Here is a 56,443-nt window from a genome sequence, read left to right as displayed (position 1 = left end):
CAAGGTCGAGAACGGCCGCGTGCATATCGAGATCTGACATGTCCGACACCTTTGTCTTTGCCGCCTGCGCCGAAATGCTGTGGCGCGACAAGCCGATGGAATTCCGCGTCAGGCGGCTCACCGAACTGGGCTTCCAGGTCGGGCTCTGGAATTGGCCGGAGCATGATCTCGCCATGCTCGAAAAATCCGGCGCGACCTTCTCGATCATGAACGGCTATCTCAGTGGCCGGCTGGCCGACGACGAGGGCGCCGCCGAACTTTTGAAGACGGCGAAGGAGACGGCGGCGGTCGGCAAGCGGCTGGGCGTCGCGCGGCTCAATCTGCACGGCACCGGACTGGGCGAGGGCGGGCTGCCGGTCACGCCTTGCGATACGGTGACCGGGGCGATGTGGCTGAAGGCCCGCGACACGCTGAATCGCATCGCCGATCTCGCTGAGGCCGAGGGCGTCACCTTCACGCTGGAGAATCTCAACCTGCCCGTCGATCATCCCGGCGTGCCCTTCGCGCGCGCCGAGGACACGCTGGCGCTGGTGTCGAGTGTCAACCGGGCGGGTCTGCGCCTCAACCTCGACCTCTACCATGCGCAGATCGGCGAGGGGAATCTGATCGAACTCTGCCGCGCTTGCCTGCCCTGGATCGGCGAGGTGCAGGTGGCCGACGTGCCGGGGCGCATGGAGCCGGGCACCGGCGAGATCAACTATCGCGGCATCGCCAGCGCGCTCAAGGATATGGGCTATCGCGGGCCGGTCGGCATGGAAGCCTTCGCTTCCGGCGATCCCGAAGCTGCGCTCGAGGCCTTCCGCAACGCGTTCACCATCTAAGGGAAAAATGGTCACCAAGAACGACCGGCCGACCCGTCGCGAAATCCGCGCGATGACGCGCGCGGACAGAAGATCTCCATGCTCTACGTCACCACGCTCGAGGAAGCCGCGGCAGCGCGGCCGCATCGCCGCCTATCGCGAGTTCAAGGCCGAGCTTGGTCTATAGGCGGCCGAAGGCGCCCTATCGACCGCGTTCGGGACCGATCACAAGATCGCGTCACCCAATCGCTTCACCGGGCCGAGCAGGATCGAGCCGGTCGGCACGCCATTGTCGATCGGGATAGCGCGGCGTTCCGGCATGTCGGCCACCGGCGCGCCGACATCGGCGGTCACGATCACCGGCGTCTTGGTCGGCACGCGGTCGTAGAGGTCGATGATGTCCTGGTTCATCAGGCGCACGCAGCCCGACGACACCGATTTGCCGATCGACCACCATTCGGGCGAGCCGTGCAGACGGTAGAGCGTGTCCTGGTTGCCCTGGAAGAGGTAAAGCGCACGCGCGCCCAGCGGGTTCTTCAGGCCGCCCGGCATGCCGCCGTTCTTGGCACTGTATTGCGTGAGTTCCGGCTGGCGCGCGACCATCTCGTCCGGCGGCGTCCATTTCGGCCATTTCTGCTTCCACTGCACGACCGCGTCGCCCGACCATTCGAAGCCGGCGCGGCCGAGGCCGACGCCGTAGCGGATCGCCTGGCCGCCTTCGCGCACCAGATAGAGGAAGTGTCCAGTGGTATCGACGACGATGGTGCCCGGTCGCTGTCCGGTCGGGTCGGGCACGATCTGGCGCAGGAACTGGTGATCGATCTTTCTGATCGGGATGGGCGGCAGGTCGAAGCCATTGTCCGACATCGCGCCATACATCGTCTCATAGTCGCCGAGCGGCGGCTCGACATAGGCCTGAGGCGGCGGCGTCTGGATGGGCGCGGGACCCTGATCGCTGGTGGTGGTGCAGGCCGAAACAGCGGCCGAAGCAGCGCCAAGCGCCGTCAGATTGAGGAAGCCACGGCGGCTGAGGCGAAAGGAAGCGTCTGACATGGTTGCCTTTTCTAGGTCTTAATCTGCAAGAAAGCATGAATGCGAGGTTCTGTCGCCGGCGCCATCCATAACAGTCGGCGGTGATAGGCGGTTCCAATTCTGGCCTGAGGGTGGACAGAAAAAGGCGAAGCTGTGACCGCGCCACATCTGTTGCGCTGCAGCAACAGAGGTTCAGCTACCCAGAAGCCCTTCCAGTGAGGGCAAGATCAGCCCCGGCGGAAAATCCCGGTATTCGTCCGGCTGGTTGGCGCGGTTGATCCACACCGTGCGGAAACCGAATTTCGCAGCGCCCGCTACATCCCAGCGGTTGGACGACTGGAACGACACCGCTCCCGGATAGAGCCGCCAGGAGGTTACCACCATGTCGTAGACCGAGGGATCGGTCTTGAAGCGCTTGACCTGATCCACCGAGAAAACGTCGTCGAGGATCTGGTCGAGCGCGGCGGACTTGACTGCGGCGTCGAGCATTTCCCGCGAGCCGTTGGAGAGGATCGCTGTTTTCGCGCCTGATGCCTTGAGCGCCTTCAGCACCGCCGGCACTTCCGGATAGCAGTCGAGCCGCCAATAGGCTTCGAGGAGTTTGGTCCTCAGCGCCGGGTCGGCCGACGGCACCTTCTTCAGCGCAAAGTCCAGCGACTGTTCGGTCAACTGCCAGAAGTCGGCATAGGAACCCATCAGCGTCCTGACCCAGGAATATTCGAGCTGCTTGGCGCGCCAGATCTCCGACAGCAATTGCCCGTCCGGCCCGATCTCGCCGGCATGGCGGCGCACGGCGGCGTGCACGTCGAACAACGTGCCGTAGGCGTCGAAGACATAGGCCGGATGATGCATGCAGGTGTTTTGAGGCGAGGATGCGCGCCGCGCAAGCGCTGATTGCGGCTTAATGCATGTCGCCCAAAAGTGTGTCCCGGTTTTGGGAGACCGACATTCATCAAACAATAGACTTGCAGAGCGTTGCCCGATCTTTCGGGCGACGCTCTGTAACTAACGCTGGCCTCAACGATTTTTGCCGATGTCGGTTGACGCCGGCCGTCAAAGCATCGTCCTATGCCGGCCCAAATTCATCCATCGGGACGGCAGACGATGACACTGGCGGCAGCGGCTCAAACCGCGACTTGGACCTATGTGGACGGCGACTGGTACGAGGGCAACGTCGCGATCCTCGGGCCGCGCAGCCACGCCATGTGGCTCGGCACCAGCGTCTTCGACGGCGCCCGCTGGTTCGAGGGCGTGGCGCCCGATCTCGAACTGCATTCGGCGCGCGTCAACGCCTCGGCCACCGCGCTCGGCCTGCAGCCGTCGATGACGGTCGAGGAGATCGTCGCGCTCACCTGGGACGGCCTGAAGAAATTCGACGGCAAGACCGCCGTCTATATCAGGCCGATGTATTGGGCCGAGCATGGCGGCTATATGGGCGTGCCCGCCGATCCGGCCTCGACCCGCTTCTGCCTTTGCCTCTACGAATCGCCGATGATCCCGCCATCCGGCTTCTCGATCGGCGTCTCGCCGTTCCGGCGTCCGACCATCGAGACCATGCCGACCAACGCCAAGGCCGGCTGCCTCTACCCCAACAACGGCCGCGCCATCCTTGAGGCCAAGAGCCGCGGCTTCGACAACGCGCTGGTGCTCGACATGCTGGGCAATGTCGCCGAGACCGGCACCTCCAACATCTTCCTGGTCAAGGACGGTCACGTGATGACGCCGGCGGCCAACGGCACGTTCCTCTCCGGCATCACCCGCTCGCGCACCATCAACCTGCTTGCCGACTACGGTTTCCGGACAACCGAAAAGGCCCTGTCGATCCGCGATTTTCTCGGAGCCGACGAAATTTTTTCGACCGGCAACCACTCTAAGGTCGTGCCGGTCACGCGCATCGAAAACCGCGATCTGCAGCCTGGACCGGTGGCCAAGAAGGCGCGCGAGCTTTATTGGGATTGGGCGCACGCGACTTCCGCCGCCTGAGCGGTTGGAGTTTCAGCGTTTCATAGAACGGCGAACCACTCTTTCTCCTGTTTGATGCAATTCAAGACGGAAAACCCTTTCACACTTTTCCGCGAATTGCTCTAAAGTCGCTCGGCGCTTCATTCCGGAGTTGCCCCAACCCATTCCAGACCTATCTAAGTTCGGTAGTTTCACCGGATTTTTTCCTCGAGGGAGTACCATCCATGGCTTTTGAGTTGCCTGCTTTGCCTTACGACTATGAGGCGCTTCAGCCCTATATGTCGAAGGAGACGCTGGAGTATCACCACGACAAGCACCACAAGGCCTATGTCGACAACGGCAACAAGCTCGCCGCCGAGGCTGGGATGGGCGACCTGTCGGTCGAAGAGGTGGTCAAGCAGTCCTTCGGCAAGAATGCCGGGCTCTTCAACAACGCCGCCCAGCACTACAACCACATCCACTTCTGGAAGTGGATGAAGAAGGGCGGCGGCGGCAACAAGCTGCCGGGCGCGCTGCAGAAGGCCTTCGACAGCGATCTCGGCGGGTACGACAAGTTCAAGGCCGATTTCATCGCCGCCGGCACCACCCAGTTCGGCTCCGGCTGGGCCTGGGTCTCGGTCAAGGACGGCAAGCTCGCGATCTCGAAGACCCCGAACGGCGAGAACCCGCTGGTTCATGGCGGCTCGCCGATCCTCGGCGTCGACGTCTGGGAGCACTCCTACTACATCGACTACCGCAACGCGCGGCCGAAATATCTCGAGGCCTTCGTCGACAGCCTGATCAACTGGGACCACGTCCTGGAGCTTTACGAGAAGGCCAAGGGTTGACAAAATGCCCGAAAAGCCCCGGCGTGCCGGGGCTTTTCTTTTTCAGACAAGGAGGAACAGCAGGGGCCAGCAAAATCGTCACATCGACTGGGAATAATCCCATTGTGACGCCCGTTAACGTCTAGTCGTGAACTGTCTTCATCCATGGAGCCAATTGAATGAGAAAGCTTGTCATCGCCATCTCTATGCTCGCCTTTGCCGGTTCGGCCGCTTACGCCGATCCGATCAAGGATCGCCAGGCCCTGATGAAGGAGCGCGGCAAGCTTGCCGGCGAGATATCGAAGATGGTCAAGGGCGAGACGCCCTTCGATGGCGCCGCCGCATTGGACGCGCTGAAGGCGATGCAGGCCAATGCCGAGAAGTTCGACGTCGACACGCTGTTCCCGGCCGGCTCCGACAAGGGCGACACCACCGCCGCGCCCAAGATCTGGGAGGACATGGCCGGCTTCAAGGCCGCGGAGGACAAGTTCCTGGCCGATACCAAGGCCGCGGTCGCTTCCCCGCCGGCCGATGCCGACGCGCTGAAGGCGCAGCTCAACACGCTTGGCGGCGATTGCGGCGCCTGCCACCAGACCTACCGGATCAAGAAGAGCTGACCGCCTGATATGGCCTGGCTGAAGAAGCTCGTCGGCGCCGCCATCGTGCTTGGCGGCGCTGCGGCTGTTGCCGGCTGGTTTCTGTCGGCGCCGGTCGGGCTCGATGCGGCGACCGTCTCGCAGCTTGCGCCGGGCGACGCTGCAAGAGGCAAGCGTATCTTCTATGCCGGTGGCTGCACTTCATGCCATTCGAAGCCCGGCGCGCAAGGCGACGCCCGCCTCGAACTCGTCGGTGGGCTGGAGCTGAAGACGCCGTTCGGCACCTTCGTGCCGCCCAACATCTCGCAGGATGCCAAGGATGGCATCGGCGCCTGGAGCGAGGAAGATTTCGCCACCGCCATGCTGAAGGGTGTCTCGCCCAGCGGCGAGAATTTCTACCCGGCCTTTCCCTATACTTCTTACGCGCGCATGAAGCTGGAGGACATCGCCGACCTCTATGCCTTCATGAAGACGCTGCCGGCGGTGGCCGGCAAGGCGCCGGACCACAAGCTATCCTTCCCCTTCAACATCCGCCGCGGCATTGGGCTGTGGAAGCGCCTCTATCTCAGCCCCGAGCCAGTGATCGCGCTGCCTGACGGCACGCCGGACAAGGTGCTCGCCGGCCGCTACCTCGTCGAGGGCCCGGGACATTGCGGCGAGTGCCACACCCCGCGCGACCTCGCCGGCGGCGTCAAGAAGGCTGAATGGCTGGCCGGCGCCGTGGCCGCCGAAGGCTCGGGCGTCGTGCCCAACATCACCTCGGGCGAGGGCGGTATCAAGGACTGGTCCGAGGCCGATATCGCCAACTATCTCGAAACCGGCTTCACGCCCGACTTCGATTCCGTTGGCGGCGCCATGGTCGAGGTCCAGAAGAACATGGCGCAACTGACCGCCGACGACCGCGCCGCCATCGCCGCCTATCTCAAGGCGGTGCCGACGCATCCGAACGGTTATCCGGCGCGCAAGCCGGCAGATTGAAGAACCACTGCCGTCCAGAATTAGTTGACTTCAATACTCATGTATCATAGGCGCTTCGACCAGTTGTCTGGCAGTCTGAAGCTCGCCCAATGCCTTCCATCGACCTTGTGTCCGAAATCGCCCGGGGCGAGGCGCGCACCGCGCTTGTTTTTGCCGACGGGCGGGCGCTCTCCTATGCGGATCTCGACCGCCTGACGCTGCAGTTCGCCGCTCGTTTGGGGCAGGCCGAAAAGCAACTCGTAGCCATCTCGGCCCAGTCATCCGAGCATGCTGTCGTCGCTTATCTCGCGTCTCTGCGGGCCGGGCATGCCGTGGCCATGCTGCCGCCTTGCGATGAGAGGCTGTGGGACGAGTTTGTGGCGACCTTCGAGCCGGATTTCACCTACCGCCAAAAGATGGCCGCTGGCGCCTCGTCAGGGAGACTCGGTCTTCGGGAAATGCGGAGCCGCTGCACCCAGACCTCGCACTGCTCCTCATGACCTCAGGCAGTTCGGGCGCTGCCAAGGCGGTACGACTTTCCTACGCAAACCTCGATGCCAATGCGCGCTCGATTGCAGACTATCTCGAACTCTCTCCAACGGACCGGGCGGCTTTGGTCCTGCCGCTTCATTATTCCTACGGCCTGTCGGTTCTGAACTCGCATCTGGTTGCAGGCGGCAGCATCCTGTTTCCCGGCGTCTCGGTCATGAGTAGCGATTTCCCTGGAATAATCGCTGATGGCGGCTGCACGAATCTTGCCGGCGTGCCGTACTCCTATGAACTCCTAGAGCGGGCGCGCTTCCGTGCCGCCGATCTGAAGGCGCTGCGTATGATGACGGTGGCCGGTGGAAAGCTTAGCCCCGACCTCATCGCCCTCTATCGCGATCACATGCTCGCCAGGGGCGGCCGCTTCTTCGTCATGTACGGCCAGACCGAGGCGACGGCACGCATCGCCTTCGTGCCACCGGAAAGCCTTTCGGACACTGAGGAAAGGATCGGCATCGCCATCCCCGGGGGCGGGCTGAGCCTGATCGACGACGAGGGCCAGACGATCCGGCAACCGGGCACGCCTGGCGAACTCGTCTATCGCGGCCCGAATGTGATGATGGGCTACGGAACCCGGCGCTGCGACCTCGCGCGCGGCGCCGAACTCCAGGCGTTGAATACCGGCGAAATCGCGGTCAGCGATGAGCAGGGCTTCTTCCGCATCGTCGGGCGCAAGAGCCGCTTCGCCAAGATTGCGGGTCTCAGGATCGGCTTCGATGTCATGGAGCGGGTTCTGGAGCGGGCAGGTATCGCTGCTGCGGTGCTTGGCGACGATCGCGGTTTACATGCCTACGTGACCGATGCCGGCACAACCGAAAGCGCGCGTCGCGTCCTCGTCGAGGCCAGCCGACTCCCGGCCAATCTCGTTTTCGTGGCGGCGCGCCCAAACCTGCCCAGACTGCTCTCGGGCAAGGTCGACTATGCATGTCTAGACAGGGAGAGACTTAAAACGCCGACTGAGACTCGCTCCGAGACGGAAGGCGTGCTCGGAGCCTATCGTCGCGTCTTTTATCCCATCGCAGTCGGCCGCAACGACAGCTTCGTTTCCCTCGGCGGGGATTCTCTTCGCTATCTACAACTGGTCATGGAGCTTGAGCGGCTCGGCGTGGGTTTGCCGGACGGCTGGCAACACTTGCGGATCGCCGAACTTGGCAGCCGCAAGGGGCCGATGCCCGGCAAGTGCAGGGAGCTCGGCGGGTTCCCGACCGATCTGCTCCTGAGGGCGATGGCCATCCTGCTGGTGGTGATACATCATGAGACGCTGTGGCCCATCCCCGGCGGATCGGGCGTGATGATGCTGCTCGTCGGCTTCAGCCTGGCACGCTTCCAGTCGAGACATTTCCTGGGCGGTCGGCTTCGACAGGCGCTCAGGCCCGCGATCGACGTCCTTGTTCCCTATGTCCTCATCGTGGCTGCCTACGCGGTCGCCTGGCAGACAATACCTTGGGCTTCGATAACGCTTAGCGGGAATTTCGGCTATGCCGAACCTGAACGCCACGAGATGGTGCCCTATCTTTACTGGTTCATCGAGGCTTATGCGCAGACCGTCCTCGTCTTTTCCCTCGTCTTCCTCGTGCCGGCCATGCGCAGGCTCGCGCTATCGCACGGCTTCGCCTTCTCCGTCGGCCTGCTCGGCTTTGCCGTCGCCGCGCGCATGGTCATCCCGCTATTCATCGACATCGGCAATCGCCAGATCTTTGCGATCTACTGGGTCTATCATATCGCCGTCTTCGGTTGGTGCGCAGGTTTTGCCGACAACACTGCAAGAAGGCTTGCTTTGACGGGGCTTGCCGCGGTGGTGCTCGGCTATCTCGCCTTCTGGGAGTCGGTTTGGTTCGGGACCACGATCAAATATCTGATCGTCTTTGGCGCGCTCTTGGCCCTTCTTTACCTGCCGCGCATACCCCTGCCGGCGATGGCCGGGCGTGTAGTGGTGCTGATCGCCGTCTCGGCATTTCCGATCTACCTGTTCCACCGCTTCGTTCCGGAGCTGTTGATGGCCCCATTCGCACACGCGCTCCCGGCGCCGGTCTTTCAGGTGCTGGCGATTGGCGGCGGGATCGCTGCAGGCATCATCGCCGGCAAGGCGCTGGTCGGTGTCCGCAGCCTCAGGGGTAGATTTGGTGCGGGGCGCCAGCCGCAATTGCGCTCTGCTTAACCCGGGCCGGGCAAATCCGCGTCAAAGGTGGCGGTCGCCGAGGAAATCGAAGCCGTCTTCGAAGAAGTGGTGGTAGCTGCAGGTCAGTTCCTCGCCGGGCGCGATGTCGCGCAGCGCATAGGTTTCCTCCGGCGTGGAGACGTCGCAGTTCGGATCGTCGTCGTGGTTCATGTAGCGCGCGTCGTCGGCCTCGAAGACGATGAAGCTGGGGTCGCGCCGGTCCGGATAGGAATAGCGGTCGAGATAGGATTTTATCGGACCGGTCTGGCTCTCATAGGTGTCGACGGGGATGCGCCGGTCGAACCGAGCGTCGAGCTTCCAGACCAGCGTGCCTTTGGCTATGCGGTTCCTGGCAAACACGCCGATGCCCTGGATGGCGGATTTGTCGAGATAGGTGTCGACGAGAAGCATGATGGACCTTGTAAATCGATGGGCGACGCGGCCCTAAAAACAGGCCGCGCCAAAACCGACGGCGCCCAAATGGCGGTGGATTGCGTAGCGCGCGCGCCGAGCAATTGCGAGTGGAAAATCAGGCCTTGCCGGTCACTTTCAAGGCATAGGCGTAAATGTAGGCGATCTCCTCCAGCCGCGAGAAACGGCCTGAGGCACCGGCATGGCCGGAATCCATGTTGATCTTGAACAGAACCGGGTTGTCGCCCGCCTTGCGCTCGCGCAGCTTGGCCACCCATTTGGCCGGTTCCCAATAGGTGACGCGAGGGTCGGTCAGGCCGGCCAACGCCAGGATCGGCGGATAGTCGAGCGCCTGGACATTGTCGTAAGGCGAGTAGGCGGCGATGGTGTCGTAGTCCTTGGCCGAGGCGATCGGGTTGCCCCATTCCGGCCACTCCGGCGGCGTCAGCGGCAGGCTGGCATCGAGCATGGTGGTCAGCACGTCGACGAACGGCACCTCCGCGACGATGCCGCCGAAATCGCCCGGCGCCATGTTGGCGATCGCGCCCATCAGCATGCCGCCGGCCGAGCCGCCTTGCGCGACGATGCGGTCATGCCGCGTGTAACGCTCGGCGACGAGATGGCGGCCGCAGGCGATGAAATCGGTGAACGTATTCATCTTTTGTGCGCGCTTGCCATCGTCATACCAGCCATAGCCCTTGTCCTTGCCGCCACGCACATGCGCGATGGCGAAGACGAAGCCGCGGTCGACCAGCGAGAACCAGTTGGTGTTGAACGCCGCCGGCACGGTGATGCCGTAGGAGCCGTAGCCGTAGAGCAGGCAGGGCGCCGAGCCGTCCAGCGGCGTGTCGCGGTGGTGCAGCAGCGAGATCGGCACCAACTCGCCATCGGCGGCAGGCGCCATGAGCCGGCGGGTGACGTACTGCTCCGGGTCGTGGCCGGAGGGCACTTCCTGCGTCTTCAGCAGCACCCGTTCGCGGGTACGCATATTGTAGTCGAAGATCTGCGCCGGCGTCGTCATCGACGAATAGGTGAAGCGCATCGTCTCGGTGTCGTATTCGTAGGCGCCGGAAAGCCCGAGCGAGAACGCTTCCTCATCGAAGGAAATGAAATGCTCCTCGCCGCTTTCGCGCTCGCGCACCACGATGCGCGGCAACCCTTCCTTGCGCTCGAGTCTCACCATGTGGTGCTTGAAGCCCAGCACCGACAGGATCAGCCGCCCCGGCTCATGCGCAACCAGTTCCTGCCAGTTGGCGCGAACCGGGTTTGCGACCGGCGCGGTCATGATCTTGAAGTCCTTGGCGCCGTCGGCATTGGTGAGGATGAAGAAAACGTCGCCGCCTTCCTCGAGGTCATACTGCAGCCCGGTCTCGCGCACCGCCACCAGCTTCGGTTCGGCGGATGGGTCGCTGGCCGGTAGCAGACGGTATTCGGACGTCTCATGATCGTTGATGCCGATCATGATCCAGTCATTGGCGCGTGTGCCGCTGACATCCATGAAGAAACCCGGATCGGTCTCCTCATAAATCAGCCGGTCATTTTCAGGCTTGTCGCCGAGCGCGTGGAAGAACACCTTTGAGGGCCGATGGTTGTCGTCGAGCCTCGTGTAGAAGACGCCGTCATCGCCGGCGTTCCACACGCCGCCGCCACCCGTGTCCGGGATCCGATCGGCGAGTTCCTTGCCGCTGGCAAGATCGCGGACGCAGAGCGTGAAGAATTCCGAGCCCTTGTCGTCGAAGGCCCAGAGCAGCTTGTTGTGGTCGGCCGAATGGTCGACGCCGCCGAGCCGGAAATAGGCCCTGCCTTCGGCCTCCGCGTCGCCGTCGAGCAGGATCGTCTCGGCGCCGCCGTCACGCGGCGTGCGAAAATAGCGCGGCTGTTCGCCACCGAGCTTGAAGGACGAGCCATAGGCGTAAGCGCCGTCCTTCATCGGCACGGTCGAGTCGTCTTCCTTGATGCGGCCCTTCATTTCGGAAAACAGCTTGCCGCGCAGATCCGCCGTGTCGGCCATCAGCACGGCCTGATAGGCATTCTCCGCCTCGAGATGCGCGCGGATGCCAGCGTCGAGCAGGGAAGGGTCCCTGAACACCGCCTGCCAGTTGTCCGCCCGCATCCAGGCATAATCGTCTTTGCGCGTGATGCCGTGATGCGTGTCGGAGACCGGATGCTTTTCAGGCTGAGGCGCGGTGGCGGTCGGAAAGGCGGAAGCTTTGGTCATTTCGGCTCGCATTGTATTTTGCTTGAATGGCAGGTGAACATGCCGCTCAGCAGCTGTTCAAGGGGCGGGGTTCAAACGGATATACGTGAAGGTGTTTTGAAGGGGGAAAAGATGAAATCCTGGGTTCGCGCAACCGTTGCCTGCGCTGTCTTCTCGACGGTCCTGGCTCTTGCAGGCCAGTCTCATGCAACCGTCTTCGCCGCTTGGCAAGTGGCGGGCGTGCCGTTCGGCGATACGCTGAACGCGCGAAAATATCCATCGAATGCCTCGCAGAAACAGGCAGCCTATCCCGACGGCGCTGTGCTGCAGATGACCGGCCGCTGCACCGGCGGCGTGAACCTGCTCGACATCGCCGGCCAGCCGAAATGGAAGCAGCGGCAGGCGATCCGCTATCGCTGGTGCGAGGTCTGGCACGACCCGGCCGGCAACGGCCATTTCGTGACGGGTTGGGTCTACGGCAAATACATCGCGCCCTATTGAGGACTTCTATTGCCTTACTGCCGGGCTGACACAGATATTCACGTGCGCCTCGCACGGGAGGATTTCCGGCCGGCGTAAAATGAGGGTTCAAGCATTGACCAAGCATTGAATACATCGTGAGGTTGCAGCCGGATGTCTAACGAGCTGCTTACGCAACGTCACCGCATGCCGCTTGGGCTGGAAAAATCTCGCGAAGTTACACGATGCACGAATTTTTGAAGCTGAATCGGCAATAGTTGATGAATATCGGTGAAACTAAATCAATAGGCGAATTGACTTACTTGAAACTCAGCGCCATGAAGATAACCGACGCGAATCGCGGGGCCTTTCCTGAACGAAATTCGCGCAATGCCCAATCCTCAAAAAAGGGCGCAGTTTTAGAAACAACTCTCGTTGGGGTCTGAGAACTATGGAAATCGTCGAAACACCTTCGAAAACCGGTGACGCGCTGATCGAGCTTACCGCCGATGTCGTCGCCGCCTATGTCAGCAACAACCCTGTTCCGGTCGGCGAACTGCCGAACCTGATTGCCGATGTCCATGCCGCGCTTGGCCGCGTCGGCGGCTCGCCCGAACAGCCGTCGGCCGAGAAGCAGAAGCCGGCCGTCAACCCGAAGCGTTCCGTGCATGACGACTACATCGTCTGCCTCGAGGACGGCAAGAAGTTCAAGTCGCTGAAGCGTCACCTGATGACCCACTACAACCTCACGCCGGAAGAATATCGCGAGAAGTGGGGCCTGGACGCCAACTATCCGATGGTCGCTCCCAATTATGCGGCCGCGCGTTCGCAACTCGCCAAGAAGATGGGTCTCGGCCGCAAGCGCAAGGGCCGCTGACAGGCTCGGCACTTCTCAAACATTCGACGGCGCCCTCGCGGCGCCGTTTTGCTTTCAGAGATGGTGCGGAGGCGTTACGGGTCGGATCAGGCCGTTTGCTTCAACGCCGTCTCGGCATCGCGCTTTATGCGCTTGACCATCGAGCGCAGGCCATTGGCGCGCTGCGGCGACAGATGCTCGTCGAGGCCGAGCTCCTTCAGCGTCGCTTCGGCATCGGTGTTCTGTATTTCGCTTGCCGGCCGTCCGGAAAACAGCGCCAGCATGATGGCGACGAGGCCGCGCACGATATGAGCGTCGGAATCGCCCTGGAAGCGGATAACCGGATCTGCGCCCGCGCCCTGCTCGGTGGTGAGCCACACCTGGCTGACGCAGCCCGGCACCTTGTTGGCGGCGGTGCGTTCCTCGTCCGGAAAGGGCGGCAGGCTTTCGCCGAGCTCGATCACATAACGATAGCGGTCTTCCCACTCCTCGAGCAGGGAAAAGTCGTCGCGGATGGTGTCGATCGAGGCGGTCATTGCCCGCATATAGTGGCCGGGCGCCGCCGCGTCACGGAAAAAGAAAGACGCCGCGGGCGTCGAGAGGTCGGACGAGCCCGCGGCGTTAGAGCAATTCCAGGAAAAGTGCGAAGCGGTTTTCCGTCCGGAATTGCGCCGAAACTAAAAAGAGCAATTCCAGGAAAAGTGCGAAGCGGTTTTCCGTCGGGAATTGCGCCGAAACTAAAAAGAGCAATTCCAGGAAAAGTGCGAACTGGTTTTCCGTCAGGAATTGCGCCGAAACTAAAGAGCCAAGCGAATGGCTGGAATGTCTAGTTCTTGGCGGTCAGCAGCACAGGGATGTTGACCTTGGCGGGCAGCACGATGTCCTCCGCGACGCTGCCGGTGGCGGCGTTGATCACATCCGCGACCTTCGTCTGGGCGGCAGCTGCCTGCTCGGGCTGCTTGTCGTCGATCATCGCCGCAGCGATCTTGGCCGTTTCCTTGGCGCGGACTGAAATGGTGTACATAGCCGATTTGCCGGTCTCGCAGACGTCGGGCTTGCGCTCGCAGAGCCCGGCGATGTCGCCCACCGCCTCGCGCGCCGCAAACAGCGCCTGGATCGGTCCGACGCTCTGCTGGCCGTCCTCGCCTGGGCCGACGCCGAGCGGCAGCGCCAAAAGCACCAGCGAAAACCAGAAAGCCATCCTGATCAGAAAGCCCATCTTACTGCCTCTCATCCGGGACGGATCGTGTATCCGTCCGTGACGGATCATGCATCCATCGGCATGACCTCTTTTATAGGCACGATAATGGCATAGCCGCGCAAAGGACGGCTTGCGCCGAAGCCGCGAATTTTCCTCAAATTTTAGGCAAATTGGAAAGGACCGGTTTTTGTTTTCGATCTGTCTCAAACCTCATCGATTGCGTTAACGTTACGATAACCATGTATCTTGCGGTTATTGCACGGTTTTTTCGAAAGATTGTGTTAGCCGGCTTCGCTTCTGGCCGGTCTCCGCGCCGGCCGTGCGGCTAACCCGCCGTTTACCATGGCTGCAACTCGGCGTGCATCGGCGGGCCGGCGCGACACTATTTGACGTGGGCAAGGTGTTCGGCGCGTTAGCCTTATCCATTCCTTAAACGCTGGATGCGACTTTCAAGTCATTGATTGAGTCACCTGCGAAGCAGGGCGTTTTTTACGACCGGGTACGCGTAAGTTGAGTTCGATTACGGCCAGATACGTTCAATTGCCTGGCGCGATTGCCGCCGGCTGCGAACGCATGGTTCATCCGACCGTTACGGGTGAGGCAGAGCGCCTGCGCCAGCGCCGCTTTGTCGGCGTCATGCTCGCAGCGCCCTTTCTTGCCGCGGGCGCCGCGGTCACGCTGGTCACGTCGAGCCTGGGCGCGGCCGTGACGATCGCCGCCATCTTCGCCGCTTTCGGCCTCGGCTGGTTCGAGGCACTTCTCGTCGCTGCGACGGGCCGCATGGCGGTCGCCGGCCGGACGTCGATCATGCTGGGCGGGCTGGCGCTTGCCGCGGCCATCGCGGCAGCGGGCGGGTTGGCCTCGCCTGTCGCGTTGCTGGCCGTCGCCCTGCCGGTCGAAGCCTGGTGGATCGCCGGCTCGAAGCGCGCGGCCTTGTCCGGTGCGCTCACCGCATGCGCCGCTATCCTGCTGCAGCCTCTTGCCGGCGATCTCCTGCCGCTCGGCACGGTCGGCATCGCCCCCTGGCATTGGCTTTTGCCGCTCGCCTGGGCGCTGACGCTGCTGCCGCGCGCCGGCGCCCTGGCCAACACGGTCGTCCGTGCTCCGGCACAGCCTGCCAGCGATCGCCTCGAGGATGTCATCGATGCGGTCGTGCTGCGCGCCAGCCCGCAGGGCGAGGTGCTGGACGCCTCTATCAAGTCGCGTTCGATCCTCAAGCTGGCGCCGGAGCTTCTGCTCGGCGCCGGCTTGTTCGACCGCGTGCATCTTTCCGACCGCGTCGCCTATCTGACCGCTTTGGCCGATATGCGCGGGGGCGCGCCGAAGCGCCGGCTCGACCTGCGTATCCGCTTGCCGCGCGCCGGCTCCGGCTCGGTCGACAATTTCCGGCCGTTCAACCTCGAACTGATCGGCGGCGAAGCCGATCGCGATGTCATGACCCTCGTCCTGCGCGAAAACGACGATGTCGCGGCACTGCGCGAGGAACTTGTGGAAGCCCGCGAAACAGCCGCCACCGCCGAAGTGGCCAAGGGCCGCTTCCTGGCTGTCGTCAGCCATGAGCTGCGCACGCCGCTCAACGCCATCATCGGCTTTTCCGACATGCTGCTGCACGAGATGTTCGGCGGCTTCAAGGATCCGCGCCAGAAGGAATATGTCGGCCTGGTCCGCGAATCCGGCCAGCATCTTCTGTCGGTCGTCACCTCGATCCTCGATGTCTCGCGCATCGAGGCCGGCGCCTATGCGACCGAGATGGAGCCCTTCCGCTTCGTCGAGGCCGTCGATATGTGCCGTTCGATGATGCGTCCGCTGGCCGAGGCCAAGAGCATCATGCTCGCCACGCAGATCTCCGCCGATACGGGCGAGATCAATGCCGATCGCCGCGCCGTGCAGCAGATCCTGATCAACCTGGTGTCCAATGCCGTGAAGTTCACGCCCGACGGCGGCTCTGTGGTGATCGGCGCCAAGCGCGTCGGCTCGCGGCTGCATTTCTGGGTCAGCGACACCGGTATCGGTATCGCCGAGGAGGACTTTGCCAATCTCGGCAAGCCGTTCACGCAGATCCAGAACGACTATACGCGTCGTTTCGAGGGCAGCGGGCTCGGCCTGTCGCTGGTCAAGGGCCTGGTGGAATTGCATGAGGGCTCGATGTCGATCGAGAGCGCGCCGGGCGAGGGCACCACGGTGACGATCGGCCTGCCGGTCAACGGACCGAAGCGGCGTCCCGGCGCGGCCTCCAGCGACGTGCTGGCCATGCCCGCGACGAAGCCGAAGGGGGAAAAAGATGGGGAGAGAAATGGCTCGCTCCGCAAAACGGCCTAAGGTGGTCGAACCCGAGCGAGGCGTCCTTGCCGAGGGCGCGGTCGCGGTCGGGCAACTGATCGCCAGCAACCCGGTCCTGGTCGGCGGCTCGACCGCTTTCCTGGTGACGCTGTTCTACGTTTCGGCGAACGCCCTCTGGTATCAGCCCTTTCCGCATACGGGCGCCTTCTTCGCCACCCGCAGCATCGAGAATTTCCCGCACACGGTCTCGAACGAGCCGGAAACCACCATCAACATCGTGCGCCAGGCACCGGCGCAGCCTGCGGTCAAGCCGGATCCGGTCGTCCAGCAGGTGCAAGGCATCCTGAAGGACCTCAACTTCTACGACGGCACCGTCGATGGCCTCACCGGCCCGGCGACTCGCAAGGCGATCCAAGCCTATCAGCTCAAGGTCGGGCTGCCATCGTCCGGTGAGATCGACACAGCATTGCTCGACCAACTCGGCGCCAGGCAGACGACCGCCGCCATCCCGCATCCGGCGCCGCGGCCGGCCGACACCACGGCGGCCGTCCCGTCTGCGAAGCCGGCGGTCATCCCGGTCTCCGCGCCGGCCGATGGCGCGACGCAGTCGCCCGACGCCCGCATCGTCAAGATCCAGGCCGGCCTCAAGGCTTTCGGCAATGACGATATGCAGCTCGACGGCAAGGTCGGCGCCCGCACCAAATCCGCCATCAAGGAATTCCAGGCCCTGTTCGGCCTTCCCGAGACCGGCGAGCCCGACGAGGCGGTCTACGTCAAGATGCGCGAGATCGGGCTGACGAACTGAGCGGTGGTGTTCTGGAAACTATTCACTTGAGCCAATGCTCAGGATCCCGCATCCCGTGAACGATAGCCACAGCCAGAATGCCGTAGTCCATGGGCTCGTAAATAACGATATATCTGCCCTCCACCAGAATACGTGCAGTTTCGCTCAATTCTGGTCGGGCAACTCCCATATTGGGATGGCTACAGGCGAGTTCCAGCTTGTTGAAAATGCGCCCTACAAGGCCGTCCGCCGCCTTTTCGCTATCGGCGGCAATATGGCGCCAAATGTTGCTGAGATCCTGTTCTGCGCGAGGCGTAAGGCGATAGCTAGCCACGTTCCGCACGCTCTGCCTTCAGAGCGCGAAGAAACGCCACGCGGTCGACTTCCCGACCTTCGCCGCTCGCCATCCCTTCATTGTAAGCCTGCTTCAGCTGTGCCAGTTCGAGCGCGCGAAGCTCCTCACGATGTTCCCATAACCTAAGAGCCTCTCTGACGATCTCGCTATTCGAAGCGTAGTCGCCGTTTTCGACTGCATCCTGCAGACGCGCAGCCTGTTTCGGGGTGAGCGATACGGTAAGAGTGCGCATGGCCTGGCTTTTCATAAGAGCACCATAGCGCACCTAACAAATCCTAACAAGATTTGTTAGGATGTCACGGTGCTCGTAGAACACTGCTGAATCAGCCCATGATGACGTCCGGACCCTCCCCATGCGCGTAACCACCGATCTCTGGGTTTCGGCCCTTGTGCGCCGCGTTTTCGGCGCCGGCGGTTTTGCGGCCGTGGTCAAGCGCGGCGCGACCGAGGCGGGCGCCGTCTTCGTTTTGTCGCGCGGGCGGCTGGGCGAGGGGGCTCTCTACGGCCCGGCGCCGCAGACGAGCTACGATTCCGCCAAGCCTGATGACCGTTTCTTCATTTTGCTCGATTCCGGCGACGATCCCACGGCCTTCGATGCGCGGCTGGAGCGCGAGAGGAAATTCGATCCGGATATCTGGGTGGTCGAGATCGAGGCCGGAGCGATTCCGGTCGAGGAGCTTCTGTCGTTGAAGACGGAGTAAGACCGGATCAGGACGCCTTGAGGCCGGCGGCCGCGCTGCCGTTGTTCGACGCCTCGCGCTCAGCGCTGCCAGTGTCCGACGCATTGGAGCGGATTGCCCGCGAAAGCGTCTCGGTCTTCCAGGCGCGGACCTTGTCCTGCGCCGCCTCGTGATGCAGGAGCCGGTAGCGGTCGAGGAACAGGCGGATCGCCTGCGGATGCGGGAATTCGCCCGGATAGACCGCAACCGCGATCAGAAAGGCCCTGTCCTCGCTGAGGTCGAGCGCTCTGAGCGCCGCAAGCAGGCCGGCATAGCTTGACTGCTCGGTCACCGAGCGCGCCGTCGCGAAGTCGATTTGCAGCGCGTCGGCGAGCGCCGTCTGGAAGAAGGCGGCATTGCCGGTCAGCGCCGTCTCGCGCAGCTTCACGTAAGCCGGCTGGCCGAGGAAGCTGTTGATCGCCGCGTCGCCTTCGGCAGGCTGCATCATCGTGCGCAGCCGGCGCCGCGCGTTTTCCGCCGCTTCGCCCGGCGCCGGGCGATTCTCTTCCACATTAGCAGGTGTCTCCGGCTTGACGGGCTGAAGCTTGGCGACCGGCAACGGCGGCTTCGTCCGCACCAGCGTCGGCTTTTCCAGCGCCCGGATCAGGTCGGCGATGGTCGGGTTGAGTTCCTTGCGCCGCGCGATGGCGCGCGCATGCGGCAGGCCGTGGCGGCCGATCAATGCGATCAGGTCGATGTCGCTCAGCGCGTTCGAGCGGGTGAGCAGGGGGGCTGCGATCTCGACCGGCTCTTCGGCCAGCCGCCGCACCAGCGCGGTCGGCGCATATTCGCATTCGGAAAGGGCCGCCGCGACATAGCGGCGGGATTCGACCGAGACGTCATCGAACAGAGGCAGCGTCAGATCCTCGAGCTGCGCGATCTCGCGGCGTGACGGGCGCGTCAGCGAGCAGAAAGCCGATACGCTGGCGCGGAACAGCCTTTCGGCTTTTCCCGCTTCGGTGCGGATAGCGATTTGCCTGAAATCCGAAGATGACACGGAGGATACGCCCGACACTCGACACACTCCCGAGCCCGCGCAATCCGGCTGGCCGGTTCCGCGTCCTCAGGAAAAACAAACATCAAATTAACGGCGATCCGTTAGCGCTCCGTTAACCCTCTAAGCCGCTTAATCAATTTTGGAGGCGTTGCGTTGTGCTCCGGTCAAACCGAGAGGAATGCGCGAACCATGGGCATGGTCCTGTCATTTGTGCCGCGAGCGGCACCTGCAAATCGGGTCAGTCACGACACCACCACGGCGGCGGCGGTCATCATATTCCCCGGCGTCCGCTACGAATTGCGTCCGCAAGCCGCCGAGGCCCGGCCAGCAACCAGCAGTCCGGACACGCCCGGCTCTCCGCCAACTCCCACGCCGCATCACTGAGATTCTTGACGCAATTCCGGTGGGAGGATTGCGACGAACTCGCATAACCTAACCGCCTCACACTTTTCCTGGAACTGCGTGTCAGTAATCCTGCAACTCGCAGGCGCTCTGCTCGAGGAAGCGCGACACGGTCGGCTTCCAGCTCTCGTCCGGCACGAAGGCGCGGACGACGAAAATCCCTTCCTCGATCGGCGCCTCGACGAAGATCGCGCCCTGCAGATCCTCCGGCAGATCGCGCCGCACATCGATCATCTGCGCCGGCGTCAGCACCACCGTGTCGAGCTTCTGGTCATTGGCGCTGTGGTCGTTGAAGGAATAGATGTTGTGGCCGTTGCGGTCGTAGACCGAGGCCGACCAGAAGGGCACGTCGCCCGGCGCCTTGATCCGCACCAGCCCGTCGGCGAGGTCGAAGCGGCAGGCCGCGGCATAAAACAGCGGATCGACCGATTTCACCACCGGCGCGCCGCCGGCCTCGGCGTCCAGCCTGGTCATCCGGTAGAGGTCGGAAGCCATCGACAGCCGCGACCAGGCATCGCGCTCGGAAAATTCAGGCACTGAAAACAGCACCACGATATGCACGATGCCGGCGCCGAGCAGGCCGAGGATCAGGGCGTGCAGCAGGCTACGCATTGCAGCCCGCCTTCAGGATGCGCGGCAGCGTCACGTCGGAGAGGCCTGTGCTCGAGGCGATCGGCGTGTCGTAGAAGGTCAGCACGAAATACATCTTGCCGGCGCCGCTGGTGAACAACCAATTGCCGGGGGCAGGGCGGTCGCCGACGGAGATGACCACCGAATTGTCGGGCTGGCGCAGTACCTCGTAGGATTGCAGCGCCGCCTGCCTCGGCTTGCCGGTGCCGATGACGCCGAGCGACTGGTCGGCTGCATAGAGCGTCCAGAACCGGGCGGTCGGGTAGCTGCCCTCGATGGTATAGGCGCATTCGCGCTTCAGCGGCTCGCCGCCTTCGTCGCGCTCGGCGACGAAGGCAAGACCCTCCGCCCTACCGAGCGCCAGCACGCCTTCGCGCGAAACGCGCGCCTTCGAATAGGGATCGGCGGCGAGCGTGCCGACATCCGGGAAGGCCGTCCATTGGCCGATGCGGATCGCGCCGACGCCATCCTGCGCGTTCAGCGCATACCAGACGCTGTAGCCGCCGAGCCCGATGGCTATGGCAAGCGAGATCAGCGTGAGGAAGGCGGTTTTGAGCATGCAGGCCGCAAACAGAGGAGGTTGCTGGGGATATCGCGGCGCGGGGTGGCGTGGCAAGACGGCTTGATCCAACCCAAGCATAGGTGTGTTGAGATTCAGGTCAGGACGAGTCGAAAATGGTGGATTCCGAGAACCGGAGCGGAGCGTACTTTTCGTACGTGAGCACCGGAAGCGCAGGAAGCCGCCATTTGCAGGCCGGCCTCGCCTGAATATCAGCACACCTATAGCGCCGACAGCGTCTCCGGTGGCGCCTGTGGCTCAAGCGTGGGGGCTGCCTCGAACACCTTGGTCATGTCCCTCAAGGTTTGCGTCGTGCGGCTCGAAAGCACCGGCGGGCGCTCAGCCGCGGCTTGCGCTGCGGCGTCGGCGGCTTCCTTTTTCGCCGCTTCCTCGGCCTTGGCCGCCACTTCCGGATCGACGAACGGATGATCGATGCCGGGGATCGGCTTCAGGTCGATGTTCTGGTGCGCGTAGACCATCAGCCGCTGCCAGACCATCGCCGGCAGCGAACCTCCGGTCATCTTGTTGGTCGGGGTGAAGTCGTCATTGCCGAGCCAGACCGCGGCCGTGTAATTGCCGGTGAAGCCGACGAACCACGCGTCGCGGTAGGATTGCGTCGTGCCGGTCTTGCCGGCGACCACGATGTTCGGGATCTGGGCGCGTCTCGCCGTGCCCATCACCGGCACGGCGGCAAGCATGGTGTTCATCGATTTCAGCGCCTGCTCGGACAAGACGCGATGCGGCGGCGGCGCGTCCTTGGTCCAGTCATAGACGACGTCGCCGGTCCGGGTGACGAGCTGCGTTATTCCATGGCGGGAACCGACAAAGCCGTTCTGCGCGAAGACGCTGTAGCCCGTGGCCTGGTCCATCACCGTCATCAGCGATGTGCCGAGCACCATGGTCTTATGCGCTTCCAGCTGCGACTCGACGCCGAACGACTCGGCCATCGCCTTGATCGGCGCGATGCCGAGATAGTCCTTCGCCAGTCTGACCGGCACCGTATTGATCGATTTGGCCATCGCCACGATCAGCGGCAGCTTGCCAGCCGATTCGCCGTTGTAATTATGCGGCGACCAGTTGCCCCAGCTGATCGGCCCGCCGGAGACGATCGAATTCGGCGTGAACCCGTGTTCCATCGCCGTCGCGTAGACATAGGGCTTGAACGACGAGCCGGCCTGGCGCAGCGCCTTGGTGGCACGGTTGAACTGGCTGGCGCCATAGTCGCGCCCGCCGACGATGGCGCGCACCGCGCCGTTGGTCTCGATCACCACCAGCGCGCCTTCGGTGACATTGTATTCCTTGCCGAACTGGCGAAGGTGGAACTCCATCGACTCTTCCGCCGCCTTCTGGATGTTGGCGTCGAAGGTGGTGTGGGCGACCAGCGAATGCTGGCCGGGCTTGGCGATCTTCTTCACCTCGTCGAAGGCCCAGTCGAGGAAATAATCCGGGCTCTTCTGTTCGCCGCGATCGACGACATCGGCCGGATGCAGCCGCGCCTGCAGCACCTGGCCCTCGGTCATGAAGCCGGCATCGACCAGGTTGGACAGCACCACATTGGCGCGGGCGCGGGCGGCGGGCAGGTTGATGTGCGGGGCGTATTTGGTCGGCGCCTTGAAAAGCCCGGCCAGCATCGCTGCCTCGGCCAGGTTCAGATCCTTCACGCTCTTGCCGAAATAGAAGTCCGCCGCCGCCTCGATGCCGAACGTGCCGCCGCCCATATAGGCGCGGTCGAGATAGAGCTGCAGGATCTCCTTCTTGGAGAGGTTCGCTTCCAGCCACAGCGACAGGAAGGCTTCCTTGATCTTGCGGTCGAAGGTGCGCTCGTTGGACAGGAACAGGTTCTTGGCCAGCTGCTGCGTCAGGCTGGAGCCGCCCTGGACGACGGCATTGGCGCGCACATTCTCGAAGATCGCGCGCGACAGGCCGAGGATGTCGATGCCGTAATGCTCGAAGAAGCGCCGGTCCTCGGTGGCCAGCACCGATTTGATGACGATGTCGGGCATCTCGTCCACCGGCACGGAATCGCGCTGGATGATGCCGCGCTGGCCGATCTCGTTGCCGTAGCGGTCGAGGAAGGTGACGGCGAAATCGCCCTGGTTGCGCCAGTCGCCGGTGGTGATCTCGAAGGCCGGCATGGCGAGCGCCAAGAGCACGACGAAGCCGCCGGCGCCCATGGTGAAGCCCTCGCTCAGCACCTCGACGATGGCGCGGCGCCAGCCATGAACCCTGAAACGGCGCGAAAAGATCGTCGCCGCTTCCCAGAACTCGCGCGCCTTGAAGCCGATCTCGTAAAGCGACGTATCTAGCCACGCATCGACGGCGAGCAGCGCCGAAGCGATGCGGCCTCTTCTCTTGCGTGGTTTCGAGGGATTATCCATTGCAGAATTCCACCCCGGCACCTCCGCCCGAAACCGTCTATAACGGTCCCGAGCGCCCTCCCTGCCAGACTAATCGACCATTTTAGCACCGCTCACAAGGGCAGCGAAGCCACACACAAGCTTTGTTGAACGCTAGGGTTGATTCTTCGCTTAGCTATATCGCCGCCCCGCGATGAAACGCATGAAATGCGTCACATCCGCCTCGCTCGGCTCCAGGCCGGTGAAGGCGCGCAGATAGGCGGCGAGGTGGCTGACGCGCGCCTTCACCGGCTCCTTGAGGTCGAGCACGTAGTAGCCGATCTGCATGTAATAGAGCACCCGCGCCCGGATGAATGCGTCCTCCTCGTCATAGCCGTGGCGGCGATACATGTCGCGGATGGCGCTGAGGCGCTCGTCGTCGGCGCGGTCGATCATGCGCCGCACATCGTCGGAGCGGCGCGCCCATTCGCGGACGGCGAAATCGAGCCGCGGATCGAACAGGCGCTCGTCGGCCCAGCATTCGAAGACGTTCATGACGCCCTTGATGATGGTCTCGGCCGGGCGCATCGCACGCTCGACGATCGCGTTGGTGTTGGTGTCGTGCCAGTGGTTGAGCAACTGCTCAAGCAGGTCCTGCCGGCTTTCGAAATACCAGTAGAAGCTCGACCGGGCGACGCCGAGCTTCTGGCCGAGCGGCAGGATTCGGACACTTTCGATGCCCTCGGCGATCAGCGTCTGCAGTGCGATGTCGATCCAGTCGGCACGAGTCACCTTGATGTTGCCGGGCGACTCGGCCTGGGGCGAGCTCATGATCATGACCTCAGAACTGGCATAGCACGATGCGGCACGCAAGCATTCCGTACACTAGTGTCTAGACACATATGTACGGAGACGATATGGTGAGAGCCTCCAACGAGAGGGAGAAGCTCGTGAAGTCACACTATCGCGCGGTCGTCATCGGGGGCGGGGTGGTCGGCGCCTCGGTGCTCTATCACCTGACGCGCTTCGGCTGGAGCGACGTGGCGCTGATCGAGCGCGCCGAGCTGACCGCCGGCTCGACCTGGCACGCGGCAGCCGGCTTCCATGCGCTCAACGCCGATCCCAATGTCGCGGCGCTGCAGGATTACACGATAAAACTCTACCGCGAGATCGAGGCCGAGTCCGGCCAGAATGCCGGCTTGCACATGACCGGCGGCGTCAACATGGCGAGCGACCCTGCGCGCTGGGAATGGCTGAAGTCGGCCTGGGCGGTTTTCCAGTCGGTCGGCATTGAGACGGCGCGGCTGGTGACGCCCGAGGAGATCAAGGAAATCTGCCCGATCGCCAATGTCAGCGATGTGCTGGGCGGGCTCTACGATTCCAACGAGGGCCATCTCGACCCTTATGGAACCACGCACGCCTATGCGGGTGCCGCGAAGAAGCGCGGCGCCGATGTCATCCTGCGCAACCGCGTCGTCGAATTGAAGCCGCGCGCCGACGGCTGCTGGGACGTCGTCACCGAGAAGGGCACGATCGTTGCCGAGCATGTCGTCAATGCCGGCGGCCTTTGGGCCAAGCAGGTCGGGCTGATGGCCGGCGTCGACCTGCCGGTGACGCCGATGGAGCACCATTATTTCGTCACCGAGGACATTCCCGAGGTCGCCGCGCTCGACAAGGAGCTTGGCCTCGCCGTCGACCTCGACGGCTTCTCCTATCTGCGGCAGGAGCGCAAGGGCGTGCTGCTCGGCGTCTACGAGCAGAACCCGAAACACTGGAACATGGACGGCGCGCCCTGGGATTACGGCATCGAGCTGATCCCCGAGGATATCGACCGCATCAGCCCGGAGCTGTCCAAGGCCTATGAACGCTTTCCGTGCCTCGCCAATGCCGGCATCCGCAAATGGGTCAACGGCGCCTTCACCTTCACGCCGGACGGCAACCCGCTGGTCGGTCCGGTGCGGGGTTTGAAAAACTACTGGGTCGCCTGCGGCGTCATGGCCGGCTTCAGCCAAGGCGGCGGCGTCGGCAAGTCGCTCGCCGAATGGATGATTTACGGCGAGCCGCAGGCCGATATTTTCGGCATGGACATCGCCCGCTACGGCGCCTTTGCCGCCAACCGCGAATATCTCAGACAAACCACGCGCCAGTTCTACGCCCGCCGCTTCGTCATGACCTTCCCCAATGAACGCCTGCCGGCCGGCCGGCCGCTGAAGCGCCCCGGCGCCTATGACGGCATGAGCGCCGCCGGCGCCGAGTGGACTGCTTCCTGGGGCCTGGAAATCCCGGCCTATTTCGCGCCGATGGGTTTTCGCGAGGAGACGACGCTGAAGCGCTCCAACGCTTTCGACATCGTCGGCGACGAGGTGCTGCAGGTCCGCCGCGCCGCCGGCCTCGTCGATACCACCGCCTTTTCGCGCTACGCCGTGTCAGGCCCCGGCGCCGAGGCCTGGCTCGACCGGCTGCTCGCCTGCATCCTGCCGAAGCCCGGTCGCGCCAGATTGGCGCCGATGCTGGGGCCCGATGGCCGGCTGAAGGGCGACCTCACCGTGCTCAACTGGGGTGGCGGCGAATTCTGGATCATGGGCTCCTACTATCTGCGCGAATTCCACATGCGCTGGTTCGAAACCCATATGGCCGAAGGCGTCACGGTCACCGACATCTCCGACGCGGTGTCCGGCTTCCTCGTCACCGGTCCCAACGCCAGGAAAATCGTCGAGCGCACCACGCATCAGGACATCTCCGCCAAAAGCCTGCCGTTCATGGCCTGCGGCACCGTCGATATCGGCATGGTGCGCGCCCGCGTCGCGCGCCTCTCCATCGCCGGCGAACTCGGCTTCGAGATCAACTGCCCGGCGACCTTGCACGCCACGCTGCGCGAAACCCTGCTTGCCGCCGGCGAGGATCTCGGCCTTGCCGAGATCGGCTATTACGCGCTGAATTCGCTCAGGCTGGAAAAGAGCTTCGGCATCTGGTCGCGCGAATTCACGCAAGGCTACACGCCCGGTGAGACCGGGCTCGACCGTTTCATCGCCTTCGACAAGGGCGACTTCATCGGCCGCGAAGCGGCGCTGAAGGAGAAGGCGGCCGGCGTCTCGCGGCGGATCGTGACGCTGGAGGTCGACGCCGTCGACGCCGACGCCAGCGGCTTCGAACCGGTCTGGCATCAGGGCCGGCGCGTCGGTTTCGTCACCTCCGGCGGCTATGGCTACTCGATCGGCAGGAGCGTCGCCCTGGCGTTGCTGGATGACGATTTCGCCGGGGAGGGCACCGAACTTTCCGTCCACATTGTCGGGGTCGAAAGGCCGGCGCGCGTCATCGCGGCCTCGCCCTACGACCCGGACGGCAAGGCGATGCGGCAATAGAGCATGATCCCAAAAAATGGGAACCGGTTTTCGGAAAAGATCATGCTCAAACAAGAGGATAAGATGGAACGGGATGACGTTTCGAAGAAATGTCATCCTGTTCCAAGGAGGAATTGACATGGTTGAGGACGTCGCACGCGATTTGAGACGCGAACGCCGGCGCGGCCGCACCGGTGAGGCCGGCTCGGAATCCAGCCGCCATCCGAACTACCGCGCGCTGAAGAACCCGTTCCTGCCGCAGCCGGTCTTCTCCGAGGACCAGGTCGCCGCGATCCACGAGACGGCGCTGCGCGTGCTGGAGGAACTCGGCATCAAGGTGCTGTTGCCGGAGGCCCGCGCCATCTACGCCAAGGCGGGCGCGCTGGTCGACGAGGACAGCCAGATGGTCCGCCTCGGTCGCGACATCGTCACCGCTGCCCTAGCATCTGCGCCGAAATCAATTCAGGCGCTGGCCGGCGACCGCGGCCGCGACCTGACGCTCGAGCTCGGCTCCATGACCTTCCTCGCCGGCGCCGGCGCGCCCAACGTCACCGATCTCGAGCGCGGCCGGCGTCCGGGCTCCCTTGCCGCCTATGAGGAACTGACCAAACTCATCCAGCATTTCGACGTGCTGCACATGCTTTGCCCCGCGATCGAGCCGCAGGACATCGACAACCGTTTCCGCCACTACGCCGTCAACCGCGCTCAATTGACGCTGTCGGACAAATTCCCCTTCGTCTTCGCGCGCGGCACGCCGCAGGTCGACGACAGTTTCGAGATGATCCGGCTGGCGCGCGGCTTGTCTGAGGACGAGTTCCGCGCCGGTGCCCACTGCTACACCGTCATCAACACCAATTCGCCGCGCCAGCTCGACATCCCGATGGCGCAAGGCATCATCGACTTCGCCCGGGCCGGACAGGTCTCGATCATCACGCCCTTCTGCCTCGCCGGTGCCATGGCGCCGATCACGGTGGCCGGCGCGCTGACGCTGCAGCATGCCGAGGCGCTGGCCGGCCTGACGCTCGCCCAGATCGTGCGGGGAGGCGCGCCGGTGGTCTATGGCTCCTTCTCCTCCAATGTCGACATGAAGTCCGGCGCCCCGGCCTTCGGCACGCCCGAGCACATCAAGGCGACGCTCGGCGCCGGCCAGCTCGCCCGCTACACCGGCCTGCCCTGGCGCTCCGGCGGCGGCAGCGCCGCCAACATCTCCGATGTCCAGGCCGCGCATGAGACGCAGTTCGCGCTGTGGGGCTCGGTGCTCGCCGGCGCCACCGTCTGCATCCATGCAGCCGGCTGGCTGGAGGGAGGCTTGAGCGTCTCCTACGAGAAGCTGATCACCGACATCGAGGCGCTGCAGACCGTCGCCGAGCTTTGCGCCGCGACGCCGGGCGACGCCGACGCTATCGGCTTCGACGCCATCGCCGAAGTGCAGCCGGGCGGCCATTTCTTCGCCGCCGCCCACACCATGGCGCGCTACCGCACCGCCTTCTACGAGCCGCTGGTCGCCGACTGGTCGAATTTCGGCAATTGGACGCAGTCCGGCTCGAAAAGCGCGACGGAGCGCGCCACTGGCATCTGGAAGCGGATCCTTGCTGATTTCCAGGCGCCGCCTTCGGCCGCCGCCACTACCGGTGTTCTCGACGAATTCATTGCGCGCCGCACCGAGGAAGGCGGCGCGGCTCCCGTGTCCTGATTGCGAAAAGGCGCATTCCGGCGTACGGCGGGCAATCTTAACGAGCGTGTGTAATATCCATCGATAGGCCAATCTCGGTGGATGCTCAATTGGTAGCGTTTAGGGTCATAGTTCTCATTTTTGGATGGCTCGGACTGCTATTCGGGGGATGGTTTATTCTTGGAATTCAACTGGGCGGCCATAGCGACGGCTTCGCGTGGGCTGCGCTTATCGGTATGCTTTGGGCGGCAACCTATTGGCCTATCACGTTGATAGTGATCGTCTTGGGCTTTTGGGCTTCTTACTGGTGGATGAAGCAGGGGTAGCAACGCCGAATTCAAACCGAGACGCTGCCTGAAAATGTAATAACTCCGAGACCTTCGCCGCTCATGCTATAGCCAATACGATTCGCGATCTGGCGTCAGATTGCGGTCGCGGCTACGGTGCCGATGGACTGGCGACATGAAGGCTTTAGCGATGGTTTGCGGATGACGGCGCCTGGCGATTTGATGCAGGCCTTGTTCATGAGGCTGAAGACCGACCGCTCGCTTTCGCAATTGCTCGGCGGCACGGGGCTGCTCGAGCACGCCAGCGACAAGGCGGCTTTTCCGCACGTCACCTATGGCCGCACCAGCGCCTTCAACCTGGAATCGGGCGCCGACAACGACAATGACCAGCAGGTGACGTTCCACGTCTGGTCGAAGACGCAAGGCGATGCCGAGACGCGCCTGATCATGGATAGCCTCCGCAAGCGCCTCGACGGCGCGGCGTTTTCCATCGGCTCGCGCGACCGGACGCTTTTGTCCTTGGAATTCGCCGAGGCTCGCTACGACGAGGACCTCGCCGTCCATCACGGACTGCTGCGCTTTCGCGCGCTCACCGAGGAAAGCACCTGAGAGTTCGGCATGGCGCTAGATCTGCGCCTGGATGGCGGCCTTGTCGATGACCGACCAGACCTCGCGGATGCGGCCGTCGTGGAATTCATAGATGACGTTTTCGGCAAAGCTGACGCGCTTGCCGTGCACCGGCAGGCCGAACAGCACGCCTTTGGGATGGCAGTCGAAATGCAGCCGCGCCGCCACGCGCGGCGGTTCGGAGATCACAAGCTCGATGCTGAAGCGCAGGTCGGGGATCGCAGCGAAGTCGCCCTCCAGCATGCGGCGGTAGCCCGAAAGTCCGATCGTCTCGCCATTATACTGGACCTGTTCGCCGACGAAGCGGCCGAGATTGTCCCAGTCCTGGTTGTTCAGGCAGGCGATGTAGCCCCGGTAAAGCTCGGCAAGATCGTCGCTCGTCATTGCATGCTCCCATGGTCGTCCGATCGTTCCACTCTAGATCAGGATAACGTTTCGTTGAATCGTCACCCTTATCTAACTCTTTGTTGGAGCATGATCTTTTCCGAAAACCGGTTTCCACTTTTCGGGATCATGCTCTAGCTAGGGCAGAGCGAAAGTTGTGCATCCGAAAACCATAGCCGGAATGCTGATTTTCCGGCTATGAATCGCCAAGCCCGGATCGTGGGGAACCCAGGCGGCGTGATCGCATTCGTTGATCTCGCAACAAAGTCAAAATGGGGTATTGCGGGCATGGAGTTTCGGCCGTTCACCGTTCATTTCACGTTCAGCCCCTATGCGTTAGAACCGTGATCATGAAAAAGCTTGGGTCCAATTTCCGCAAAACAATGCTGGCGCTCGCCGCGGCCGGCCTGTTTGCGTCGCACGCGACCGCTGTGCCGGTCGTCGAACCGTCGGTCGACCAGCCGGTCGTGCTGGCAGCCGGCGATTGCTATGCCATCGGCCAGCAGGTGGCCGAGCAGAATGGCGGCACGCTGGCCAAGGCCTCGTCGGCGACGCGCGGCGGCCAGCAGGTCTGCGTCATCGTCGTGCTGGTGCCCGGCAAGGACGGCCAGCGGCCCCGCCGCTCGGAAATCGTGGTTCCGGCAGGCTGACGCCGGCGTTTCCCAGGCCGGCGGAATCGGCCTATAGCTGCACCCTCAACAGGCTTACAAACCATGCGTGTGCTCGTCGTCGAGGATGACAAGGATCTCAACCGGCAGCTGGCCGATGCGCTGGTCGATGCCGGCTATGTCGTCGACCGCGCCTATGACGGCGAGGAGGGGCATTTCCTCGGCGACACCGAGCCTTACGACGCCGTCGTCCTCGACATCGGCCTGCCGCAGATGGACGGCATCAGCGTCGTAGAGCGCTGGCGCCGCGGCGGCCGCAAGATGCCGGTGCTGATCCTCACCGCGCGCGACCGCTGGAGCGACAAGGTGGCCGGCATCGACGCCGGCGCCGACGACTATGTGACGAAACCTTTCCACATCGAGGAGGTGCTGGCGCGCGTGCGGGCGCTGATCCGCCGCGCCGCGGGGCACGCCTCGTCGGAACTTACCTGCGGGCCTTTGCGCCTCGACACCAAGGCCTCCAAGGCCGATGTCAACGGCGTGCCGCTGAAGCTCACCTCGCACGAATTCCGGCTGCTCGCCTATCTGATGCATCATATGGGCGAGGTGGTGTCGCGCACCGAGCTGGTCGAGCATCTCTACGACCAGGATTTCGACCGCGATTCCAACACCATAGAAGTGTTTGTCGGCCGGCTTCGCAAGAAGATGGGCATCGACATGATCGAAACCGTGCGGGGCATGGGCTATCGCATGCGTGAGCCGGAGGCGTGACGCGGAACCGCTGCAGCCATCGATGACGACCAGGCTGGCGCGGCTCAGGGTCTGGCCGCGCTCGTTGACCTTCCGCGTCATCGCCTTTTCCACCATCTGGGCGATCCTGACGCTGGTCGTCATCTTCACGCTCATCACCACGCTTTACCGCCAGGCCAGCGAACGCGGCTTCGACAGCCTCTTGTCGGCGCATCTGTTCAACCTGATCGGCTCTGTGGGCATTTCCGACAACGGCGCGCTGACCGGCACGCCGGACCTTGGCGACCTGCGCTTTTCGCAGCCGAATTCCGGCTGGTACTGGTCGGTCGAGCCGGCTTCCGAGGGCGTGCATGGCGAACTCCATTCCTCTTCGATGACCACCTCGATCCTGTCGCCAAGCGTCGCCGAGGTGCCGTTCAACGCGAATTTTCAGCGCAGCTATTCGATGGAAGGCATCAAGGGCGAGGAGCTCCAGGTGTTCGAGAGCGAGTTCGTGCTCGACGCCAAGAATCGCGCCGCACGTTTCCGCGTCATGGGCAACCACAGCGAGCTGGAACAGGAGATCGCCAGCTTCCAGCGCCGCCTGCTCACCTATCTGTCGCTGTTCGGCATCGGCATGATCGCCATCAACGCCATCGCCATCCTGCTCGGCCTGCAGCCCTTGCGCCGCGTGCGAAACGCGCTGGCCATGGTGCGCGAGGGCACCGCGCAGCGGCTCGACGGCAGCTTCCCGGCCGAGATCGAGCCGCTGGCCAACGAGACCAACGCGCTGATCGAGAACAACAGGCGCATCGTCGAACGCTCGCGCACGCAGGTCGGCAATCTAGCCCATTCGCTGAAGACGCCGCTGGCCGTTCTGATCAATGAGGGCCGGGCGCTCGGCGGGCCGAAGGGCCAGCTGATCGCCGATCAGGCCGCCTCGATGCAGACCCAGGTCGACCATTACCTGCAGCGCGCCCGTGTCGCCGCCCAGCGCGACAGCGTCGTCTTCCGCACCCCGGTTTCGCCGCTGGTCGAGCGCATGGTGCGCGTGCTGCAGAAACTCAATCCGCAAACCAGGCTGACGCTGTCGCTGCCGCCGGCCGAGATCGTTTTTGCCGGCGAGCGCGAGGATCTGGAGGAATTACTGGGAAATCTGCTTGATAATGCCGTGAAATGGGCAAAGAGCGCCGCGATGGTGTCTGTCGCCGCCGTGCCGGGAAACATCAGCCTGTTTGAAATCGTTATAGAGGATGACGGTCCGGGTATTCCTGAAGACAAGGCGCGGGAAGCGTTGAAGCGTGGCAAGCGACTGGATGAGACGAAGCCGGGAACAGGGCTTGGCCTTGCCATTGTCGCCGACCTCGTCAACGAGTATGGAGGCGCCTTGGCGCTGGAACGGTCCGGCATGGGCGGCTTGAGGGCGGTGGTGAGATTGCGGAGCCTCCAATAATGTTTCCATCGACTTGCCTGTGGCCGTCCGCGGCCAAATTTCCGACAAATATCAATACTATGGCCTTGAAAATCCCCTTAATGACGCAGCCCCCCGCTCATCCCGCTCAAGACAACCGGTTGTTGGCATGAAGATTCGCGTCGCGCTCGTTTCCGCCCTGCTCGCCGTTTCCGGCTGCACGACGTTGGGCAAAGGCGGCCCTACCGCTCCGGTCACGCCTGTCTCCACGCCGCCTGCCGCCGGCAAGGTCTCGACCAACATCGTTGCCGCCATGAATGGCGGGCTGATCGGCGGTTCGATCGGCTCGGGCCTCAGCGACGCCGAAAAGCGCAAGGGGCTCGAGGCGGAGTACAAGGCGCTGGAATACAACACCAGCGGCCAGAAGGTGACGTGGAAGAGCGACAGCTCGAACCATTCGGGCGAGGTCGTCGCAGCCCAGCCCTACAGGGTCGGCTCGCAGGACTGCCGTCAGTACACCCATACGGTCTTTACCGGCACGTCGGGCGTTACCGCGCGCGGCACCGCCTGCCGCAACGGCGACGGCAGCTGGACGCCGCTGAGCTGATAAGTCGGCGAGATTGACGTCGATCAAGGTCGGACAGTCGATCTGCCGCCAAAGCGTCGCAGCATGCTCGTGTTGGCAGGGCAGGGCTCTGCCTTTATTGGAATAGCCATGCTGTTCTGGATCATAGCCGCAATCCTCACGCTGGGCGCCAGCCTGGCTGTGCTTTTGCCGCTTACCGGCGGCTTGAGGGGCGCGCCGTCGGCCGGCGACCATGACCTCGAAGTCTATCGCGACCAGCTGTCCGAGCTCGACCGCGACATGGCGCGCGGCCTGATCCAGCCTGGAGAGGCCGAGGAAGCCCGCGCCGAGATCGGCCGCCGCATCCTGCGCCTCGGCGCGGCCGGCAAGGCGGATGCGGCGGCCGCCGCGCCATCACGCGGCGCGAGGCTGATCGCCAGCGTGGCCGTGCTCGCCGTTCCGCTGCTGAGCTGGGGGCTTTACGGTGTGCTCGGCTCCCCCGAGTTACCCTCGCAGCCGCTGGCCGAGCGACTGGCCAAGAACCCGGCCGATTCCTCGGTCGATGAGCTCGTTGCCCGCGCTGAGGCGCATCTCGCCGCCAACCCGCAGGACGGCAAGGGCTGGGACGTGCTGGCGCCGGTCTATCTGCGCCTGCAGCGCTATCCGGACGCCGTCACCGCCTACCGTAACGCCATCCGCCTCGACGGCGGCAGCGCGGCGCGCCAGGCGGGCCTCGGCGAGGCGATCGCAAGTGCGGCCGGCGGTATCGTCTCGGCCGACGCGCAAGAGGCCTTCGACGCGGCGCTGAAGCTCGATCCCGCCAACGCCAAGGCGAATTTTTATCTGGCGGTCGGACTTGCCCAGGAAGGCCGCAAGGCCGAGGCTGTCGCCGCCTGGCAAAAGATGCTGGGCGGGCTAGCGCCGGATTCGCCGTGGCGCAACGCCGTCCAGCAGGCGCTCGCCGAAGCGGCCGCGCCGGCGGTCGCCGCGAATCCGCCGGCCAACGGGCCGGCCGCGCAACAGGTCGAGGACGCACAGCAGATGTCGCCGCAGGACCGGCAGGCGATGATCGAGACCATGGTCGCCGGGCTTGACGACAAGTTGAAGCAAAACCCGCGTGACGAGGAAGGATGGATGCGGCTCATTCGTTCCTATGTCGTGCTCGGCAAGGCCGACCAGGCGCGCGATGCGCTGGGACGCGCTGTCGCCGCCTTCGGCGCCGACAGCGAGCAGGCCAAGAAGTTCACCGCCTTCGCCGCCTCCCTCGGCGTGACGGCGACGGAGTAGGAAAATGACGCGCAAGCAGAAGCGATTGTCGGTGATCCTGGCCGGGCTGGCCTTTCTTGGCGCCGCTGCCGGGCTGACCTTCTACGCGCTTGGCCAGAAGGCGTCCTATTTCTATATGCCGGCCGATCTCGCCACCGCAAGCGTCCCGCCGGGACAGCGCATCCGCCTCGGCGGCCTGGTCGAAAAGGGCACGATCGTGCGTGGACAGGGCGCCACCGTCGCCTTCTCGGTCACCGACAAGCAGAAATCGGTCAAGGTCACCTATACCGGCATCCTGCCGGACCTGTTTCGCGAGGATCAGGGCGTCATCACCGAGGGCGCCTTCGGCCCGGACGGCGTCTTCGTCGCCGACAGCGTGCTGGCCAAGCATGACGAGCGCTACATGCCCAAGGAAGTCGCCGACGGGTTGAAGGCCAAGGGCGTCTGGCAGGAAAGCACGAACTGATGAGCAGGTTCCGCAAAAGTGCAAAGCGGTTTTGCGACCAGAACCTGCGAGAAAGCAGGTAACCAATGGTCGAGACCGGACATTTCGCGCTCGTCCTCGCCTTTGCTCTGTCCTTGGTGCAGATGCTGGTGCCGCTGATCGGCGCCCGCACCGGCAACCAGCGGCTGATGGCGGTCGGCGGTCCGGTCACGGTCACCGGCTTCGCGCTTACGGCGCTTTCCTTCGCCGCACTTGCCAGCGCCTATGCCGGCTCCGACTTCTCGGTGGCGAGCGTCTGGGAAAACTCGCACTCGCTGCAGCCGATGATCTACAAGATCACCGGCACCTGGGGAAACCATGAAGGCTCGATGCTGCTTTGGGTGCTGATCCTGACCTTCTTCGGCGCGCTGGTCGCCGTCTTCGGCAACAATCTGCCGGCGACGCTGAAGGCCAATGTGCTGGCCGTGCAAGGCATGATCGGCGCCGCCTTCTTCCTGTTCATCCTGGCGACCTCCAACCCGTTCATCCGGCTCAACCCGGCGCCGATCGAAGGCCGCGACTTGAACCCGATCCTGCAGGACCTTGGGTTGGCCATCCATCCGCCGATGCTCTATCTCGGCTATGTCGGCTTCTCGATCTGCTTCTCCTTCTCGGTCGCCGCGCTGATCGAGGGCCGCATCGACGCCTCCTGGGCGCGCTGGGTGCGGCCGTGGACGCTGGTCGCCTGGATGTTTTTGACCGGCGGCATCGCCATGGGCTCCTACTGGGCCTATTACGAGCTCGGCTGGGGCGGTTTCTGGTTCTGGGATCCGGTCGAGAACGCCTCCTTCATGCCCTGGCTCGCCGGCACGGCGCTGCTCCATTCGGCGATCGTCATGGAGAAGCGCTCGGCGCTTAAGATCTGGACGCTGCTGCTCGCCATCCTCACCTTTTCGTTGTCGCTGCTCGGCACTTTCCTGGTGCGCTCCGGCGTGCTGACCTCTGTGCACGCTTTCGCCACCGACCCGACGCGCGGCGTCTTCATCCTGTGCATCCTGACGCTGTTCATTGGCGGCTCGCTCACGCTCTTTGCGCTGCGCGCTTCGACGCTGACCGCCGGCGGCCTGTTCCACCCGATCTCGCGCGAGGGCGCGCTGGTGCTGAACAATTTGTTCCTCACCACCGCCACTGCGACCGTGCTGGTCGGCACGCTCTATCCGCTGGCGCTGGAGGCTGTGACCGGCGGCAAGATCTCGGTCGGCGCGCCTTTCTTCGACCTGACCTTCGGCCCGCTGATGCTGCCGCTGCTCGCCATCGTGCCGTTCGGCCCGCTGCTCGCCTGGAAACGGGGCGACGTCTATGCCGCCGCGCAGCGCCTGATGGCCGCCTTCGGGCTGGCGCTGGCCGCGATGCTGGTCACCGGCCTGTTCATAAACGGCGCCTCGGTGTTTGCCGCCCTCGGCGTCGGCCTTGCCGTCTGGCTGGTTGCCGGCGCGCTGACCGACCTTGCCGTCAAGTCGGGTGTCGGTTCGGTCTCGCCGTCCACAATGCTGCGGCGCTTCCTGGGCCTGCCGCGCTCGGTGTTTGGCACCGCGCTCGCCCATCTCGGCCTCGGGCTGACGCTGCTCGGCATCGTCGGCACGCTCTGCTTCGGCACCGAAAAGATCCTCACCATGAAACCCGGCGATACGGTGGAGCTCTCCGGCCACAGCGTGCGCTTCGAAGGCCTGTTCCCGCAAAAAGGTCCGAACTTCACCGAGGACCGCGGCCGCTTCGTGCTGATCTCGAACGGCTTCGAGGACGGCGAGATCACCTCGGCAAAGCGCTTCTATCCGGTCCGCCAGACGGTCACGACCGAGTCCGGCATCCGCACTCTGGGTCTAAGCCAACTCTATCTGTCGCTCGGCGACGAGAACAATGACGGTTCGGTCGTCGTGCGCCTGTGGTGGAAGCCGCTGGTGACGCTGATCTGGGGCGGCGGCCTGGTGATGATGGCGGGCGCCGCCATGTCGCTGCTAGACCGCCGCTTGCGCGTCGGCGCGCCGGCGAAGCGGCGCAAGGCGGCTGCCGCCGTGCTGGCCGAGAGCCCGACATGAGGACAAGGTTCTCGGTCGCCTCGCTGCTTTTGCTCCTGGCCCTGCTTTTTGCCGGCGCCGCGCAGGCGGTGAAGCCCGACGAAGTGCTGCAAGACCCGGCGCTGGAGGCCCGCGCCCGCGTGCTTTCGGAAGGCCTGCGCTGCATGGTCTGCCAGAACCAGTCGATCGACGAATCCGACGCCGACCTCGCGCGTGACCTGCGCATCCTGGTGCGCCAGCGGCTCGTCGCTGGCGACACTGACCAGCAGGTGATGGACTACATCGTCTCGCGCTACGGCGAGTTCGTGCTCTTGAAGCCGCGCTTCAGCCTGCGGACCGCGCTGTTGTGGGGTACGCCCGTGCTCCTGCTCCTGGCCGGCGGCGCCTTCATCCTGCTCGGCGCCCGCTCGCGTCGACCGGCTTCGGGCAGCACCCTGAGCGCCGAGGAACAGGCAGCGTTGGAAAAGATGCTTAGCGATTAGCGCCATCGCTGACTCCCGGTGATTAGCCGCAACCGCTCTCACAGGTCGTCATTCTATGGCGGAGCAAGGAGCGAAGCGACGCGCGCAGACCATAGAATCCATGCCGTTACGTCGACGCGCCGCCAACGGTGCAGAATTCTGCTCCGCTGCGCCCTTCGACGAAGGTCACGGCATGGATTCCAGGGTCTGCGCGCGTCGCTTCGCTCCTTGCTCCGCCCTGGAATGACGACATCGCGGGTGCTTCTGCCAAGCCTTCGGGCGCAGCAGGCCCGTTGTCATCGTCGCCCATCCCCAACATTACAAAACTTTCATGTACCGGAAATGGCGCCGTAATGTGGGCGCCTCTAATCCTCTTGCCCGAGGATGCTTCGCCTGAGCGCATCCAGTCTATAGAGGATAGAACCCCATGAATATTGCCCCCAATTCATATTCCACCACCCGCAAGCGCCTGATGGCCGCCGTCGCTTCGCTCGCCGTTGTCGGCGCGGTCGGCGCCGGCGCGCTGGCCACCGGCACAGCCCCTGTGCTGGCCGATGCCGTTCGCGTCGAAGCCCCGCAGATGCCGAGCTTCGCCGATGTCGTCGAGCACGTCTCGCCGGCCGTCGTCAGCGTCAAGGTCAAGGCCAAGATCCAGCCGACCGCCGATGACGGTTCCGACGACCAGGACGGCTTCGACAACCTGCCCGACAATCCGCAGCTGCGTCAGTTCTTCAAGCAGTTCCGCGGCTTCGGCGACCAGGGCGGCCAGCAGTTCGGCCAGCGCCGCTTCAACCACCGCAACCCGGGCAACGGCGAGCCGCGCCCCATCGCGCAGGGTTCCGGCTTCTTCATCTCCGAGGACGGTTACCTCGTCACCAACAACCACGTCGTCTCGGAAGGCTCGAACTATTCGGTCGTCACCAATGACGGCACGGAGCTCGACGCCAAGCTGGTCGGCACCGATCCGCGCACCGATCTGGCGGTGCTTAAGGTCGATGGCGGCGGCAAGAAGTTCACCTATGTCGACTTCGCCGACGATGCCAAGGTCCGCATCGGCGACTGGGTGGTTGCTGTCGGCAATCCGTTCGGTCTCGGCGGCACCGTGACGGCCGGCATCGTCTCGGCGCGCGGCCGCGACATCGGCGCCGGCCCCTATGACGACTTCATCCAGATCGACGCCTCGGTCAACCGCGGCAATTCGGGCGGCCCGACCTTCAACCTCAACGGCCAGGTGATCGGCATCAACACCGCCATCTTCTCGCCGTCGGGCGGCAGCGTCGGCATTGCCTTCGACATCCCGGCCTCGACCGCCAAGCAGGTCGTCGGTGATCTGATGAAGAACGGCTCGGTCCAGCGCGGCTGGCTCGGCGTCGAAATCCAGCCGGTCACCTCCGACATCGCCGAGTCGCTCGGCCTGAAGTCGGACAAGGGCGCACTGGTATCGAGCGCCCAGGACGCCGGTCCTGGCAAGAAGGCCGGTATCGCCGCCGGCGACGTCATCACCCAGGTCGATGGCAAGGAGATCGACTCGCCCAAGGAACTGGCCCGCACCATCGGCGCCTATTCGCCCGGCAAGTCGGTCGACGTCACCGTCTGGCGCGACGGCAAGTCTGAGACGGTCAAGGTCGATCTCGGCACCCTGCCGGCCAGCGACAAGCAGGCCTCGAACGATGACGGCAAGCAGCAGGCGCCCGCCGCCAAGGCCGACACGCTGGCCGATCTCGGCCTGACCGTCACCAAGGCGGAAAAAGGCAAGGGCCTGGTGGTCACCGATGTCGATCCCGACAGCGACGCGGCCGACCGCGGCATCCAGCCCGGCGACGTCATCACCTCGATCAATTCGAACGATGTGAACACCACCGACGACGTCTCCAAGGCGATGGCGGATGCCGCCAAAGCGGGCCGCAAGGCGGTGCTGATGCAGATCACCCGCGACGACAGCAACCGCTTCGTGGCGCTGCCCGTCGGCAAGGGCTGAAAAGGCACGACCCCGAGAACCGCATGGGTCTTCGGGGTCAATGCTCAAACGCTTTCAACTTTCCCTGCGGCGGTATCAACACCCCCGAGCCGTCGTCGGGAAACATGGGGCCGAACACGTCAGTCAGTCACCGTGTTTCGCTCCTGGCGGCAGCGGGTTCCCATCCCCGCTGCCGCTCTAACTTAGAGCATGTCGGCCAAAAGTGTGTAGCGGTTTTGGGAAGACGACATGCGACCAAAAAAGCATGTCGCCAAGAAGTGGACACCGGTTTTTGGGGAACGACATGCGACCAAAAAATCATGTCGCCCCAAGGTAGGTACCGGTTTGGGAAGACGACATGCCGCTTGTGAACAAGGCTATGCGCCATGACTGCCACTCAACCTTCCAGTGAAATCGCGTATAACAGCGCTATGAAGATTCTCGTGATGGAAGATGATCGCGAAGCGGCGGATTATCTACAGAAAGCCTTCGCCGAGGCGGGTCACACCGCCCATGTCGCCGGCGACGGCGAGACCGGCTTCACGCTGGCCGATGCCGGCGACTATGACGTGATGGTGGTCGACCGCATGATGCCCCGCCGTGACGGCCTGTCGGTGATCGCCGCACTGCGCTCGCGCGGCAATACCACGCCGGTGCTGATCCTGTCGGCGCTGGGCGAGGTCGACGACCGCGTCACCGGCTTGCGTGCCGGCGGCGACGATTATCTCACCAAGCCTTACGCCTTTTCCGAATTGCTTGCGCGCGTCGAGGTGCTGAACCGGCGCGCCAGCGCGCGCGAATCCGAAACCGTCTATCGCGTCGGCGATCTCGAGCTCGACCGGCTCTCGCATTCGGTCAAGCGCGCGGGGCGCGAGATCACGCTGCAGCCGCGCGAGTTCCGCCTGCTCGAATATCTGATGCGGCATGCCGGCCAGGTGGTGACGCGCACCATGTTGCTCGAAAATGTCTGGGATTATCATTTCGATCCGCAGACCAACGTCATCGACGTCCATGTCTCACGCCTGCGCGGCAAGATCGAGAAAGGCTTCGACAAGCCGATCCTGCACACCATTCGTGGCGCGGGATACATGCTGAAAGGCGGCTAGAGCATGATCCCGAAAAGTGGGAACCGGTTTTCGGAAAAGATCATGCTGCAACAAAGGGTTAGATCAGGATGACGATTCGACAAATCGTCATCCTGATCTAAGGGCAAAATGGCTCTTTCCCTGCCGGCCATTATGAAGACGACGGCGGCCCGGCTCTCCGCGCTTTATTTCCTGCTTTTCGCGCTCTGCGCCGTGCTTCTGGTCTTCTACATGACCTCGCTGTCGGCGCGCATGCTGACGGCGCAGACGCAGGACACTATCAATGACGAGGTGCTGGGCCTTGCCCGCGCCTATCAGCGCGGCGGCCTGCCCTTGCTGGTGCGTGTGGTGGAAAACCGCTCGCGCCAGCCTGGCGCCAACCTTTATCTGATCGCCGACACCAACGGCCAGATCCTGACCGGCAATGTGCAGAGCCTGGAACCCGGCGTCATCGAGACCGAAGGCTGGACGGCCGAGCCGTTCTCCTACCAGCGCTTCGGCGAAGGCGAGCTCGACCGCCTGCGCAGCGGCACCGCCGACCAGGGGACTACGACGCCCCCGTCCGGCGACAGCAGCGCGCAGCCGGCAGGCGAGAAGGGCCACAACGCCATCGCGCTGGTGCTCAGGCTGCCCAACCAGATGATCATGCTGGTAGGCCGCGACCTCGGCGAACCCGAGCGTTTCCGCGCCGTCATCAAACGCGCCTTGATGCTTTCGCTCGGCATGATGGGGCTCGGCGGGCTCTTGATCTGGTTCTTCGTAGGCCACGCGGCGCTGAAGCGGATCGACAGCGTCTCCGACGCCAGCCGCCGCATCATGGGCGGCGACCTCACCGGCCGGCTGCCGGTCACCGGCGCCGGCGACGAGTTCGACCGCCTGTCGGAGAACCTCAACACGATGCTTGCCCGCATCGCCATGCTGAACGAGGGCCTGAAGCAGGTTTCCGACAACATCGCCCATGATTTGAAGACGCCGCTCACTAGGCTGCGCAATCGCGCCGAGGCGACGCTTGCCGGCAAGCACAAGACGAACGATTATCGCCAGGCGCTGGAAAGCACGATCGCCGAATCCGACCAGCTGATAAAGACCTTCAACGCCATCCTGATGATCTCGCGGCTGGAGGCCGGCTATTCGTCGGAGACGACCAGCCCCGTCGATCTTGCAGCCACGGTGAGCGATGTCGTCGAGCTCTACGAGCCGGTGGCGGAGGAGGCGGGCGTGGCGCTGGAAGCGACCGTGCCGGACGCCATTGTCGTCAACGGCAACCGCGAGCTGATCGGCCAGGCGCTGTCGAACATCGTCGACAACGGCATCAAATATTCGACCGGCGCCACCGATGCGCCGAAGGTGCGCGTGACGCTGGAACGCGTCGGCAACGAGATCAAGCTTGCCGTCGCCGACAATGGCCACGGCATTCCCGACGACAGCGACCGGGCCCGCGCCACCGAGCGTTTCGTGCGGCTGGAAAAGAGCCGCTCGCAGCCCGGCTCGGGCTTGGGCCTAAGCCTCGCCAAGGCGATCATGACTTTCCACAACGGCAGGCTTGATCTTGCCCCCGCCAATCCAGGATTGTCTGTGGTCATGAGTTTCCCGGCACGGGAGACGCATTGATGGCGGCAAGGATGGCGAAGAAGAAGATCGAAACCGACTGGCGACTTGCGCCTACGCTGGCGCTGCGGCCGCTGGACAAGGACCGTGCCCGGCGCGAATTGTCGGAAATCGCCGACGCCGCCGAGGAGGAAGGCCTTTCCCGTCTCGCCGCATTCCTGGCCGGCGAGGGCGAGGCGCAGGACCTGCTCGCCGCCATATTCGACCTGTCGCCCTTCCTGCGCGATGTCGCGCGGCGCCGACCGGCCATTCTCGACACGCTGTTCGACCGGACGATAGAGGAGCGGCTCTCATCCATCGGTGAGGCGATCGCTGGAGCGGCCCGGGCTGAGGATGTCTCGGAAACCGGGCTGATGATGGCGCTCAGGCAATGGAAGACCGAGGCTCATTTCCTGATTGCGCTCGCCGATCTCTCGGGCGAGGCCGAGACATCGGTCACCGTGCGCCGCCTCAGCGACCTTGCCGACGCCTGCACCGGCGCCGCCGTCGATTTCCTGCTGCTCGACGCGCACCGCCAGGGTAAGCTGAAGCTGCCCGATCCTAGGAAGCCGGCCCGCGGTTCAGGCTGGATCCTGCTCGGCATGGGCAAGCTCGGCGCGCATGAGCTGAATTTCTCCTCCGATATCGACCTCGTCGTCTTCTTCGATCCGGAGGCGCCCGCCGTCACCGATCCGCTCGACGCGACGGAATTGTTCTCGCGGTTGACGCGCCGGCTGGTGCGCATCCTGCAGGACCGCACCGAGCACGGCTATGTCTTCCGTACCGATCTCAGGCTCCGCCCCGATCCCGGTTCGACGCCGCTGGCTATCCCGATCGAAGCGGCGCTCAACTACTATGAGGCACGCGGCCAGAACTGGGAGCGTGCCGCCATGATCAAGGCGCGACCGGTGGCCGGTGACCTGGCCGCCGGCGTCAGCTTCCTCAAGGAATTGCAGCCCTATGTCTGGCGCAAATACATGGACTATGCGGCGATCGCCGACGTCCACTCAATCAAGCGCCAGATACATGCCCACAAAGGCCATGGCGAGATCGCGGTGAAGGGGCACAACGTCAAGCTCGGCCGTGGCGGCATCCGCGAGATCGAATTCTTCGTCCAGACGCAGCAGCTGATCGCCGGCGGTCGCTTTCCGGAACTGCGCGGCCGCGAGACGGTGCCGATGCTCAGCCAACTCGCCTCGCGCGGCTGGATCACTGCGGATGCGCGCGATGCGCTGACCCGGCAATACTGGTTCCTGCGCCGGGTCGAGCACGCCATCCAGATGGTGGCCGACGAGCAGACGCATGTCCTGCCGGAGGATCACGAGGAGCTGGAGCGCATCGCGCTCATGCTCGGCTTTGCTGGCGAGGCCGAGTTCGCCGAAGCCTTCCGGGCCTCGCTGCAGCAGGTCGAGCGGCACTATGCGGCGCTCTTCGAGACCGCCCCGGAATTGTCGGCGGGTGTCGGCAACCTCGTCTTCACCGGCGATGTCGACGACCCGGATACGCTGCAGAGCCTGCAGCGCCTCGGTTTCCAGCGGCCGAGCGACATCTGCCGCGTCATCCGCGGCTGGCACTTCGGCCGCTACCGCGTCACCCACTCGGCGGAGGCGCGCGAGCGGCTGACCGAACTGACGCCGGCGCTGCTCAAGGCCTTCGGCCAGACGCGCCGCGCCGACGAGGCGCTGGTACGCTTCGACGAATTCCTCGCCGGCCTGCCTGCGGGCATCCAGCTCTTCTCGCTGCTGCAATCCAACCCGGCGCTGCTCAAGCTGATGGCGACGATCATGGGCGCGGCGCCCAGGCTGGCGGCCATCATCACGCGCCGGCCGCATGTCTTCGACGGCCTGCTCGATCCGGCGCTGCTGACGGAATTGCCCAACCGCGCCTATCTCTCGGCCAGGCTCGCCGCCTTCATCGAGGGCGACCGCGCCTATGAGGATGTGCTCGACCGCCTGCGCATCTTCGCCTCCGAGCAGAAATTCCTGATCGGCGTGCGCCTGCTTGCCGGCTCGATCGACCCCGCGCGGGCGGGCCGCGCCTTCTCCGATCTCGCCGACCTCACCATCGAAGCGGCGCTGCAAGCGGTGATCGCCGAATTCGCGCAGCGCCATGGCGGCATCGCCGGGGGCAGGGTGGCGCTGCTCGGCATGGGCAAGCTCGGCAGCCGCGAGCTCACCGCCGGCTCCGACGTCGACCTCATCCTGCTCTACGACCATAATATGGATGCCGATGAATCCGACGGCGAGAAGCCGCTGGCGCCGTCGCATTACTATACCCGCATGACACAGCGCCTGATCGCCGCCGTTTCGGCGCCGACGGCCGAAGGCGTGCTCTACGAGCTCGACCTGCGCCTGCGCCCATCCGGCAACAAGGGCCCGGTCGCCACCCACATCGACGCCTTCAAGAAGTATCAGCGCCAGGACGCCTGGACCTGGGAGCACATGGCGCTGGCGCGGGCGCGCGCTGTCGGCGGCGACAAGGAGCTCTGCGCCGAGCTGGAGGAAGAGGTGGCGGCGGTGCTGGCGCAGCCGCGCGATGCCGCCAAGGTCAAGGCCGAAGCCTTGGAGATGCGCGCTCTGATCGAAAAGGAAAAGCCGCCGCGCGACCTCTGGGACATCAAGCTCATTCCGGGCGGGCTGATCGATCTCGAATTCATCGCCCAGGTCGCGGTGATCATCGGCGTCGTCGAGCCCGGCCGTCGGGTGACGGCGACGGCCGACATAATGGCGCGGCTCGAGCCCGGTTTCGCGGGTGGCGACATCCGCGCGGAACTTGGCGAAGCCTATCGGCTCTATCTGGCGCTGACCCAGATGATCCGGCTTTGCCTCACCGGCGAGTTCCAGCGCGACGATGTCCCGCCGGGGCTTTCGGACCTGCTTCTGGCGGTGACCGATCTGCCGGATTTCGCTGTGCTCGAAGCACATCTCAAGGAAACGTCGCGGAAGGTCAGGAAGGACTTCGCTCTTCTGCTTCGCACGGGTGCGCCGAAACGCGCGTCCGGCCGCATCGGGGGTGACGATGCAACAGGAGAAACCCCATGAAGAAATCGACCAAGCTCGCCCTTGCCTTCGTGGCGCTGGCCGGCGCCGTCGGCACCGTTGCCTACGCCGAGAACAAAGCCGCCGGCGGTCGCCTGCCGGACGGCATGACGACAAAGCTCAGCAAGGCGGCTGGCGGCAGCATCGACTTCGACCAGTTTTCCGAGGCGATGGAGGCGCGGCTACGGGAGACGGCCGCCGGCGGAAGGCTGACCGTGGCTGAACTTGCGGAAGCGTTGGAGAAGGCGCGGGTTTAGGGCGGTTGTCACCCGAGTCTGTCGACATCTCGCTCCTTCGCGCCCCCCTCTGTCCTGCCGGACATCTCCCCCACGAGGGGGGAGATTGGCTGTGTCCGCGCCCCGCTCGTCTTTCACCGTTGGCAAATTGGCGAAAGCCGGCGCGACATCTGATCTCCCCCCTCGTGGGGGAGATGTCCGGCAGGACAGAGGGGGGCGCTGTCCCGCCAAGGTAACCAAGATCTGAGGAAACCAGCTACGCCGCAGCCTTCACCGCCGCCGGGGACTTCTTCAGCGGGATGCGCACCGACACGATGGTGCCGACACCTTCGGTCGAGCGGATCTTCAGCGCGCCGCCCTGCAGTTCGGCCAGCGAACGCGAGATGGCGAGCCCAAGACCAGAGCCGGCGTGGTTTTTCGAGAACTGGTTCTGCACCTGCTCGAACGGCCGGCCGAGCTTGCTCAGCGCCGCCTTCGGAATGCCGCAGCCATTGTCCTCGATGGTCAGCATCAGCGCGCCGGAGGTATTTCGCGCCCTGACCGTGATCTTACCGCCCTGTCCCGTGAACTTCACCGCGTTGGAGAGCAGGTTGATGGCGATCTGCTTGATCGCGCGGCGGTCGGCGAAGAGCCGCATCGTATCGGCGATGCGCGTCTCCACCGTGATCGATTTTTCGGCCGCCTGCAGCGAGATCACCCGCACCGTTTCCTTGATCAGCGGGCAGAGGTCGATCTCCTCGCGGTCGAGCGAAAACTGGCCGGCCTCGATCTTCGACATGTCGAGGATGTCATTGATGACGCCGAGCAGATATTTGCCGCTGCCGTTGATGTCGGTCGCATATTCCTCGTAGCGCTCGGAGCCGAGCGGCCCGAACAGCCCCTGCTGCATCAGTTCGGAGAAGCCGATAATGGCGTTGAGCGGGGTGCGCAGCTCATGCGACATGTTGGCGAGGAATTCGGACTTCGCCCGGTTGGCGGCTTCGGCGCGCTCGGTTTCCTTCATGTATTTGCGGTTGAGCTCGACCAGTTCGCTGGCGCGTTCCTCTTCGGCGCGCCGTGCAAGGCTGAGGTCGTGGATCGTCGCCATCAGCCGGCGCTCGCTGTCGACCAGCTTTTCCTGGTGCAGCTTGATCTGGGTGATGTCGGAGCCGACCGAGACGGTGCCGCCGTCGCGGGTCCTGAGTTCATTGACCTGCAGCCAGCGCCCGTCGGCGAGCTGCCGCTCCAGGCTGACGCCGCCTTGCGGGCCGTTGGCATTGGCCAGCCTGCGCTCCGAGGCGAAGGCGAGCATGCGCTCTTCGAGGAAATCGCGCGCAGCACCCGGCACCACGTCGCGGTCGGAGAGCCCGTTGTCCTTCTGGAATTTCGAGTTGCACATGATCAGCCGCTCGGCGGCATCCCACAGCACGAAGGATTCGTTGATGTTCTCGATCGCGGTCCTCAGCCGCATGTCGGCCGCTTCCGAGCGCAGCGCCAGATGCCGCTGCTCGGTGACGTCGACGGCGATGCCGATCAATTGGATCTCCGGCGCTTCCGGATCGATCACCTGGGCGCGCGCCCGCATCCATACATATTGCCCGTCGGCATGGCGCATGCGGAAGACCTGGTCGATATGGTCGATCTCGCGCTCGACGATGCGGTTGGCAAGCTCGAACAGATCGCCGTCGTCGGGGTGGATGATCTCGTCGACCTCGCCGAAGGAGAGCATCGTATCGCAAGGCTCGTAGCCCAGCATGTCGTACATCGAGCGCGACCAGTACATCTTGCCGCGCACCATGTCCCAGTCCCACAACCCGCAGCGGCCGCGCACCAGCGCCATGTCGATGCGCTGATGCGCCTCGAGATAGATGCGGTCGGCGGCCTGCGCGCGCGCCGCCTGGCCGAAATAGGCATAGAGCACGACGATCAGCACGCCCGCGGTCAGCACGAACAGCGTGACGTTGAGCGACATCGATTTGCGCCAGTTCTCGAACACAGCCTGCTGCGGCACCAGCACGGCGGCGGCGTGCTTGCGGTCGCCGGCAAGGCTCACCGCCGCGAACCAATCCTGCCCTGCGATCGAGACGTTCATGACGCCGGCGCGGTCGCCGAACATGAAGAGCGGCTGGCCGCCGAGCACCAGGCTGTCCAGCGTGCGGCCCTGCCATCCCGTCGAGAAAGGTGAAACGGCGACGATCTTGAAGGCGGCGTCGGTGATGGCAAGCACATGGGCGCGGCCCATCGCGCCCTGGCGGCTGGTGCTTTCCAGAAGGTCGACGGCATTGATGCCTGCGGCGCTCGGATCGGCGGTGATCGCCTGCGCCATCTGGCCGGCGGCCAGCGCCAGCACCGCCTTGGAATCGCGCTCGATCTCGTCATGCTCGTTCATCAGCGACAGGAAGCGCAGCGCGGCGATGACGACGAGGAAGATGATGATCAGCGCCGGGATCGACCGGCGCAACAGCGGCTCGGCGGCCAGCAGCCGCTGATAGGCAGGTTCGGCGATCAGGCGCGCATTGCCGGCAAGTCCATCGCCCCTTGCCTTGCGACGCGCAAAAACCTTCCCCCCGGGCGCGCCCCACGCGTCCGCCTTGGCCATAAATGGCACTCCCCGATTTGCCGTATCTACTGGATGATCCGGTTACGCCGCACGCCCCGAATCGTCAGTAAAGAATCAAAGGTGATTCGCCTTGTCCAGAGGCGCGGCCAAAAAAGATTAAAAATCGAATAAAATAGTGGCTTTTGCAGCCGCCGTAGGGGTTCAGTCGCGATGGCGCAACGCTTCGACGAGAAGGGCAAAGGCCGGCGAGGCCTGGCGACGGCTTGGATAGTAGAGGTGGTAACCGGGGAAGGGCGGGCACCAATCCGCCAGCACTCGCACCAGCGCTCCGCTCGCCAGATGTGACCGCGCCTGGTCCTCCGGGAGATAGGCGAGGCCCAGACCGGCAAGCACCGCGTTCAGACGAAGGCCGATCGTGTTGAACACAAGCTGTCCCTCGACCCGCACCCTCATCTCGCGGCCGCCCTTCTCGAACTCCCAGACATAGAGGCTGTCATAGGTCGGCAGCCGCAGATTGATGCAGTTATGTCCCGTCAGGTCCTGTGGCGTCCGTGGCGGCTTGCGGTTGGCGAAGTAGGTCGGCGCGCCGACCACGGCCATCCGCATCTCCGGTCCGATGCGCACGGCGATCATGTCCTTCGCCACCTGCTCCCCAAGCCGGATGCCGGCGTCGTAGCGCTGGGCGACAATGTCGGTGAGGCCGTAGTCGACGATGACCTCCACCTTGATGTCCGGATAGTCCGGCAGCAACGTGCTAAGCGCGGGCAGCAGGATCGTCTCGGCCGGGTGCTCGCCGGTCGTGATGCGGATGGTTCCGGCGGGTTTTTCCCGGAGTTCGCTGATCGCCGCGAGCTCGGCTTCGATCTCGTCGAAACGCGGGCCGACGCCGGTCAGCAGGCGCTCGCCCGCCTCGGTCGGCGCCACGCTGCGCGTCGTGCGCGTCAGAAGCCTGACCCCGAGCTTTGCCTCCAGCCCGCGAATGGTGTGGCTCAGCGCCGACTGCGAAACGCCGAGCTTCGCCGCGGCCCTGGTGAAGCTGCGTTCGCGCGCGACCGCCAGGAAGGCGATGAGGTCGTTGACGGTCTCGCGGGCCATTCATGAATCTCAGTCATAAGCTCATGCGCATTCTAGCGTCTAATCGCATAGCGATCAAAGCGCTAAATGTCGGCCATCCGCGGTCCCGGGCATGACTGCCCCCGCAGGCGCCGCGCCGAACAAGCAAGGACATGGACTATGGACACCCAACGAGCCGGCTCGCCGGCCGCCGCATCCGGAGCGAACAAGACAGCCACCCTGGCGATCATCCTGGTCAGCTACGTGATGATCGTGCTCGACACCTCGATCGTGCTCACCGGCCTGCCGAAGATCCATCAGGGCCTGGGCTTCACCGATGCCGGGCTGGCATGGGTGCAAAGCGCCTATACCTTGACCTTCGGCGGCTTCCTGTTGGCCGGCGCGCGGGCGGGCGACATCCTCGGCCGCCGCCTCATGCTGATCGTCGGCCTTGCGCTCTTCACCTTCGCCTCGCTGGCGATCGGCGCCGCGCAATCGGCGGCCTGGATCGTCGGCGCCCGCGCCGTTCAAGGCCTTGGCGCCGCCATCCTGGCGCCCTCGACGCTGGCCTTGCTGCAGACCACTTTCGATGAAGGCCGCGAGCGCACCCGCGCCGTGTCCTATTACAGCGCGGTCGCCGGCATCGCGGCCAGTGTCGGGCTGGTGCTGGGCGGCCTGCTGGCCGACTGGATCTCGTGGCGCGTCGGCTTCCTGATCAATCTGCCGATCGGCATCGCCATGATCGTCGCGGCGCGGCGATACATCGCCGAGACCGAGCGCAAGGCCGGCCGGCTCGACCTCGTCGGCGCGCTGACCTCGACCGTCGGCATGACGGCGCTGGTCTACGGCTTCATCCGTTCGGCGGGCAGCGGCTGGTCGGACGGCATCACCAGGGCCTCGCTCGCCGGTGCGGTGCTGCTGCTTGCCATTTTCGTGCTCAACGAATGGAAGGCCAGGCAGCCGATCATGCCGCTCAGGCTGTTCGCCAGCCGCGAGCGCGCCGGCGCCTATGCCGCCCGCGTCCTGTTCCTCGGCGCCATGATCGGTTTCTTCTTCTTCACCACGCAGTATCTGCAAGGGGTTCTCGCCTACAAGGCGTCGCTGACCGGCATGGCCTTCCTGCCGATGACGCTGGTGAATTTCGCCGTGGCGATGACGGTGCCGCAGCTGACGCGCCGCTTCGGCAATGGCCGGCTGCTCGCCGGCGGCCTCGCCCTCACGCTTCTCGGCATGGCCTGGCTGAGCCGCGCCTCGTTCGGCGCGGACTATTGGATCGGCGTGGCGTTGCCGATGGTGCTGATCGGCGCCGGCCAGGGCATGACGCTCAGCCCGCTGACCACATCGGGCATTGCCGGCGTGGCGGCTGAGGATGCTGGCGCTGCCTCCGGCGTCGTCAACGTCGCCCACCAACTCGGCAATTCGCTCGGCCTCGCCGTGCTTGTCGCCGTCGCCGCGATCGGCGCCGGCGCGCTGGATGGCCGCGAGCTGCTCGCCTACCGCTTCGGCGCCGCGCTCGCCGCCGGCTCGGCCATGCTGGCGCTGGCGCTGCTCATCGTGCTGGCGCTGATCGCGCGGCCGCGCAAGGCGGCGCAGCCAGTCCCAAGCGGCGCGGGCGCTTGAGGCCGAAAGGATCGAAAGGAGAAAATGATGCAAAAGCGCAACCTTGGAAATCTGGAAGTCTCCGCCCTCGGTCTCGGCTGCATGGGCATGAGCGGCGTCTATGGACAACCGGGCGATACCGCAGGGATGATTGCCCTGATCCGCGCCGCTGTGGATCGCGGCGTCACGCTCTTCGATACGGCGGAAGCCTATGGTCCGTTCGTCAACGAGCAACTCGTCGGCGAGGCGCTGGCGCCGGTCCGCGACCGGGTCGTCATCGCCACCAAATTCGGCTTCGACATCGATATGGAGACGGGTGCGCGACGCGGCGGCACCAACAGCCGCCCGGAGCATATCAGGGCCGTCGCGGAGGCCTCGTTGAAGCGGCTGAGGACCGACCGGATCGATCTGTTCTACCAGCATCGCGTCGACCCGAATGTGCCGATCGAGGATGTCGCCGGCGCCGTGAAGGATCTCATCGCCGAAGGCAAGGTCGGGCATTTCGGCCTTTCCGAGGCCGCAGCCACGACGATCCGCCGGGCGCATGCCGTGCAAAAGGTCACGGCGGTGCAGAGCGAATATTCGCTGTGGTGGCGGGGCCCCGAGGCGGACATCGTGCCGACGCTGGAGGAACTGGGCATCGGCTTCGTGCCGTTCAGTCCGCTGGGCGCCGGCTTTCTCACCGGCAAGATCGACCAGAACACCAAGTTCGACAGTTCGGATTTCCGCAATAACGTGCCCCGCTTCACGCCGGATGCGCTGAAGGCGAACATGGCGCTGGTCGATCTGGTGCGGCAGGTGGCGGCGCGAAAGGCGGCGACGCCGGCTCAGGTCGCGCTCGCCTGGCTGTTGGCGCAAAAGCCGTGGATCGTGCCGATCCCGGGCACCAGGAAGCTCGACCGCCTGGAGGAGAATCTGGGTGCGGCTTCCGTCGAACTCACCGCAGGCGATCTCGCGAAGATTGATGCGGCGGCCTCGCAGATCACGCTGCAGGGGGCACGGCTGCCCGAAAACGTCCTCAAGATGACCGGACTTTGAGGCCGCCCAGTCGGCCGGCAGGAGACGCAACCAGATGAACGAATTGAACCAGATGTCGAGACGAGGAGCGTTGATGGCCGCACTTGCACTGCCGCTCGGCGCCGGATTGAGCAAGCCGGCCCACGCATCGAACGCGCAGCAGGCGGGTGCAAGCAAAGTGCTGGTGGCCTACCACACCCGCACCGGCCACACGCGGCTCATCGCGCGCCAGGTCAGCCGTGCTCTCGGCGCCGACATCTTCGAAATCCGCACCTCCGATCCTTACCCGGAAGACTACGAGGAACAGGTCGCGGTGGCGCAACGCCAGAAAGAGGCGGGCTTCGAGCCGCTGCTCGCCGCCACGGTGCCGGATCTCGTGCCCTACAACACCGTCTTCCTCGGCTTCCCGATCTGGGGGATGACGGCGCCCGCGGTGATCCGCTCCTTCCTGTCGAAGCATGATCTGTCGGGCAAGACCCTGGTGCCGTTCATCACCCATGGCGGCTACGGCCTCGGCGACAGCCTCGACGTTCTCGCCGCGCATGCGCCAAAAGCGCGGCTGATCAGTGGCTTTTCCAAACAGTGCGAGCAGGAGCGCCAGACGCTGCAGGACGTTACCAACTGGCTCGGCCGGGTCGACTTGCCCGGCTAGAGCATGAGGGCTTACGCCAGTGTCCGCTCCACGATATCGCGCAGGTCCGCCGATAGGTTCTCGACCTTGGCCATGTCGAGCAGCGCCTGCTTGGCCTTGGCTTGCCGTCCGGGCTCCAGCGAGCGCCAGGACCTGAGCGCCGTCGCCAGCCGCGCCGCCACTTGCGGGTTGCGCTTCTCGACCTCGAGTACGGTCTCGACGAAGAGACGATAGCCTTCGCCGTCGGCGCCATGGAAGCCGGTCTGGTTGGCGCTGGAGAAGGTGCCGATCAGCGAACGCACCCGGTTCGGGTTGGCGACCGAGAAGGCGGGGTGCCGCATCAGCGCGCGCACCTTGTCGACTGTGCCCTTGCCAGGCACGCCGGCCTGGATTTGGAACCATTTGTCGAGCACCAGCGCGTCGCTGCGATAGCGGGCCTCGAAAGCCGACAGGGCTTCTTCCGCTTTGGCCGTACCTGCATGGCGATGCGCAAGCACGGCCAGCGCCGCGGCGCGATCGGTCATGTTGGTGGCGGCTTGAAAATGCCGCACGGCGAGGGCGGCGCCTTCGGGCAGCAGCGACAGATAGTCGAGCAAGCTGTTGCGCAGCGCCCGGCGTCCGGCGCTTGCCGCGTCGGGCATGAAAGGACCGTTGTCGGCGAGGCTGTCATAGAGCGCCGCGAAGGTATCGCGGTTTGCCTCGGCGATCGCCCGCGCCAAGGCCTCGCGCGCGGCGAAAATGGCGTCGGGGTCGATGCCTTTGCCGATCTCGCGGGCAATGTCGGCTTCGCTCGGCAGTGACAGCGCCAAAGCGCGATAGGCGGGCTCCAGCGTCTCATCGTCGGCGATCCGGCCGGCGAGCGCGGCGAGCTTGGCCGCAAAGGCCGGTTCCTTCCCGCCCAGCACTTGGCGGAAGGCGGCGATCAGCGCATCGGTGAGCAGCGTGTTGAACGCCTGCCAGCGCGCGAAGGCGTCGCTGTCATGCGCGGCGAGGAAGAACTGGTCTTCCGGCTTCTGCTGCGCAGAGAGCGTGATCGGCGCCGAAAAGCCGCGGTTGAGCGACACGGCCGGCCGCTCGGCGACGCCGCTGAAGCGCACCGTATGCCGGCGCTTGCGGATATGGATGACGCCGTCCTCGACCACCGCGCCCTCGACGGCGGTCCACGCGACCGGCTTGCCGTCGGCGCCGACGAGCCCGAAAGCCAGCGGAATATGCATTAGCCGCTTACGGCTTTCAGACGGCGTCGGCGGCACCGACTGCTCTATCTCCAGCGTGAACTCTTTTGCCGCCGGATTGTGCGCGGAGCTCACCGTCAGGTTCGGCGTCCCGGCCTGATGGTACCAGAGCGCGAACTGCGCCAGGTCTTTGCCGGAGACGTCCTCGAAGACTTTCAAAAAGTCCTCGATCGTCGCCGCCTCGCCGTCATGGCGCTCGAAATAGAGGTCCATGCCGGCGCGGAAGGCTTCCGGCCCGAGGATGGTGCGGATCATGCGCACCACTTCCGAGCCCTTTTCGTAGACGGTCGCCGTGTAGAAATTGTTGATCTCGCGGTAGCGGCGCGGCCTGACCGGATGCGCCAGCGGGCCCTGGTCTTCCGGGAACTGATGCGCGCGCAAAGTGCGCACCTCGGCGATGCGCTTCACCGCCCGCGAGCGCTGGTCGGCGGAGAATTCGTGGTCGCGGTAAACCGTCAGCCCTTCCTTCAGGCAGAGCTGGAACCAGTCGCGGCAAGTGATTCTGTTGCCTGTCCAATTGTGGAAATACTCATGCGCGATGATCGCCTCGATATTGGCGAAATCGGCGTCGGTCGCCGTTTCCTCGTCGGCCAGCACGTATTTGTCGTTGAAGACGTTGAGGCCCTTGTTCTCCATCGCCCCCATGTTGAAGTCCGACACGGCGACGATGTTGAAGACGTCGAGGTCGTATTCGCGGCCGAAGGCTTCCTCGTCCCATCTCATCGAACGTTTCAGCGAGTCCATCGCATAGCCTGCGAGCCGCTCCTTGCCGGGCTCGACATAGATGCCGAGTTCGACCTCGCGGCCGGACATCGTGGTGAAGCTGCCCGACACCTTGCCAAGCGCGCCGGCCACCAGCGCGAACAGATAGGACGGTTTCGGGAAGGGGTCGTGCCAGACGGCATAGTGCCGTCCGCCGTCCAGTATGCCGCTTTCGACGGGATTGCCGTTGGAGAGCAAAAGCGGCGCTTCGTTGTGCGGCGCCTCGATGCGCACGGTGTAGACAGACAGGATGTCCGGGCGGTCGAGGAAATAGGTGATGCGGCGAAAGCCTTCGGCCTCGCATTGCGTGCAATAGACGTTGCTCGAGCGGTAGAGGCCCATCAGCGCCTCGTTGCCCGCCGGCGCGATCTCGGTCTCGATGCTGAGCTCGAAGCGACGGGCCGAAGGCGGCGCCAGGATTGTCAGCTGGTCGGGTGTCGCCTGATAGGCGGCGGGCGGCAGCGCTTTGCCGTCGATGGCAACGCCAAGCAGCGTCAGCCCGTCGCCGTCGAGCACCAAGGGCGCCGAATTCGACACGCCCTCGCGCCGCTCGATGGTGAGAACGGCGGTGACCCGGGTCGTGTCCGGCGACAGCCGGAAGTCGAGGCTGGTCTTCGGGATCAGATAGTCGCTGGGACGGTAGTCTTCGAGCTTGAAGACATGGCCGGTATCGGTTCGCATTCCTTGTATTTTCCTGTCGATCTCGGGTGGCCGGCCAGCTTTGCCGGCCCACGAATTTTGAGGTGCGCGCTCTTTACACGAAACACCCCCTCGACAAAACTGCGCCAGGGTCTATTTCTGGCCTCCTTTTTCCGACCACCCTTGCGAGGCAAGATGACCGCCGATCATGCCGTCGGCCACAACACGCTGCGCGGTATTACGCTGAAGATCGTCTCGGTGGCGGTCTTTGTTGGTATGCAGACCTGCATCAAGGCGGCGGGCGACGTGCCGGCCGGGCAGATCGTCTTCTTCCGCTCCTTCTTCGCCATCTTCCCAATCGTCGCCTTCCTCGCCTTCAAGGGCGAGCTGGCCACGGCATACACGACCAAGCGGCCGTTCAACCACATCGCGCGAGGCCTGGTCGGCGTCGGTGCCATGGGGCTCGGCTTCTTCGCGCTGACCAGGCTGCCGTTGCCCGAGGCGATCACGCTAAACTATGCGCAGCCGCTCCTGGTGGTGGTGTTCTCTTCCGTATTCCTCGGCGAATCGATCCGCGTCTATCGCTGGAGCGCGGTCGCGGTCGGCCTGATCGGCGTGCTGATCATCTCCTGGCCGGAACTGACGCTGCTGAATTCGGACGAAGCGCTCGACGACCAGGAGGTGCTGGGCGTCATGGCCGCACTCATCGCCGCGGCGATCTCGGCCGTCGCCATGCTTCTGGTGCGCAATCTCGTGCAGACCGAGAAGACCGCGACCATCGTGCTGTGGTTCTCGTCCACGGCAACGGTGCTGTCGCTGTTCACGCTGCCCTTCGGCTGGCAGGCGCTGACCCCGATGCAGGCAGCCCTGCTTGTCATGGCGGGCTGCTGCGGCGGGCTCGGCCAGATCCTGATGACGGCGGCCTACCGCCATGCCGAGGCCTCGGTCGTGGCGCCCTTCGAATATACCTCGATGATCCTCGGCGTCGTCGTCGGCTATTTCGTTTTCGGCGACGTGACGTCGCTCAACACGCTGGTCGGCGGCGTGATCGTCGTCGCCGCCGGCATCTTCATCATCTGGCGCGAGCGGCAACTCGGCCTGGAGCGCACGCGCACCAGGACGGCGACGCCGCCGCAGGGCTAAGAAGCCGCTGCCCACTCCTTCGCCAGCCGCACCAGCACCGTTCGCGTCTGCTCGTCGGCGGGGAAAAAAGATTCGATCGCCAGCTCCGACAGCGTGACGTCGAGCGGCGTGCCGAAGACGGTGATGGTGCTGATGAAGGACAGCACCTGATCGCCATGCGCGAGCCGGAGCGGGTGCACGATGCCGCTCGGCTCGACCGGCGCCGGCCGGCTGCTCTTCAGGCCGGACGGATAGCCGCGCAGTTCGCGCTCCAGCTCGATCAGCACCGCATCGCCGGTGGCGTCGCTCAGCTGCTTCAGCCGCTCCAGCAGATGCGCGCGCCATTCCGCCAGGTTGACGATGCGCGGCGCGACGCCGCCCGGATGCAGGCTGAGCCGCAGCACATTGACCGGCGGCTGGAGCAGGGACGGCTCGGAGATGTCGGCAAGGAACGGCGCGATTGCGGCATTCGCGGAAACAAGGTTCCAGTGCCGGTCCACGGCCAGCGCCGGAAACGGCTCGTGACCCTTGAGCAAGGTCTCGACGGCGGCCATCGCCGGCGCCAGCGTTTTATCGCCGAGCGATTTTTCGCTGAAGCTCGGCGCGAAGCCGGCGGCGAGCAGAAGCTGGTTGCGCTGGCGCAGCGGTATCGCCAGCTGCTCGGCCAGATGCAGCACCATGTCGCGCGACGGCTGGGCGCGGCCGCTTTCGACGAAGGACAGATGCCGCTGCGAGATATCGGCTTCCATGGCGAGGTCGAGCTGGCTCATGCGCCGCCGTGTGCGCCATTCGCGGATCAGGCTGCCGGCGGAAGGTTCGGATGTGGTCATGAGGTAGGACTAGGCCGGCGAGGGAGGGATTTCAATTACCTGGGAGGTTATGGCTCCCCCTTCTCCCCTTGTGGGAGAAGGTGTCGCCGAAGGCGACGGATGAGGGGTGCTCCAGGGAAAGCCGACGTCTCACTCCGCTGGAACACCCCTTGTGTGTTTGGAATCGTGCATTGTTGAGGGTGCCACGGACCAGGTGCTTGCCTGATCCGTGGCGGCGGTC

General features: G+C 64.4%; 50 protein-coding genes. 32 read left to right on the top strand and 18 right to left on the bottom strand.

Going from position 1 to position 56,443, the window contains the following annotated elements:
* The first annotated feature begins 38 nt into the window (after positions 1–38).
* Complete coding sequence (locus FJ988_RS13980; RefSeq protein ID WP_140818576.1) at positions 39–821, top strand: hydroxypyruvate isomerase family protein; 783 nt, start codon at positions 39–41, stop codon at positions 819–821.
* A gap of 204 nt (positions 822–1,025) precedes the next feature.
* On the opposite strand, the gene FJ988_RS13975 is transcribed toward FJ988_RS13980, so the two are convergent.
* Together FJ988_RS13975 and FJ988_RS13970 are read right to left on the bottom strand one after the other, a co-directional pair.
* Complete coding sequence (locus tag FJ988_RS13975; RefSeq protein WP_140818575.1) at positions 1,026–1,853, bottom strand: L,D-transpeptidase; 828 nt, start codon at positions 1,851–1,853, stop codon at positions 1,026–1,028.
* 171 nt (positions 1,854–2,024) lie between these two features.
* Entirely contained in the window at positions 2,025–2,684 is a 660-nt protein-coding gene (locus FJ988_RS13970) for a haloacid dehalogenase type II (protein ID WP_140818573.1), read from the bottom strand.
* Between the two features lie 252 nt (positions 2,685–2,936).
* On the opposite strand from FJ988_RS13970, the gene FJ988_RS13965 reads away from it, so the two are divergent.
* The 6 genes from FJ988_RS13965 to FJ988_RS13945 all read left to right on the top strand — a co-directional run bounded on the left by FJ988_RS13965 (position 2,937) and on the right by FJ988_RS13945 (position 8,857).
* Entirely contained in the window at positions 2,937–3,815 is an 879-nt protein-coding gene (locus tag FJ988_RS13965) for a branched-chain amino acid aminotransferase (RefSeq protein WP_140818571.1), read from the top strand.
* A gap of 203 nt (positions 3,816–4,018) precedes the next feature.
* Complete coding sequence (locus FJ988_RS13960) at positions 4,019–4,621, top strand: superoxide dismutase (RefSeq protein WP_140818570.1); 603 nt, start codon at positions 4,019–4,021, stop codon at positions 4,619–4,621.
* A 158-nt stretch (positions 4,622–4,779) separates the two neighbouring features.
* Positions 4,780–5,217: a cytochrome c gene (locus tag FJ988_RS13955; RefSeq protein ID WP_140818568.1), complete on the top strand. Its 438-nt coding sequence runs from the start codon at positions 4,780–4,782 to the stop codon at positions 5,215–5,217.
* A gap of 9 nt (positions 5,218–5,226) precedes the next feature.
* The gene (locus FJ988_RS13950) at positions 5,227–6,174 is read left to right on the top strand and encodes a cytochrome c (RefSeq protein WP_140818567.1); all 948 of its coding nucleotides are present in this window, start codon (positions 5,227–5,229) and stop codon (positions 6,172–6,174) included.
* An 89-nt stretch (positions 6,175–6,263) separates the two neighbouring features.
* Positions 6,264–6,653, top strand: a complete 390-nt coding sequence (locus FJ988_RS31165) for an AMP-binding protein (protein WP_246688536.1) — start codon at positions 6,264–6,266, stop codon at positions 6,651–6,653.
* A complete protein-coding gene (locus FJ988_RS13945) occupies positions 6,650–8,857 on the top strand; it encodes an AMP-binding protein (RefSeq protein WP_246688535.1) in 2,208 nt (735 codons plus the stop codon). The genes FJ988_RS31165 and FJ988_RS13945 overlap by 4 nt, the downstream gene beginning before the upstream one ends.
* Positions 8,858–8,878: 21 nt before the next feature.
* Here FJ988_RS13945 and FJ988_RS13940 read toward each other — a convergent pair whose 3' ends face one another.
* Together FJ988_RS13940 and FJ988_RS13935 are read right to left on the bottom strand one after the other, a co-directional pair.
* On the bottom strand, positions 8,879–9,268 hold the full coding sequence (locus tag FJ988_RS13940) for an SET domain-containing protein (RefSeq protein WP_140818565.1): 390 nt from the start codon (positions 9,266–9,268) through the stop codon (positions 8,879–8,881).
* A gap of 118 nt (positions 9,269–9,386) precedes the next feature.
* Positions 9,387–11,486: a S9 family peptidase gene (locus tag FJ988_RS13935; protein WP_140818563.1), complete on the bottom strand. Its 2,100-nt coding sequence runs from the start codon at positions 11,484–11,486 to the stop codon at positions 9,387–9,389.
* A gap of 111 nt (positions 11,487–11,597) precedes the next feature.
* On the opposite strand from FJ988_RS13935, the gene FJ988_RS13930 reads away from it, so the two are divergent.
* Both FJ988_RS13930 and FJ988_RS13925 read left to right on the top strand, forming a co-directional pair.
* Complete coding sequence (locus FJ988_RS13930; protein WP_140818561.1) at positions 11,598–11,966, top strand: SH3 domain-containing protein; 369 nt, start codon at positions 11,598–11,600, stop codon at positions 11,964–11,966.
* Positions 11,967–12,375: 409 nt separating this feature from the next.
* Positions 12,376–12,801, top strand: a complete 426-nt coding sequence (locus FJ988_RS13925) for a MucR family transcriptional regulator (protein WP_140818559.1) — start codon at positions 12,376–12,378, stop codon at positions 12,799–12,801.
* An 86-nt stretch (positions 12,802–12,887) separates the two neighbouring features.
* Here the strand turns inward: FJ988_RS13925 and FJ988_RS13920 are convergent, their stop codons facing one another.
* Both FJ988_RS13920 and FJ988_RS13915 read right to left on the bottom strand, forming a co-directional pair.
* Positions 12,888–13,316 (bottom strand): SufE family protein, encoded by a 429-nt coding sequence (locus FJ988_RS13920; RefSeq protein WP_140818960.1) that lies wholly within the window; start codon positions 13,314–13,316, stop codon positions 12,888–12,890.
* A gap of 290 nt (positions 13,317–13,606) precedes the next feature.
* Positions 13,607–13,999 carry a DUF5330 domain-containing protein gene (locus FJ988_RS13915; RefSeq protein WP_140818557.1) on the bottom strand — a complete coding sequence of 131 codons (393 nt, stop codon included), beginning with the start codon at positions 13,997–13,999 and terminating at the stop codon, positions 13,607–13,609.
* Between the two features lie 555 nt (positions 14,000–14,554).
* On the opposite strand from FJ988_RS13915, the gene FJ988_RS13910 reads away from it, so the two are divergent.
* Together FJ988_RS13910 and FJ988_RS13905 are read left to right on the top strand one after the other, a co-directional pair.
* Positions 14,555–16,300, top strand: coding sequence for a HAMP domain-containing sensor histidine kinase (locus FJ988_RS13910; protein WP_140818555.1), 1,746 nt, complete (start codon positions 14,555–14,557; stop codon positions 16,298–16,300).
* The gene (locus FJ988_RS13905; protein ID WP_140818553.1) at positions 16,275–17,066 is read left to right on the top strand and encodes a peptidoglycan-binding protein; all 792 of its coding nucleotides are present in this window, start codon (positions 16,275–16,277) and stop codon (positions 17,064–17,066) included. The genes FJ988_RS13910 and FJ988_RS13905 overlap by 26 nt, the downstream gene beginning before the upstream one ends.
* A 22-nt stretch (positions 17,067–17,088) precedes the next feature.
* On the opposite strand, the gene FJ988_RS13900 is transcribed toward FJ988_RS13905, so the two are convergent.
* Together FJ988_RS13900 and FJ988_RS13895 are read right to left on the bottom strand one after the other, a co-directional pair.
* Positions 17,089–17,379 (bottom strand): type II toxin-antitoxin system RelE/ParE family toxin, encoded by a 291-nt coding sequence (locus FJ988_RS13900; RefSeq protein WP_140818551.1) that lies wholly within the window; start codon positions 17,377–17,379, stop codon positions 17,089–17,091.
* Positions 17,372–17,632, bottom strand: a complete 261-nt coding sequence (locus FJ988_RS13895) for a type II toxin-antitoxin system ParD family antitoxin (RefSeq protein WP_181183539.1) — start codon at positions 17,630–17,632, stop codon at positions 17,372–17,374. The genes FJ988_RS13900 and FJ988_RS13895 overlap by 8 nt, the downstream gene beginning before the upstream one ends.
* Before the next feature lie 121 nt (positions 17,633–17,753).
* Between FJ988_RS13895 and FJ988_RS13890 the strand changes: the two genes are divergently transcribed.
* Positions 17,754–18,101: a DUF1491 family protein gene (locus FJ988_RS13890; protein ID WP_140818549.1), complete on the top strand. Its 348-nt coding sequence runs from the start codon at positions 17,754–17,756 to the stop codon at positions 18,099–18,101.
* A 7-nt stretch (positions 18,102–18,108) separates the two neighbouring features.
* On the opposite strand, the gene FJ988_RS13885 is transcribed toward FJ988_RS13890, so the two are convergent.
* From FJ988_RS13885 to FJ988_RS13860, 5 genes are all read right to left on the bottom strand, one after another.
* Positions 18,109–19,116 carry a DUF2336 domain-containing protein gene (locus FJ988_RS13885; RefSeq protein ID WP_140818547.1) on the bottom strand — a complete coding sequence of 336 codons (1,008 nt, stop codon included), beginning with the start codon at positions 19,114–19,116 and terminating at the stop codon, positions 18,109–18,111.
* Positions 19,117–19,581: 465 nt separating this feature from the next.
* The gene (locus tag FJ988_RS13875) at positions 19,582–20,130 is read right to left on the bottom strand and encodes a DUF1254 domain-containing protein (protein ID WP_140818543.1); all 549 of its coding nucleotides are present in this window, start codon (positions 20,128–20,130) and stop codon (positions 19,582–19,584) included.
* Positions 20,123–20,707, bottom strand: coding sequence for a DUF1214 domain-containing protein (locus FJ988_RS13870; RefSeq protein ID WP_140818541.1), 585 nt, complete (start codon positions 20,705–20,707; stop codon positions 20,123–20,125). The genes FJ988_RS13875 and FJ988_RS13870 overlap by 8 nt, the downstream gene beginning before the upstream one ends.
* Before the next feature lie 221 nt (positions 20,708–20,928).
* Positions 20,929–23,085: a transglycosylase domain-containing protein gene (locus FJ988_RS13865; protein WP_140818539.1), complete on the bottom strand. Its 2,157-nt coding sequence runs from the start codon at positions 23,083–23,085 to the stop codon at positions 20,929–20,931.
* A gap of 150 nt (positions 23,086–23,235) precedes the next feature.
* Positions 23,236–23,880: a TetR/AcrR family transcriptional regulator gene (locus FJ988_RS13860; RefSeq protein ID WP_140818536.1), complete on the bottom strand. Its 645-nt coding sequence runs from the start codon at positions 23,878–23,880 to the stop codon at positions 23,236–23,238.
* A 113-nt stretch (positions 23,881–23,993) separates the two neighbouring features.
* Between FJ988_RS13860 and FJ988_RS13855 the strand changes: the two genes are divergently transcribed.
* From FJ988_RS13855 to FJ988_RS13845, 3 genes are all read left to right on the top strand, one after another.
* Positions 23,994–26,405, top strand: a complete 2,412-nt coding sequence (locus FJ988_RS13855) for an FAD-dependent oxidoreductase (RefSeq protein ID WP_140818534.1) — start codon at positions 23,994–23,996, stop codon at positions 26,403–26,405.
* A gap of 118 nt (positions 26,406–26,523) precedes the next feature.
* Positions 26,524–28,077 (top strand): trimethylamine methyltransferase family protein, encoded by a 1,554-nt coding sequence (locus FJ988_RS13850; RefSeq protein WP_140818531.1) that lies wholly within the window; start codon positions 26,524–26,526, stop codon positions 28,075–28,077.
* 503 nt (positions 28,078–28,580) lie between these two features.
* Positions 28,581–28,952, top strand: coding sequence for a DUF3168 domain-containing protein (locus FJ988_RS13845; protein WP_246688534.1), 372 nt, complete (start codon positions 28,581–28,583; stop codon positions 28,950–28,952).
* Positions 28,953–28,967: 15 nt separating this feature from the next.
* Here the strand turns inward: FJ988_RS13845 and FJ988_RS13840 are convergent, their stop codons facing one another.
* Positions 28,968–29,354, bottom strand: a complete 387-nt coding sequence (locus FJ988_RS13840) for an ester cyclase (protein WP_140818527.1) — start codon at positions 29,352–29,354, stop codon at positions 28,968–28,970.
* A gap of 350 nt (positions 29,355–29,704) precedes the next feature.
* On the opposite strand from FJ988_RS13840, the gene FJ988_RS13835 reads away from it, so the two are divergent.
* From FJ988_RS13835 to FJ988_RS13775, 13 genes are all read left to right on the top strand, one after another.
* Positions 29,705–30,004, top strand: a complete 300-nt coding sequence (locus FJ988_RS13835) for a hypothetical protein (RefSeq protein ID WP_140818525.1) — start codon at positions 29,705–29,707, stop codon at positions 30,002–30,004.
* A gap of 63 nt (positions 30,005–30,067) precedes the next feature.
* Entirely contained in the window at positions 30,068–30,733 is a 666-nt protein-coding gene (locus FJ988_RS13830) for a response regulator transcription factor (RefSeq protein ID WP_041002188.1), read from the top strand.
* Between the two features lie 22 nt (positions 30,734–30,755).
* Positions 30,756–32,144, top strand: a complete 1,389-nt coding sequence (locus FJ988_RS13825) for an ATP-binding protein (protein WP_181183526.1) — start codon at positions 30,756–30,758, stop codon at positions 32,142–32,144.
* A gap of 127 nt (positions 32,145–32,271) precedes the next feature.
* The gene (locus FJ988_RS13820; protein WP_140818521.1) at positions 32,272–32,709 is read left to right on the top strand and encodes a hypothetical protein; all 438 of its coding nucleotides are present in this window, start codon (positions 32,272–32,274) and stop codon (positions 32,707–32,709) included.
* Positions 32,710–32,817: 108 nt separating this feature from the next.
* Positions 32,818–33,954 (top strand): c-type cytochrome biogenesis protein CcmI, encoded by a 1,137-nt coding sequence (gene ccmI / locus FJ988_RS13815; protein ID WP_140818519.1) that lies wholly within the window; start codon positions 32,818–32,820, stop codon positions 33,952–33,954.
* A gap of 4 nt (positions 33,955–33,958) precedes the next feature.
* On the top strand, positions 33,959–34,399 hold the full coding sequence (gene ccmE, locus FJ988_RS13810; protein WP_140818517.1) for a cytochrome c maturation protein CcmE: 441 nt from the start codon (positions 33,959–33,961) through the stop codon (positions 34,397–34,399).
* 65 nt (positions 34,400–34,464) lie between these two features.
* Positions 34,465–36,453 carry a heme lyase CcmF/NrfE family subunit gene (locus tag FJ988_RS13805; RefSeq protein WP_140818515.1) on the top strand — a complete coding sequence of 663 codons (1,989 nt, stop codon included), beginning with the start codon at positions 34,465–34,467 and terminating at the stop codon, positions 36,451–36,453.
* Positions 36,450–36,914 carry a cytochrome c-type biogenesis protein gene (locus FJ988_RS13800; protein ID WP_140818513.1) on the top strand — a complete coding sequence of 155 codons (465 nt, stop codon included), beginning with the start codon at positions 36,450–36,452 and terminating at the stop codon, positions 36,912–36,914. The genes FJ988_RS13805 and FJ988_RS13800 overlap by 4 nt, the downstream gene beginning before the upstream one ends.
* A 406-nt stretch (positions 36,915–37,320) precedes the next feature.
* Positions 37,321–38,871 (top strand): Do family serine endopeptidase, encoded by a 1,551-nt coding sequence (locus FJ988_RS13795; protein WP_140818511.1) that lies wholly within the window; start codon positions 37,321–37,323, stop codon positions 38,869–38,871.
* Positions 38,872–39,281: 410 nt separating this feature from the next.
* Positions 39,282–39,956: a response regulator transcription factor gene (locus FJ988_RS13790; RefSeq protein ID WP_140818509.1), complete on the top strand. Its 675-nt coding sequence runs from the start codon at positions 39,282–39,284 to the stop codon at positions 39,954–39,956.
* 108 nt (positions 39,957–40,064) lie between these two features.
* Entirely contained in the window at positions 40,065–41,546 is a 1,482-nt protein-coding gene (locus FJ988_RS13785; protein WP_140818507.1) for a HAMP domain-containing sensor histidine kinase, read from the top strand.
* Positions 41,546–44,563, top strand: a complete 3,018-nt coding sequence (locus FJ988_RS13780) for a bifunctional [glutamine synthetase] adenylyltransferase/[glutamine synthetase]-adenylyl-L-tyrosine phosphorylase (protein ID WP_181183525.1) — start codon at positions 41,546–41,548, stop codon at positions 44,561–44,563. The genes FJ988_RS13785 and FJ988_RS13780 overlap by 1 nt, the downstream gene beginning before the upstream one ends.
* Positions 44,560–44,817 (top strand): hypothetical protein, encoded by a 258-nt coding sequence (locus FJ988_RS13775; protein WP_181183524.1) that lies wholly within the window; start codon positions 44,560–44,562, stop codon positions 44,815–44,817. The genes FJ988_RS13780 and FJ988_RS13775 overlap by 4 nt, the downstream gene beginning before the upstream one ends.
* A gap of 235 nt (positions 44,818–45,052) precedes the next feature.
* Here FJ988_RS13775 and FJ988_RS13765 read toward each other — a convergent pair whose 3' ends face one another.
* Positions 45,053–47,374 carry a PAS domain-containing sensor histidine kinase gene (locus FJ988_RS13765; protein ID WP_140818505.1) on the bottom strand — a complete coding sequence of 774 codons (2,322 nt, stop codon included), beginning with the start codon at positions 47,372–47,374 and terminating at the stop codon, positions 45,053–45,055.
* A gap of 162 nt (positions 47,375–47,536) precedes the next feature.
* Entirely contained in the window at positions 47,537–48,430 is an 894-nt protein-coding gene (locus FJ988_RS13760; protein ID WP_140818503.1) for a LysR family transcriptional regulator, read from the bottom strand.
* A gap of 138 nt (positions 48,431–48,568) precedes the next feature.
* On the opposite strand from FJ988_RS13760, the gene FJ988_RS13755 reads away from it, so the two are divergent.
* From FJ988_RS13755 to FJ988_RS13745, 3 genes are all read left to right on the top strand, one after another.
* On the top strand, positions 48,569–50,008 hold the full coding sequence (locus tag FJ988_RS13755; protein ID WP_140818501.1) for an MFS transporter: 1,440 nt from the start codon (positions 48,569–48,571) through the stop codon (positions 50,006–50,008).
* A 27-nt stretch (positions 50,009–50,035) separates the two neighbouring features.
* On the top strand, positions 50,036–51,025 hold the full coding sequence (locus FJ988_RS13750) for an aldo/keto reductase (RefSeq protein ID WP_140818499.1): 990 nt from the start codon (positions 50,036–50,038) through the stop codon (positions 51,023–51,025).
* A 73-nt stretch (positions 51,026–51,098) separates the two neighbouring features.
* A complete protein-coding gene (locus tag FJ988_RS13745; protein WP_210242760.1) occupies positions 51,099–51,656 on the top strand; it encodes a flavodoxin in 558 nt (185 codons plus the stop codon).
* Positions 51,657–51,667: 11 nt separating this feature from the next.
* Here FJ988_RS13745 and pepN read toward each other — a convergent pair whose 3' ends face one another.
* Entirely contained in the window at positions 51,668–54,313 is a 2,646-nt protein-coding gene (pepN, locus tag FJ988_RS13740; protein WP_140818494.1) for an aminopeptidase N, read from the bottom strand.
* A gap of 153 nt (positions 54,314–54,466) precedes the next feature.
* Between pepN and FJ988_RS13735 the strand changes: the two genes are divergently transcribed.
* Entirely contained in the window at positions 54,467–55,414 is a 948-nt protein-coding gene (locus FJ988_RS13735) for a DMT family transporter (protein WP_140818492.1), read from the top strand.
* Here FJ988_RS13735 and FJ988_RS13730 read toward each other — a convergent pair.
* Positions 55,411–56,223: a helix-turn-helix domain-containing protein gene (locus tag FJ988_RS13730; protein ID WP_140818490.1), complete on the bottom strand. Its 813-nt coding sequence runs from the start codon at positions 56,221–56,223 to the stop codon at positions 55,411–55,413. The two genes, FJ988_RS13735 and FJ988_RS13730, sit on opposite strands and share 4 nt — an antisense overlap.
* Positions 56,224–56,443: the final 220 nt, after the last annotated feature.

This window comes from Mesorhizobium sp. CU3, from assembly GCF_006442965.1.
Taxonomy (GTDB): domain Bacteria; phylum Pseudomonadota; class Alphaproteobacteria; order Rhizobiales; family Rhizobiaceae; genus Mesorhizobium.
Note: the sequence above shows the minus strand (reverse complement) of the source record. Positions and strands in the feature narration are given on the sequence as shown.

What these genes read in the sequence shown, in the direction of transcription:
- FJ988_RS13980 (WP_140818576.1), top strand. Translation starts at nt 39, where the DNA reads ATGTCCGACACCTTTGTCTTTGCCGCCTGCGCCGAAATGCTGTGGCGC.
- FJ988_RS13975 (WP_140818575.1), bottom strand. Translation starts at nt 1,853, where the DNA reads ATGTCAGACGCTTCCTTTCGCCTCAGCCGCCGTGGCTTCCTCAATCTG.
- FJ988_RS13970 (WP_140818573.1), bottom strand. Translation starts at nt 2,684, where the DNA reads ATGCATCATCCGGCCTATGTCTTCGACGCCTACGGCACGTTGTTCGAC.
- FJ988_RS13965 (WP_140818571.1), top strand. Translation starts at nt 2,937, where the DNA reads ATGACACTGGCGGCAGCGGCTCAAACCGCGACTTGGACCTATGTGGAC.
- FJ988_RS13960 (WP_140818570.1), top strand. Translation starts at nt 4,019, where the DNA reads ATGGCTTTTGAGTTGCCTGCTTTGCCTTACGACTATGAGGCGCTTCAG.
- FJ988_RS13955 (WP_140818568.1), top strand. Translation starts at nt 4,780, where the DNA reads ATGAGAAAGCTTGTCATCGCCATCTCTATGCTCGCCTTTGCCGGTTCG.
- FJ988_RS13950 (WP_140818567.1), top strand. Translation starts at nt 5,227, where the DNA reads ATGGCCTGGCTGAAGAAGCTCGTCGGCGCCGCCATCGTGCTTGGCGGC.
- FJ988_RS31165 (WP_246688536.1), top strand. Translation starts at nt 6,264, where the DNA reads ATGCCTTCCATCGACCTTGTGTCCGAAATCGCCCGGGGCGAGGCGCGC.
- FJ988_RS13945 (WP_246688535.1), top strand. Translation starts at nt 6,650, where the DNA reads ATGACCTCAGGCAGTTCGGGCGCTGCCAAGGCGGTACGACTTTCCTAC.
- FJ988_RS13940 (WP_140818565.1), bottom strand. Translation starts at nt 9,268, where the DNA reads ATGCTTCTCGTCGACACCTATCTCGACAAATCCGCCATCCAGGGCATC.
- FJ988_RS13935 (WP_140818563.1), bottom strand. Translation starts at nt 11,486, where the DNA reads ATGACCAAAGCTTCCGCCTTTCCGACCGCCACCGCGCCTCAGCCTGAA.
- FJ988_RS13930 (WP_140818561.1), top strand. Translation starts at nt 11,598, where the DNA reads ATGAAATCCTGGGTTCGCGCAACCGTTGCCTGCGCTGTCTTCTCGACG.
- FJ988_RS13925 (WP_140818559.1), top strand. Translation starts at nt 12,376, where the DNA reads ATGGAAATCGTCGAAACACCTTCGAAAACCGGTGACGCGCTGATCGAG.
- FJ988_RS13920 (WP_140818960.1), bottom strand. Translation starts at nt 13,316, where the DNA reads ATGACCGCCTCGATCGACACCATCCGCGACGACTTTTCCCTGCTCGAG.
- FJ988_RS13915 (WP_140818557.1), bottom strand. Translation starts at nt 13,999, where the DNA reads ATGGGCTTTCTGATCAGGATGGCTTTCTGGTTTTCGCTGGTGCTTTTG.
- FJ988_RS13910 (WP_140818555.1), top strand. Translation starts at nt 14,555, where the DNA reads ATGGTTCATCCGACCGTTACGGGTGAGGCAGAGCGCCTGCGCCAGCGC.
- FJ988_RS13905 (WP_140818553.1), top strand. Translation starts at nt 16,275, where the DNA reads ATGGCTCGCTCCGCAAAACGGCCTAAGGTGGTCGAACCCGAGCGAGGC.
- FJ988_RS13895 (WP_181183539.1), bottom strand. Translation starts at nt 17,632, where the DNA reads ATGCGCACTCTTACCGTATCGCTCACCCCGAAACAGGCTGCGCGTCTG.
- FJ988_RS13890 (WP_140818549.1), top strand. Translation starts at nt 17,754, where the DNA reads ATGCGCGTAACCACCGATCTCTGGGTTTCGGCCCTTGTGCGCCGCGTT.
- FJ988_RS13875 (WP_140818543.1), bottom strand. Translation starts at nt 20,130, where the DNA reads ATGCGTAGCCTGCTGCACGCCCTGATCCTCGGCCTGCTCGGCGCCGGC.
- FJ988_RS13870 (WP_140818541.1), bottom strand. Translation starts at nt 20,707, where the DNA reads ATGCTCAAAACCGCCTTCCTCACGCTGATCTCGCTTGCCATAGCCATC.
- FJ988_RS13865 (WP_140818539.1), bottom strand. Translation starts at nt 23,085, where the DNA reads ATGGATAATCCCTCGAAACCACGCAAGAGAAGAGGCCGCATCGCTTCG.
- FJ988_RS13860 (WP_140818536.1), bottom strand. Translation starts at nt 23,880, where the DNA reads ATGATCATGAGCTCGCCCCAGGCCGAGTCGCCCGGCAACATCAAGGTG.
- FJ988_RS13850 (WP_140818531.1), top strand. Translation starts at nt 26,524, where the DNA reads ATGGTTGAGGACGTCGCACGCGATTTGAGACGCGAACGCCGGCGCGGC.
- FJ988_RS13845 (WP_246688534.1), top strand. Translation starts at nt 28,581, where the DNA reads ATGAGGCTGAAGACCGACCGCTCGCTTTCGCAATTGCTCGGCGGCACG.
- FJ988_RS13840 (WP_140818527.1), bottom strand. Translation starts at nt 29,354, where the DNA reads ATGACGAGCGACGATCTTGCCGAGCTTTACCGGGGCTACATCGCCTGC.
- FJ988_RS13835 (WP_140818525.1), top strand. Translation starts at nt 29,705, where the DNA reads ATGAAAAAGCTTGGGTCCAATTTCCGCAAAACAATGCTGGCGCTCGCC.
- FJ988_RS13830 (WP_041002188.1), top strand. Translation starts at nt 30,068, where the DNA reads ATGCGTGTGCTCGTCGTCGAGGATGACAAGGATCTCAACCGGCAGCTG.
- FJ988_RS13825 (WP_181183526.1), top strand. Translation starts at nt 30,756, where the DNA reads ATGACGACCAGGCTGGCGCGGCTCAGGGTCTGGCCGCGCTCGTTGACC.
- FJ988_RS13820 (WP_140818521.1), top strand. Translation starts at nt 32,272, where the DNA reads ATGAAGATTCGCGTCGCGCTCGTTTCCGCCCTGCTCGCCGTTTCCGGC.
- ccmI (WP_140818519.1), top strand. Translation starts at nt 32,818, where the DNA reads ATGCTGTTCTGGATCATAGCCGCAATCCTCACGCTGGGCGCCAGCCTG.
- ccmE (WP_140818517.1), top strand. Translation starts at nt 33,959, where the DNA reads ATGACGCGCAAGCAGAAGCGATTGTCGGTGATCCTGGCCGGGCTGGCC.
- FJ988_RS13805 (WP_140818515.1), top strand. Translation starts at nt 34,465, where the DNA reads ATGGTCGAGACCGGACATTTCGCGCTCGTCCTCGCCTTTGCTCTGTCC.
- FJ988_RS13800 (WP_140818513.1), top strand. Translation starts at nt 36,450, where the DNA reads ATGAGGACAAGGTTCTCGGTCGCCTCGCTGCTTTTGCTCCTGGCCCTG.
- FJ988_RS13795 (WP_140818511.1), top strand. Translation starts at nt 37,321, where the DNA reads ATGAATATTGCCCCCAATTCATATTCCACCACCCGCAAGCGCCTGATG.
- FJ988_RS13790 (WP_140818509.1), top strand. Translation starts at nt 39,282, where the DNA reads ATGAAGATTCTCGTGATGGAAGATGATCGCGAAGCGGCGGATTATCTA.
- FJ988_RS13785 (WP_140818507.1), top strand. Translation starts at nt 40,065, where the DNA reads ATGGCTCTTTCCCTGCCGGCCATTATGAAGACGACGGCGGCCCGGCTC.
- FJ988_RS13780 (WP_181183525.1), top strand. Translation starts at nt 41,546, where the DNA reads ATGGCGGCAAGGATGGCGAAGAAGAAGATCGAAACCGACTGGCGACTT.
- FJ988_RS13775 (WP_181183524.1), top strand. Translation starts at nt 44,560, where the DNA reads ATGAAGAAATCGACCAAGCTCGCCCTTGCCTTCGTGGCGCTGGCCGGC.
- FJ988_RS13765 (WP_140818505.1), bottom strand. Translation starts at nt 47,374, where the DNA reads ATGGCCAAGGCGGACGCGTGGGGCGCGCCCGGGGGGAAGGTTTTTGCG.
- FJ988_RS13760 (WP_140818503.1), bottom strand. Translation starts at nt 48,430, where the DNA reads ATGGCCCGCGAGACCGTCAACGACCTCATCGCCTTCCTGGCGGTCGCG.
- FJ988_RS13755 (WP_140818501.1), top strand. Translation starts at nt 48,569, where the DNA reads ATGGACACCCAACGAGCCGGCTCGCCGGCCGCCGCATCCGGAGCGAAC.
- FJ988_RS13750 (WP_140818499.1), top strand. Translation starts at nt 50,036, where the DNA reads ATGCAAAAGCGCAACCTTGGAAATCTGGAAGTCTCCGCCCTCGGTCTC.
- FJ988_RS13745 (WP_210242760.1), top strand. Translation starts at nt 51,099, where the DNA reads ATGGCCGCACTTGCACTGCCGCTCGGCGCCGGATTGAGCAAGCCGGCC.
- pepN (WP_140818494.1), bottom strand. Translation starts at nt 54,313, where the DNA reads ATGCGAACCGATACCGGCCATGTCTTCAAGCTCGAAGACTACCGTCCC.
- FJ988_RS13735 (WP_140818492.1), top strand. Translation starts at nt 54,467, where the DNA reads ATGACCGCCGATCATGCCGTCGGCCACAACACGCTGCGCGGTATTACG.
- FJ988_RS13730 (WP_140818490.1), bottom strand. Translation starts at nt 56,223, where the DNA reads ATGACCACATCCGAACCTTCCGCCGGCAGCCTGATCCGCGAATGGCGC.